53 protein-coding genes and 8 pseudogenes (2 of these 61 cut by a window edge) are annotated in these 57,671 nt (G+C 51.4%); 37 read left to right on the top strand and 24 right to left on the bottom strand.

Annotation, left to right across the window (positions count from 1 at the left end):
* Window positions 1-616, top strand: partial view of an HAD family hydrolase gene (locus HA45_RS12465; protein ID WP_100703031.1) — the 3' portion only. Its footprint begins 62 nt before the window's first position; 616 of the gene's 678 nt are visible here — the last part of the coding sequence; its start codon lies beyond the left edge, outside the window; it ends in the stop codon at window positions 614-616.
* A gap of 91 nt (window positions 617-707) precedes the next feature.
* On the opposite strand, the gene HA45_RS12470 is transcribed toward HA45_RS12465, so the two are convergent.
* Complete coding sequence (locus HA45_RS12470) at window positions 708-1,325, bottom strand: LysE family translocator (protein WP_100703032.1); 618 nt, start codon at window positions 1,323-1,325, stop codon at window positions 708-710.
* 290 nt (window positions 1,326-1,615) lie between these two features.
* Here HA45_RS12470 and HA45_RS12475 point away from each other — a divergent pair, with 290 nt between their 5' ends.
* Genes HA45_RS12475 through HA45_RS12495 form a run of 5 tightly spaced genes read left to right on the top strand, consistent with a single transcriptional unit; the run spans window position 1,616 to window position 6,335 of the window.
* On the top strand, window positions 1,616-2,011 hold the full coding sequence (locus HA45_RS12475; protein ID WP_100703033.1) for a TIGR03757 family integrating conjugative element protein: 396 nt from the start codon (window positions 1,616-1,618) through the stop codon (window positions 2,009-2,011).
* The gene (locus tag HA45_RS12480) at window positions 2,008-2,985 is read left to right on the top strand and encodes a TIGR03756 family integrating conjugative element protein (RefSeq protein ID WP_420849067.1); all 978 of its coding nucleotides are present in this window, start codon (window positions 2,008-2,010) and stop codon (window positions 2,983-2,985) included. The genes HA45_RS12475 and HA45_RS12480 overlap by 4 nt, the downstream gene beginning before the upstream one ends.
* 8 nt (window positions 2,986-2,993) lie before the next feature.
* Window positions 2,994-4,448, top strand: coding sequence for an integrating conjugative element protein (locus HA45_RS12485; RefSeq protein WP_100703034.1), 1,455 nt, complete (start codon window positions 2,994-2,996; stop codon window positions 4,446-4,448).
* On the top strand, window positions 4,390-4,827 hold the full coding sequence (locus tag HA45_RS12490) for a hypothetical protein (RefSeq protein WP_366557335.1): 438 nt from the start codon (window positions 4,390-4,392) through the stop codon (window positions 4,825-4,827). The genes HA45_RS12485 and HA45_RS12490 overlap by 59 nt, the downstream gene beginning before the upstream one ends.
* Window positions 4,827-6,335: a conjugal transfer protein TraG N-terminal domain-containing protein gene (locus HA45_RS12495; RefSeq protein ID WP_100703036.1), complete on the top strand. Its 1,509-nt coding sequence runs from the start codon at window positions 4,827-4,829 to the stop codon at window positions 6,333-6,335. The genes HA45_RS12490 and HA45_RS12495 overlap by 1 nt, the downstream gene beginning before the upstream one ends.
* A gap of 31 nt (window positions 6,336-6,366) precedes the next feature.
* Here the strand turns inward: HA45_RS12495 and HA45_RS12500 are convergent, their stop codons facing one another.
* Window positions 6,367-6,774 (bottom strand): DUF3742 family protein, encoded by a 408-nt coding sequence (locus HA45_RS12500; RefSeq protein ID WP_128598940.1) that lies wholly within the window; start codon window positions 6,772-6,774, stop codon window positions 6,367-6,369.
* Between the two features lie 669 nt (window positions 6,775-7,443).
* Between HA45_RS12500 and chaB the strand changes: the two genes are divergently transcribed.
* Window positions 7,444-7,701, top strand: coding sequence for a putative cation transport regulator ChaB (gene chaB, locus HA45_RS12505; protein WP_128598941.1), 258 nt, complete (start codon window positions 7,444-7,446; stop codon window positions 7,699-7,701).
* Between the two features lie 804 nt (window positions 7,702-8,505).
* Here chaB and HA45_RS12510 read toward each other — a convergent pair.
* From HA45_RS12510 to HA45_RS12520, 3 genes are all read right to left on the bottom strand, one after another.
* Window positions 8,506-9,516: a TIGR04086 family membrane protein gene (locus HA45_RS12510; RefSeq protein ID WP_100703038.1), complete on the bottom strand. Its 1,011-nt coding sequence runs from the start codon at window positions 9,514-9,516 to the stop codon at window positions 8,506-8,508.
* A gap of 471 nt (window positions 9,517-9,987) precedes the next feature.
* On the bottom strand, window positions 9,988-10,236 hold the full coding sequence (locus HA45_RS12515) for a hypothetical protein (RefSeq protein WP_338064374.1): 249 nt from the start codon (window positions 10,234-10,236) through the stop codon (window positions 9,988-9,990).
* Window positions 10,237-10,645: 409 nt separating this feature from the next.
* Window positions 10,646-10,891 (bottom strand): hypothetical protein, encoded by a 246-nt coding sequence (locus HA45_RS12520; RefSeq protein ID WP_128598942.1) that lies wholly within the window; start codon window positions 10,889-10,891, stop codon window positions 10,646-10,648.
* A 626-nt stretch (window positions 10,892-11,517) separates the two neighbouring features.
* On the opposite strand from HA45_RS12520, the gene HA45_RS12525 reads away from it, so the two are divergent.
* Window positions 11,518-12,165, top strand: coding sequence for an RES family NAD+ phosphorylase (locus tag HA45_RS12525; RefSeq protein WP_100703040.1), 648 nt, complete (start codon window positions 11,518-11,520; stop codon window positions 12,163-12,165).
* 34 nt (window positions 12,166-12,199) lie between these two features.
* Here the strand turns inward: HA45_RS12525 and HA45_RS12530 are convergent, their stop codons facing one another.
* On the bottom strand, window positions 12,200-12,868 hold the full coding sequence (locus tag HA45_RS12530; RefSeq protein ID WP_100703041.1) for a hypothetical protein: 669 nt from the start codon (window positions 12,866-12,868) through the stop codon (window positions 12,200-12,202).
* Window positions 12,869-13,007: 139 nt separating this feature from the next.
* On the opposite strand from HA45_RS12530, the pseudogene HA45_RS12535 reads away from it, so the two are divergent.
* Together HA45_RS12535 and HA45_RS12540 are read left to right on the top strand one after the other, a co-directional pair.
* Window positions 13,008-13,469: pseudogene (locus HA45_RS12535) on the top strand (histidine-type phosphatase); the annotation flags it as partial.
* A 745-nt stretch (window positions 13,470-14,214) separates the two neighbouring features.
* Complete coding sequence (locus HA45_RS12540; protein WP_100703042.1) at window positions 14,215-14,820, top strand: DUF2913 family protein; 606 nt, start codon at window positions 14,215-14,217, stop codon at window positions 14,818-14,820.
* A gap of 47 nt (window positions 14,821-14,867) precedes the next feature.
* On the opposite strand, the gene HA45_RS12545 is transcribed toward HA45_RS12540, so the two are convergent.
* Window positions 14,868-15,557: a nucleotidyltransferase domain-containing protein gene (locus HA45_RS12545; protein WP_240629256.1), complete on the bottom strand. Its 690-nt coding sequence runs from the start codon at window positions 15,555-15,557 to the stop codon at window positions 14,868-14,870.
* A gap of 342 nt (window positions 15,558-15,899) precedes the next feature.
* On the opposite strand from HA45_RS12545, the gene HA45_RS12550 reads away from it, so the two are divergent.
* Together HA45_RS12550 and HA45_RS29035 are read left to right on the top strand one after the other, a co-directional pair.
* The gene (locus HA45_RS12550) at window positions 15,900-16,403 is read left to right on the top strand and encodes a hypothetical protein (RefSeq protein ID WP_100703043.1); all 504 of its coding nucleotides are present in this window, start codon (window positions 15,900-15,902) and stop codon (window positions 16,401-16,403) included.
* Between the two features lie 84 nt (window positions 16,404-16,487).
* Window positions 16,488-16,853, top strand: coding sequence for a type II toxin-antitoxin system YafO family toxin (locus HA45_RS29035; protein ID WP_158087314.1), 366 nt, complete (start codon window positions 16,488-16,490; stop codon window positions 16,851-16,853).
* A gap of 18 nt (window positions 16,854-16,871) precedes the next feature.
* Here HA45_RS29035 and HA45_RS12560 read toward each other — a convergent pair whose 3' ends face one another.
* On the bottom strand, window positions 16,872-17,900 hold the full coding sequence (locus tag HA45_RS12560) for a tyrosine-type recombinase/integrase (protein ID WP_100703045.1): 1,029 nt from the start codon (window positions 17,898-17,900) through the stop codon (window positions 16,872-16,874).
* Between the two features lie 1,178 nt (window positions 17,901-19,078).
* Between HA45_RS12560 and HA45_RS29040 the strand changes: the two genes are divergently transcribed.
* From HA45_RS29040 to HA45_RS27300, 4 genes are all read left to right on the top strand, one after another.
* A complete protein-coding gene (locus HA45_RS29040; RefSeq protein WP_366557336.1) occupies window positions 19,079-20,035 on the top strand; it encodes a hypothetical protein in 957 nt (318 codons plus the stop codon).
* The gene (locus tag HA45_RS29045) at window positions 19,957-20,781 is read left to right on the top strand and encodes a glycosyltransferase family protein (protein ID WP_366557337.1); all 825 of its coding nucleotides are present in this window, start codon (window positions 19,957-19,959) and stop codon (window positions 20,779-20,781) included. Before HA45_RS29040 ends, HA45_RS29045 begins: the two co-directional genes overlap by 79 nt.
* Window positions 20,782-21,048: 267 nt before the next feature.
* Window positions 21,049-22,914 (top strand): NAD(P)-binding protein, encoded by a 1,866-nt coding sequence (locus HA45_RS29050; RefSeq protein WP_366557338.1) that lies wholly within the window; start codon window positions 21,049-21,051, stop codon window positions 22,912-22,914.
* A gap of 159 nt (window positions 22,915-23,073) precedes the next feature.
* On the top strand, window positions 23,074-23,232 hold the full coding sequence (locus HA45_RS27300; protein ID WP_158087315.1) for a hypothetical protein: 159 nt from the start codon (window positions 23,074-23,076) through the stop codon (window positions 23,230-23,232).
* A gap of 611 nt (window positions 23,233-23,843) precedes the next feature.
* On the opposite strand, the gene HA45_RS29420 is transcribed toward HA45_RS27300, so the two are convergent.
* Window positions 23,844-23,915 (bottom strand): Rpn/YhgA-type helix-turn-helix domain-containing protein, encoded by a 72-nt coding sequence (locus HA45_RS29420; protein WP_495524942.1) that lies wholly within the window; start codon window positions 23,913-23,915, stop codon window positions 23,844-23,846.
* 163 nt (window positions 23,916-24,078) lie between these two features.
* Window positions 24,079-24,555, bottom strand: a pseudogene (locus tag HA45_RS12570) (Rpn family recombination-promoting nuclease/putative transposase); the annotation flags it as partial.
* Window positions 24,556-24,697: 142 nt separating this feature from the next.
* On the opposite strand from HA45_RS12570, the gene HA45_RS28650 reads away from it, so the two are divergent.
* The 5 genes and pseudogenes from HA45_RS28650 (at window position 24,698) to HA45_RS28155 (ending at window position 26,789) form a co-directional block, all read left to right on the top strand.
* Window positions 24,698-24,832, top strand: a complete 135-nt coding sequence (locus HA45_RS28650; RefSeq protein WP_276308770.1) for a hypothetical protein — start codon at window positions 24,698-24,700, stop codon at window positions 24,830-24,832.
* Window positions 24,833-25,491: 659 nt separating this feature from the next.
* Window positions 25,492-25,821 (top strand): recombinase family protein, encoded by a 330-nt coding sequence (locus HA45_RS27510; RefSeq protein WP_169718924.1) that lies wholly within the window; start codon window positions 25,492-25,494, stop codon window positions 25,819-25,821.
* Entirely contained in the window at window positions 25,775-26,224 is a 450-nt protein-coding gene (locus HA45_RS27515) for a serine integrase family protein (protein WP_169718925.1), read from the top strand. Before HA45_RS27510 ends, HA45_RS27515 begins: the two co-directional genes overlap by 47 nt.
* A pseudogene (locus tag HA45_RS28150) lies at window positions 26,124-26,504 on the top strand (recombinase family protein); the annotation flags it as partial. The gene HA45_RS27515 and the pseudogene HA45_RS28150, both read left to right, overlap by 101 nt.
* 60 nt (window positions 26,505-26,564) lie before the next feature.
* Window positions 26,565-26,789 carry a hypothetical protein gene (locus HA45_RS28155; RefSeq protein WP_244563447.1) on the top strand — a complete coding sequence of 75 codons (225 nt, stop codon included), beginning with the start codon at window positions 26,565-26,567 and terminating at the stop codon, window positions 26,787-26,789.
* A 527-nt stretch (window positions 26,790-27,316) separates the two neighbouring features.
* Here HA45_RS28155 and HA45_RS12590 read toward each other — a convergent pair.
* The 5 genes and pseudogenes from HA45_RS12590 to HA45_RS12610 form a co-directional block, all read right to left on the bottom strand.
* Window positions 27,317-28,435 (bottom strand): NAD(P)/FAD-dependent oxidoreductase, encoded by a 1,119-nt coding sequence (locus HA45_RS12590; protein WP_100703050.1) that lies wholly within the window; start codon window positions 28,433-28,435, stop codon window positions 27,317-27,319.
* 32 nt (window positions 28,436-28,467) lie between these two features.
* The gene (locus HA45_RS12595; RefSeq protein WP_100703051.1) at window positions 28,468-29,541 is read right to left on the bottom strand and encodes a Gfo/Idh/MocA family protein; all 1,074 of its coding nucleotides are present in this window, start codon (window positions 29,539-29,541) and stop codon (window positions 28,468-28,470) included.
* On the bottom strand, window positions 29,541-30,287 hold the full coding sequence (locus HA45_RS12600; protein ID WP_100703052.1) for an amino acid ABC transporter ATP-binding protein: 747 nt from the start codon (window positions 30,285-30,287) through the stop codon (window positions 29,541-29,543). Before HA45_RS12600 ends, HA45_RS12595 begins: the two co-directional genes overlap by 1 nt.
* 1 nt (window position 30,288) lies before the next feature.
* Window positions 30,289-31,094, bottom strand: a pseudogene (locus HA45_RS12605) (amino acid ABC transporter permease).
* Between the two features lie 74 nt (window positions 31,095-31,168).
* On the bottom strand, window positions 31,169-31,990 hold the full coding sequence (locus HA45_RS12610; RefSeq protein WP_100703054.1) for an ABC transporter substrate-binding protein: 822 nt from the start codon (window positions 31,988-31,990) through the stop codon (window positions 31,169-31,171).
* A 195-nt stretch (window positions 31,991-32,185) separates the two neighbouring features.
* On the opposite strand from HA45_RS12610, the gene HA45_RS12615 reads away from it, so the two are divergent.
* The gene (locus HA45_RS12615) at window positions 32,186-33,271 is read left to right on the top strand and encodes a LacI family DNA-binding transcriptional regulator (RefSeq protein ID WP_100703055.1); all 1,086 of its coding nucleotides are present in this window, start codon (window positions 32,186-32,188) and stop codon (window positions 33,269-33,271) included.
* A gap of 151 nt (window positions 33,272-33,422) precedes the next feature.
* Here the strand turns inward: HA45_RS12615 and HA45_RS12620 are convergent, their stop codons facing one another.
* The 3 genes and pseudogenes from HA45_RS12620 to HA45_RS12625 all read right to left on the bottom strand — a co-directional run bounded on the left by HA45_RS12620 (window position 33,423) and on the right by HA45_RS12625 (window position 35,655).
* Window positions 33,423-33,716, bottom strand: coding sequence for a HigA family addiction module antitoxin (locus tag HA45_RS12620; protein ID WP_100703056.1), 294 nt, complete (start codon window positions 33,714-33,716; stop codon window positions 33,423-33,425).
* Between the two features lie 84 nt (window positions 33,717-33,800).
* Window positions 33,801-34,069: pseudogene (locus HA45_RS28160) on the bottom strand (IS3 family transposase); the annotation flags it as partial.
* Window positions 34,070-34,179: 110 nt separating this feature from the next.
* A complete protein-coding gene (locus HA45_RS12625; RefSeq protein ID WP_100703057.1) occupies window positions 34,180-35,655 on the bottom strand; it encodes a Sapep family Mn(2+)-dependent dipeptidase in 1,476 nt (491 codons plus the stop codon).
* 210 nt (window positions 35,656-35,865) lie between these two features.
* On the opposite strand from HA45_RS12625, the gene HA45_RS12630 reads away from it, so the two are divergent.
* The 9 genes from HA45_RS12630 to HA45_RS12655 are packed head-to-tail and all read left to right on the top strand — an operon-like array spanning window position 35,866 to window position 43,747.
* Window positions 35,866-37,923 carry a hydantoinase/oxoprolinase family protein gene (locus HA45_RS12630; RefSeq protein ID WP_100703058.1) on the top strand — a complete coding sequence of 686 codons (2,058 nt, stop codon included), beginning with the start codon at window positions 35,866-35,868 and terminating at the stop codon, window positions 37,921-37,923.
* Window positions 37,920-39,947: a hydantoinase B/oxoprolinase family protein gene (locus HA45_RS12635; protein WP_100703059.1), complete on the top strand. Its 2,028-nt coding sequence runs from the start codon at window positions 37,920-37,922 to the stop codon at window positions 39,945-39,947. Before HA45_RS12630 ends, HA45_RS12635 begins: the two co-directional genes overlap by 4 nt.
* A gap of 30 nt (window positions 39,948-39,977) precedes the next feature.
* Complete coding sequence (locus HA45_RS29325) at window positions 39,978-40,490, top strand: ABC transporter substrate-binding protein (RefSeq protein WP_280174513.1); 513 nt, start codon at window positions 39,978-39,980, stop codon at window positions 40,488-40,490.
* Window positions 40,412-41,005: an ABC transporter substrate-binding protein gene (locus HA45_RS28660; protein WP_280174514.1), complete on the top strand. Its 594-nt coding sequence runs from the start codon at window positions 40,412-40,414 to the stop codon at window positions 41,003-41,005. Before HA45_RS29325 ends, HA45_RS28660 begins: the two co-directional genes overlap by 79 nt.
* Window positions 41,002-41,139, top strand: coding sequence for a hypothetical protein (locus HA45_RS28165; protein WP_244563436.1), 138 nt, complete (start codon window positions 41,002-41,004; stop codon window positions 41,137-41,139). The genes HA45_RS28660 and HA45_RS28165 overlap by 4 nt, the downstream gene beginning before the upstream one ends.
* Before the next feature lie 17 nt (window positions 41,140-41,156).
* The gene (locus tag HA45_RS12645; RefSeq protein ID WP_244563437.1) at window positions 41,157-42,083 is read left to right on the top strand and encodes an ABC transporter ATP-binding protein; all 927 of its coding nucleotides are present in this window, start codon (window positions 41,157-41,159) and stop codon (window positions 42,081-42,083) included.
* Window positions 42,083-42,949: an ABC transporter permease gene (locus HA45_RS12650; RefSeq protein ID WP_100703062.1), complete on the top strand. Its 867-nt coding sequence runs from the start codon at window positions 42,083-42,085 to the stop codon at window positions 42,947-42,949. The genes HA45_RS12645 and HA45_RS12650 overlap by 1 nt, the downstream gene beginning before the upstream one ends.
* Window positions 42,942-43,175: an ABC transporter permease subunit gene (locus HA45_RS28170; RefSeq protein ID WP_244563438.1), complete on the top strand. Its 234-nt coding sequence runs from the start codon at window positions 42,942-42,944 to the stop codon at window positions 43,173-43,175. The genes HA45_RS12650 and HA45_RS28170 overlap by 8 nt, the downstream gene beginning before the upstream one ends.
* Window positions 43,172-43,747, top strand: a complete 576-nt coding sequence (locus HA45_RS12655; protein ID WP_244563445.1) for an ABC transporter permease — start codon at window positions 43,172-43,174, stop codon at window positions 43,745-43,747. The genes HA45_RS28170 and HA45_RS12655 overlap by 4 nt, the downstream gene beginning before the upstream one ends.
* Before the next feature lie 114 nt (window positions 43,748-43,861).
* On the opposite strand, the gene HA45_RS12660 is transcribed toward HA45_RS12655, so the two are convergent.
* Both HA45_RS12660 and HA45_RS12665 read right to left on the bottom strand, forming a co-directional pair.
* Window positions 43,862-44,200 carry a hypothetical protein gene (locus HA45_RS12660; protein ID WP_100703064.1) on the bottom strand — a complete coding sequence of 113 codons (339 nt, stop codon included), beginning with the start codon at window positions 44,198-44,200 and terminating at the stop codon, window positions 43,862-43,864.
* A gap of 14 nt (window positions 44,201-44,214) precedes the next feature.
* Complete coding sequence (locus HA45_RS12665; RefSeq protein WP_100703065.1) at window positions 44,215-44,484, bottom strand: hypothetical protein; 270 nt, start codon at window positions 44,482-44,484, stop codon at window positions 44,215-44,217.
* 446 nt (window positions 44,485-44,930) lie between these two features.
* Between HA45_RS12665 and HA45_RS12670 the strand changes: the two genes are divergently transcribed.
* Window positions 44,931-46,319 carry an ISNCY family transposase gene (locus HA45_RS12670; RefSeq protein ID WP_100703066.1) on the top strand — a complete coding sequence of 463 codons (1,389 nt, stop codon included), beginning with the start codon at window positions 44,931-44,933 and terminating at the stop codon, window positions 46,317-46,319.
* 111 nt (window positions 46,320-46,430) lie between these two features.
* On the opposite strand, the pseudogene HA45_RS12675 reads toward HA45_RS12670, so the two are convergent.
* Together HA45_RS12675 and HA45_RS29330 are read right to left on the bottom strand one after the other, a co-directional pair.
* Window positions 46,431-46,895, bottom strand: a pseudogene (locus HA45_RS12675) (IS3 family transposase); the annotation flags it as partial.
* Between the two features lie 973 nt (window positions 46,896-47,868).
* Window positions 47,869-48,816 (bottom strand): annotated as a pseudogene (locus HA45_RS29330) (sensor domain-containing diguanylate cyclase); the annotation flags it as partial.
* 603 nt (window positions 48,817-49,419) lie between these two features.
* Between HA45_RS29330 and HA45_RS28665 the strand changes: the two are divergent.
* Complete coding sequence (locus tag HA45_RS28665) at window positions 49,420-49,548, top strand: hypothetical protein (RefSeq protein WP_276308765.1); 129 nt, start codon at window positions 49,420-49,422, stop codon at window positions 49,546-49,548.
* Between the two features lie 449 nt (window positions 49,549-49,997).
* Here HA45_RS28665 and HA45_RS12685 read toward each other — a convergent pair whose 3' ends face one another.
* Entirely contained in the window at window positions 49,998-50,891 is an 894-nt protein-coding gene (locus HA45_RS12685) for a siderophore-interacting protein (protein WP_100702880.1), read from the bottom strand.
* A 21-nt stretch (window positions 50,892-50,912) separates the two neighbouring features.
* A pseudogene (locus HA45_RS12690) lies at window positions 50,913-52,117 on the bottom strand (MFS transporter).
* Between the two features lie 137 nt (window positions 52,118-52,254).
* On the opposite strand from HA45_RS12690, the gene HA45_RS12695 reads away from it, so the two are divergent.
* The 4 genes in view from HA45_RS12695 to HA45_RS12710 are tightly spaced (at most 23 nt apart) and all read left to right on the top strand, a layout consistent with a single transcriptional unit that may run on beyond the window.
* Window positions 52,255-53,997 carry an IucA/IucC family protein gene (locus tag HA45_RS12695; protein ID WP_100702882.1) on the top strand — a complete coding sequence of 581 codons (1,743 nt, stop codon included), beginning with the start codon at window positions 52,255-52,257 and terminating at the stop codon, window positions 53,995-53,997.
* Complete coding sequence (locus HA45_RS12700) at window positions 53,997-54,944, top strand: GNAT family N-acetyltransferase (protein ID WP_100702883.1); 948 nt, start codon at window positions 53,997-53,999, stop codon at window positions 54,942-54,944. Before HA45_RS12695 ends, HA45_RS12700 begins: the two co-directional genes overlap by 1 nt.
* A 23-nt stretch (window positions 54,945-54,967) precedes the next feature.
* The gene (iucC, locus tag HA45_RS12705) at window positions 54,968-56,668 is read left to right on the top strand and encodes an IucA/IucC family protein (protein WP_100703068.1); all 1,701 of its coding nucleotides are present in this window, start codon (window positions 54,968-54,970) and stop codon (window positions 56,666-56,668) included.
* Window positions 56,665-57,671 carry the 5' portion of a lysine N(6)-hydroxylase/L-ornithine N(5)-oxygenase family protein gene (locus HA45_RS12710; RefSeq protein ID WP_100702884.1) on the top strand. It continues 319 nt past the right edge of the window, so 1,007 of the gene's 1,326 nt are visible here — the first part of the coding sequence; it begins with the start codon at window positions 56,665-56,667; its stop codon lies off the right edge, out of view. Before iucC ends, HA45_RS12710 begins: the two co-directional genes overlap by 4 nt.

Genomic DNA, 57,671 nt, shown 5'->3' on the forward strand with positions numbered 1-57,671 from the left:
TGCGCAACATCAGCGTGCATTCGAAATCGCCCTACGCACCTTTTCTTTCCCACACCTCAGAACAAACTGGGGCGACTACACCCACCATACCGATAGCGGTATTTTCGAAGAAGCCTGGGAAGAGGCGCAATATCAAGGTCACCCTGATTTATCCGAGCTAGAGTACCAGTATCACTGCGCGCTTGAGCATGAAATTGCATCGAGACCTTTCACTGAAATCTCCGGTGCCTCTTTTTTCCTGCAGTGGTTAAAGGATCATTCATGGAGCGTTGTTTTCGCCACTGGCAGCCTGCGGTTTGGTGCCGTAAAAAAACTTGCGGCAGTAGGCGTGGATGCTGAAGAGGTTGATTTGGTTACCGCATCAGAGTTTAGAACTCGCGAAGAGATCGTGCGGGAAGCTATTCGTCAGGGCAGTAAAGATTTTCCAGCTGCACATAAGCATTCGTTGATTTCAATAGGCGATGGGTTATGGGACTTAAAAACTGCATACAATCTCAACCTGCCATTTATAGGCATTGGACGCGGCGTTAAGGCTAAAGTGCTGACGGATTTAGGTGCTCCCGTGTTTGAAGATTTTATCCACCTGATGGCCAATGGAACTGGCTTATTCATATAGAAGAAAGTCCTTTACGCGTGGCAAGGCATGCTATGAGCGAAATGCGGAAATGAGCACTTAGTGTCACTACGCTACCTCGCACTCGTAAGGCTTACTTCAACAGAAGTCGTATTCCCAGAAAGGCCATAGCGCCTCCGCTTAGTTTATCTATAAACTTACGGTACTTAATGTAAGCCTGACGAGGCCCGTCAGTTGATAATAAGCATGCAACGACCGCATACCAGAGCGCATCAATAACGAATGCCATTATAGGCAGGATGATGTACATAACAGGCTGAATATTTTTGCTAAGCGCTGCGGAAAAAATACTGGCAAATACCAGCGCAGTATGGGGATTGCTGATTTGCGTAAATACGCCAGTCATAAAAGCTTTTGAGACGCTGACTTCCTCTGTACCAGCAGAATCATTAAAACGATTTATAGGACGACGAAACATTTTCAAAGCCAGCCATAAAAGATAGCAACCGCCTACAACCTTCAGGGCTGTGTAAAGGGATGGGACCAGAGTCAGCAAGGTGTGAAGACCTGCTAACGCTATGGCAGCAAAAATAAACGCACCAAAACCCATACCTACAGCAACAGATAAAGCCGCCCGTCTCGAGCTGGACATGGCCATTCGGGCAACGAAAAGAAAGCTAACCCCCGGGCTCATTGCGCCAAACAGGATAGCTATGCCAATAGCAGAAAGCGCGATCAAATCACTTGTCATTCATCTTCTCCATCATCAATAAGTGCCAGGCCGCCCCTCATTTCGCGAACCGCACATCCTATGAAATGTTCCCAATTAACAACATAACACAATGCCAACAACGTCCGCTGTTGGCACAAAGCCGCCCTAGTTGTTTAACTCCGTGATTGCGGTGGTGACAGGTTCAGCCACCGCTAACTGCAGCACTAACCCCTGCCTCAGTAATTTTCAACATCGGAAAAAGAGTTTACTGCTGAAAGCCTGACCACGCGCTGCCACTCTGACGGCCTGTTACCGTAACGGAGACCGCTATGCGACTCAGGCTAATACACTCACTTTTCCTGTTTATACCGTTTCAGCTTATGGCCGGCACCGTTGTGTATACCGATGCCGAACATCCACCTCAGAATCTGACCGAAGAGAGCACGGTTGTCTGGCTTGATGGCCCCGACCGCCTACAGGACTCCATTTTCGGCGAGCTGGCTGCAGATCCACAGATCGCCGCTCAGCAGGCCCGCGAAATCATTCAGTCGCCGCAATGGCCCGGACAGCAGGAGCAGATTGCTCAGGCATACCGGCAGGTTGTGCATGCCTGGGAGATCGGGATGCATAAGTTCCCCTCCGTAGTTTTCGATGATCGGGATGTGGTTTATGGCACGTCCGACGTTGCCCGGGCTGCCACGCTTCGCAGTCTGGGGGGTAAATGATGCGTTTATCCCCCGGAACACACTTCAGCGCCGCCGGTGTTGCCACCGTGCTGGTAGCAGCTGCGGCTCCGGCCACGGTTTCTGCCATTAATACTGCCGGCATAATTGCCAGTGCCATCACTCAGGACTGCATCAGCTGGCGCGTCAGCGGCATCTGTTACTGGCTGATGTGCACGCCCTTTGGCTGTTCGGTGAAAACCTCCGTTAAAGTGACGCACTTCATTCCTGAAGTGGTGGTGTCCACCTACACCGGCCCGGGCGGGAATCCATGGACAGAAATGGCGTTTATGAGCGGCGCGTCCGGTACGATCGATAACGCGCTGACCAGCGTTGCGCCAGCCGGCGGCGGTAACGCCGCCGATATCAAGACTCCCGGGCAGCGCAAATCGAACATCAAATTCAAGTACGCCGATGCGATAGGCCACCCTGCCACCTCCGTCATTGGCAGCAGCATTGCCGGTTACTCGTGCGATACCGCCGCCACGCCATTCAATCCCTACTTTCTGAGCACGCTGGATTCACTTGTCTGGCGATCGGGATGGCCTGAATCGCTGTATCCCGAGGCGCTGGTTCCCGGCCAGCGCGAACTGGGCAGTCAGGTCAGCGCTAACATGTGGGGCAACATTTATCCCCGCTCCGGCTTCGTCAGCCAGACAGACGATGACAAAGCCTCCGCCGTGGTCGCGCAGCGGGTCGCCGACATTATCACCCGCTCCGGGCAGCCTCATGTTTATCAGGTACTGAAGGGCACGCACAAGGCCGGTTACTGGCCGCCCGGGGAGGTGAAAGAAAACACGGGCACGGCGAATCATAAATGGCAGCGCCTGTCGCCCACGCTTTCAGCTTCCTGCGCCGTCTTTCCGGACGGCGCGTATCCCATTGCTCAGGACGGCAACGAAGCCTATGCGCTCTGGCAGCCCTACAGCTGCTGCAAGCGACGCGGCCAGACCTTCCTCTATTCAACTGACTTCTGAGAGGCACAATGTCACCAGTTCAATTTAAATCTGCCGCGCTTGCGCTGTGCATCGCGTCCGCAGCGGCATCCGCGCAGGCGGCTGATGATAACCAGTCCGGCGCATTCGGTATTCCACTGCCCTCCGTGAACAAAAGCGCCATAGGCTACGGCAAGGACGTCAGCGGCGCGGTTTCTGACAAGCTTTACTATACGCTCGGCGGCGGCTCTGTGATTTCACAGCCGGCAACGCGCAGCAGCATGCGTAAGATCGGTATGAGCGCTGGCTGGAGCAGCGACCTGATGTGCGGCAACTTCGACCTGAAAACGACGGTCGGTAATCAACTGAACGGGGTTACAAACGGCTTTAAAAACCTCATGGGCGACGTGGTGCAGAACGCCACCGGTGCCGTCGCCAGCCTGCCGGCAATGATTATCCAGCGTGCCAATCCCGGCCTGTACGACATGCTCACAAACGGCGTGCTGCAGGCTAACGTCTCTTTTGATAAAGCACAGCTCAACTGCCAGAACATGTCCAAACGCATGATGGATTTTGCCGGCAACAACAAATGGACGCAGGGCGCGGTAATGGATGAGTACCGATCGCTTGTTAACAGCGGAGACGCTGATGCTGTCCGCGTGAACAACTCTGCTGACAAGCTGCAGGGTAACTCAGGCCAGAACTGGATTGGCGGACAGAAACGAGGAGGGCAGGGGCAGCAGGCAATCCGGCCTACCCATGACTTAACGGCTGCGGGGTTCAACATGATGAACAGCCTGCCGGTGCTGAGTTCTGACTCAGTCAGCAGCAACAGCTGCAACGGGGGGGCCTGTGGAAAATATACCAGCGCTGAAGAAGCGGCCAAAGCCGTGGTGCAGGTAGTGGGGGACAGCTCCCTGCGCACCTGCAGTAATGCATCTCAATGTACCAGTGGCGATGACGAACAGCAGCCGGGTGCCACTCAGGCCGGCACCGGCTTTGCGCCGATCCTGGAAGGGACAACCAAAGAGAATACCGAACAGCTGGTAAAACTTGTAAACGGCACAGAGCAGCCCAACGCGACGAACCTGGCAAAACTAAAAACCGGCAGTTTACCCATCACGGCAGGTGTCATCAGAGCACTGCAGAGAGATCCTGACAACGCCGCCCTGACCGCCCGTCTCGCCGGCGAGCTGGCGATGGCGGATACGGTTGAAAACGCGCTGATTATGCGCCGCATGATTGTTACCGGCATGTCTGAGCCTAACGCTGCCGCGCAGAATGCGGCCATCGAGGAAGGCGATCGTCGCGTTGCGGCCATCGATCGCGAGATCACCACATTACGCAACGAAATGGAGCTCAAGCGCGAGCTGTCACGCAATTCCGTGCTTACCATTATCGATCGGGAAAACGGGCGCGTTAACAGTAACCCGCAGACGCAGAGCGATGACAGCACCGACAACCGTATTAACCGTCTGGCCGTTCCTGAGACGGAAAACAACTGATGAGAGCGCAGACTATGAAAACCGAAACGGGGCGCAACGCACCTCATTTTTCCGCCGGCAACCCGCGCTGTTTCGCGTGCTGTCTACTGCCGGCGCTCTGCTGGCATTTCTGCTGGCCGGGCTCATTGTCGCGGACCGGGCTATTAAGGATCCAGCTCAGGCCGCTGCATTCCGTGACTGGATGGATCATGCCCGCTATGGCTGGCTGGTATGGCGCCTGGCGGTTTATGGTGTTCTGGCGTGGGGATTTGTGAAAGTTTTCCGGGCTCCGGGATTCGGCCCGCAACACCGTCAGCCGCTGATCCGCATGGCGGCTGTCAGCGTCATTTTTGCAGTAGTCTGTGAACTGGTGCTGCTTGGCGGCACGGGAGCGTCCTGATGCTGACTAACAGCTACCTGGAATATTTCCTTACCCTGCTTGGCTGGGTGGTTAACAACGGGCTCTGGAATATTCTCATCACAACTGGTCTGTTTGCCGCGCCTGTCGCTTTCCGGCTTATCGGCATCTGGCTGAAAGTACGTGAAGAAGGTGAAGATGAAGGGAATAAAGGTGCCCTGTCCATACCCCGAATGGAACATGCGGTTTACACGTCTTTTCTGGTGATGATTGCCTGCTGTATGCCGCTGATGAACGTCGATATGAGCACGATCAAATATGACACGTCGCGTGCGCAGAGCTGCGGGACGTGGACGCCAAAAGCGCCCGACGACACGGGATATTCACCGGTTATATCGAGTATTAACGATCAGACGGCTGCCGCGCCGGTCTGGTGGTATCTGATTCACAAGCTGGCGAAGGGCATTACGCAGGCGTCTGTTGCCACAATCCCCTGCCGCCCGGACATGCGTCAGCTCCGCTTTGAGGTTCAGCACACGCGAATTAACAACAAATCTCTGGCGGAAGAGCTGCAGGACTTTACCAACGACTGCTATTCGCTCGCGCTGTATATGTGGAAACGTAAGGATCAAGGTCAGACGAAAGACAAAGTCACGCTGCGTGATATTGAGTGGATCGGCAGCAAAACCTTCCTCAGCAATTATTACGGCAGCCTGCAATCGAAAACACCCCGGGCGGAATTTGCCTGGAACGATAGCCGTGACAGCGGAAGGCCGGATACGGGGCGGGGTGGCTACCCAACCTGCAGCGAGTGGTGGAATAAAGCTGATACCGGCCTGCAGTCCCGCGTCGTCGATCAGGCTGACCCGGGATTATGGACCCGTCTGTCGGCCGCTATGACCATGATTGGTGGCAATTCGGCAGACTATAAGGAGGCCATTATCCGCCGCCTGGTCAGCCCTGAAAGTCTGACCGTATCACAGGGAGGACACGTCTATGCCGGCTACGGAGGCAACGCTGATTTTACGCTTGATAACTCCGTTGCACGCGTAGCTGCGATCGGCGGAACCGCGTTGGGCAGTCTGGCGGCGTTTCCTGCATTCGATGCCATGCGTCAGGCGCTGCCAATGGTGCAGGCTGTATTGCTCATGGCTGTGGTGGTGATTTTGCCGCTTATTCTGGCGTTCTCAGCCTATGAAATTAAGACCGTCATTACGCTCACGTTCGTTCTATTTGCGCTGAATTTTCTGACGTTCTGGTGGGAGCTGGCACGCTGGCTGGACAGCTGGCTAATGACAGCGCTGTACAGTTCTGACACACACAGTAGCTTTAACATGGCGGGGTTTCAGAATAGTTCGGACGATCTGATCATGAACTTTGTTATGGCCACTATGTTTCTAGTACTACCTGCAGTGTGGATGGGGGCGCTGTCATGGGCGGGGATTAGAGTTGGAGGCGCTCTTGATGGGGCATTTAGAAATGGCACAGCAAAAGTCGAGCAGAGTGGGGGAGAAGCAGTTAATAAAATGAAAAGCACAGTAAAAATGTAATGATATGATTAGCTTGGGGGCGGTTTAGTCCTCAAGCGTTATCCTCTTCATTATCATTTGAGCCAGCTGATGAAAAAATTGAATCATCAGCACCATAATAATATCCGAAACCATCCCTACCATTTCTGTATTCTGAGCCGGTAGAAGAGGACGCTTCATCAGAATTATTGGAAACTATATGATTGAGTTGTATGTAGCGAACCATATACACAGTCCCAGATACTAACAACATAGTCGCGCCCACAGCGAATCCTGCAACGATGGCCAGCGTCATTAATAAAAGAACAGAAAAGGGCACAACAGATTTTCCTATCGATGCCGGTATCTTTTTCCTTTCAGCCCAGGCAGCAAAGCGATCATCTGCATCAAAGTAGACGCGAGATAAGCGCTTCCAGACAGACGCAGCTTTTGTTCCACGAGCATATGCGGTTGAACTCATACGCACCTCAATTGAATTTGCCTTTCCTGACGATACCGAAAGTTAATCAGAATTGCACATTGAGTAAAAACGGCAATCATGTAGTTACAACACACAACAATACTCCTGTTGACACCCCCACCGAGCCGAACCTGAAATCCAGCGCCCCTCTCCACCAGGACCCGCGCCGTACCTGCACCCCGGTTGCCCCCACTGACCAGCCGCCGCCGCCCCGACCCGGAGGGCCGGTAAGTCGTTTAAGGCTTTAGTTTGAATGCTGTAACTACTGGTTCTTCGTTGCTGTCAGATTTGCTGCGGATTCTACCTTTCGTCTGCGACCGTCTGGCTTCAGTGCGCCTGAATGGCCGCTGCTTAAACGGCGGTCGGGCAGGGCGGGGGTTCCCGGCGTCTTGAAACCTCTGAGATAAATACGTGCAAGTGCTAGCGTGACTTGATTAAGGGAAAGCGGGCATGACCTCTTGACGTTGAACATCATCGCTTTCCGGCGCGTCGGGAAAAATCAGAGTGATGTCCTAGAAGTATTCGAAGCCGGAGTTGTATGCGTAAAATGTTGTCCCATAACGTCAGAACAGGGCTTTTGATGTCCTCCTGAGTCACAGCGAGGTGATTACGCATTGAAAAAATTCATAACTGGACCAGACTTAAATTTTCTTATTTCAGGAGTCAAACATGCCCTATGAATCACGAAGTTCTCTACCAGACAGCGTTAAGCATGTTCTACCTGCCCATGCGCAGGACATTTACCTGGCTGCTTTTAACAACGCCTGGAATGAATATAAAGATAAACAAGACCGGCAAGGAGACAGCTCCCGGGAGGAAGTTTCACATAAAGTTGCCTGGGCTGCTGTAAAGCACACGTACGAAAAAGGAGGTGATGATAAATGGCATAAAAAAAATCCTGATCTTGAAGCCCAGTGCGTCGTATAGCACCGCCTTACTTGTAGGTAAGGCAGATTATGTGATGCTGTTAAATGACCTCTATAGCCGATGCTGATTGGTATTGAAGGCACATAACCCCCTGGACAATTCTTCTACAACGGCATCCTGTGGAGATCTGAGCATAAACGGTCTTATTAAAAGGGGAGCCGGAGCGGCGGAACTGAGTTAGTTCATCAACTTGTCTGAAGAATACCGAATGAGTTTTAATTTGCTACGCTACGGCGCACACAGACTTATTTCCCGGGCAATACTGCTCGCGGCCATTCATCCCTCCAAAAGGGAGCACCCAATGATCTCCCATACCTCTGATGCCGTATGCGACATAACAGCCAACAACCTTCTAAGTTGCGCAACTGACGCAGTGCAGGATTGATTAAGGCACCAGAGCAGAAAGATGGCTACGGTAACAGTCAGCTTAACCCTGTTTATACGGTACTGAGAATGACCGCGTCAGGCGACTCTCTTCAAGAAATCTTATCTTGCTTGCAGGGAAACACGTCTGCCCGCATCCGGCCGTTGAACCTGTTGCTTTGCGTTGACAACCGCAATGGATCCCTATTTTCATGTGACAGAGGTTCAGCATACCCATGATGAAATGGATGTGGCCTTCCGCCATAAGACAGCCCCCTTTTTTCTGAAAAAGATCAGTGTAACTGACCCGACCGAAATCTGGAGGATATGGATACGGACTCAGGTTATCAAAGACACCGCAAGTCAGCTTTTTAGTAATAACATGATTAATTATCGAAATCGTCCAGAGGTAATCACCTCTGGACGTCGCTGTGGAGTATTTCATGGGTGATGCTGAGTTGATAAAACCTGCAGAGGTTGTGTTCTTCTGCCGATACGGCCTACGACTGCAGCCAGAACCGCTTCAATTAAAAGCATAAAGAAGGTAAACCAGCTCGCTTTAGCGGTGGCTGCTGCTGCCTTTTCAGCGGCTTCACGCGCTTTTTGCTCAGCCTGCTGTTTTAACTGCTGAAACTGTTCAACAGCTTTTTGATAACTTTGCACGGTCTGATTAACAATCTGGTCCGCCTCCTGATCGCTTTTACCTGTACGCGCTTTGATAATATTCTTTAGCGCTTCTTTGTCTGCTGCCTGAAGAGTATCGGAATGACGATTGATAACCCCATGTACCCAATTAAGAATATCGGTGTCCGCATTCTGTGGGTTCTGAGCAGTCTGGCTGGCCTGGTTTTTTGCCGCGTCAGCCTCACTGTTTGCGTCATTTTGCAGGGCCTCGGGTTGCAATTCAGCTTTACCTGTCTGTCGCAAAGTGGTTTGCAATTCATTCTGCAAACTATCCAGGTTAATATTATTTTCCTGCAGCTTTTCCTTAGCCAGGTTTGCAACGGACGGAGCTACAGCGGAAATGCCATTACCCAAAGCACTTACGCCGGACCCAAGAACATTAAAAGCGCCACCGATGATGCCGCTCGCCAATGAGAAAGCCAGCCATAAAGTAATTAACGTACTAACACCAAACATCAATAACCCGTGCAGAGCACCTTCACGTTGGGCCAGCCGACCCGCTACGTAACTGCCTGCGGCAATCGCAACCAGCATACTCACACCCGTCCAGATTAATGCCCCTGTGCCAATATGCTGCAGAAGATTTTGTTCCTGCTGAGGATCAATGACCGTGGCCCCAATAGCCGTGCCGAGCAATCCCAGTAGAATGTGAACGATAAGCGCAGTGATTACACCCGCAAAGACTGCACTCCATGAAATACGTTTTAACGGCAATCCTGGAACGGGATCCGTTATCCTGGCACCATCATTAACCCATGTTTCTGGCATCATCTATATCCTCACTTTTCAATGAATCCTTTACAGCATGCTGGCGCTGATGAATTAAGGGTAGTCATAATAAAAACTATCACAAATATAAAGCCTGCGTTTTTTAACGCAGCGTGAGTTAAGAGTTGGCGCTAATGTCAGGTCATAAAATTACTTCATCAGTTGTGCGCAGTCATTTAACAAGGTTATCCTATTGACTAAATAGGCTAATTTTCTCCGCGCTTAGTTTAGACATGCCGCTACGGGTATGAACAAAATTACATTCCATAGCCTTTTAAAAATTTAAACAGCCATCTCATTTTTCAAAAAAAAATTTCAAAAGTGAGGATGTGAAATTAGTTAATTTTGAAAGCTGATACAGATCACAATATTTAATTAGAGACTGATATGTAAATGCTCCCGCTGGGCTCGCGCTATTTGTTAGGGTTAAGACAAACCTAAACTTCAGGAGAAAGCATGAGCTCTCTCGATTTATTCGATACGCTTACCTGAGTTGATGGGTACCTCAATATGAAAAGGAGTCAGGTATTCCAGCGCGGCTGTCAGTTGCTGTGCGATCGTTGCATCGTCATCGGCCTGAGCGAACTCCAGCCACTCACTTAGCTTAACGCCTTTCAGAGCGGGGATCAGGCCCATAGGGCTTTCCTGGCTGGTGATGCAGATACCCCCGGCGTCAGTGGACCAAACGGCTGAAAGAGAAGGTTTGATCGCAATGTTCATTGTTTTGAATTCCGTTGTTGGCTGTCGATACTGATTAATCTCTGGGCTGATTTTGAGAGACACCTTAATCCACTGACCACCGGCCCAGGGGTTCACAGGTAATCGGGTGAAAGGTCCTCATTTACAGGAATGTCAGTCATGAGCAACGATGAAGCTGGAGCCTGCCGGATTTATCCGCAGATCTCCTTTAAGGTTTTAGTGTAGTAGTTGAAGCTATTACGACCGTATTCACAGGGGTGAATTTCCGAACGATCAGCAAGATTAACCGGCTCCGAAAATGTTCTATTTTTAGCGTAAGCAGGTGAGTATGCGATTTTTACCAGTTCCTGAACCTGCTGAATGTTGTAATATTTTATTCACCCGTCTATTAGACATTTTTTATAGAAGAAACGCTCATCGAGTACGTCTGCTAAAGCGGGTTTCCGTCTGGGAAGTAACGGAACTCAATGTGCCTGTCTTTCATTAGAGGCTGTTGATTATAAAGAGGCCTCTGCTTTTCCTGTTCCGTCAAGTTCGCCCACTTTAGGAAATTCATAAAGGGCGGCATGCCTTCATCTACATTGCTTTTATCAAATTGTGGCATGCCCGCAATCGTGATGAGATGGTCAGATTCGTCTTTGATAAGGCTGTGGGTACCGTTAAGATTATCAGTCACAATAACCTGTCGGATATAAGGGAGCACCTCATGTTATGTTTAGTTGTAAAACTGAGCAGATCCCCCCAAATTATAGAACTTACTCCCCAACAAAGTGCCCACATCCCGAAAGCAGAATTATTATCCCGAAAAATGTAAGTGCTTTAATTATTGATAGTTTCATGCCAGTGTCTTTGAATCAAAACGTCAATCATCGGCATCAAAATGACATTCTTTAGCGCCCGTGTAATCAGGTGGGAGAATTTATATATTTATGAAGGATAAGCGTCGGGATTGATGAAGATTAAGCGCATGCAGGTTACGAGCATTTCCTAATTTGAGTTCTGCCTCATGGGCCGTAGCGCCGCAGCTTTCTAGGGCGTTTAAACTATGAATACCTCTAACCTCTACGTTGACTAACCAGTTTGTTCAGATATCTGTTCAATCGTAGCCATAACATTGAGATTTCAAAATGATAATCGGACAGGAAGTACATGTCTCACTGGCTAAGATCAGAAAGCTTTTCCTCTGACAACAGAGTGACGTACTGCCTTGATAGTTATAGCCAGACAGGCTCATGGCCTTATGAACAGCATGATACGTGATACAATTGGCCATAAGAATTATACCCAACCAGTGACCTCATTATGGTTTTTATTCAGGAAGATACAGCGCACCTGTCTGGGCAGGATGCAGAAGCGCTAAAAAAAATCGACTCGCTATCAGATTTAACGATCGCTTCCTGCTGCATATCACTGCCAGCCGGCACGCGTATGGTACGTCTGCAGGAAGGCGCCCACGGCGGAAGCAATGTCTTTTTTAACCATAACGGGCGTGATACCCGCTACGGACTTGTCGACGGCAAAAATGGCACTATGTATACGGCACCCTCGCCAAGAACCGCAATGAAAGAAGTGTTTCAGAAGCGCAAGGGCATGAAGGAGTCTGATCTAGAACGGTATTTTATTGCTGATATTGTCATGCTGGCAGGGATTCAGATCCTGCAAACGTCTCAGCTAGTGATGAAGACTGGCATAACGGTTAACGATCTTACTACCGGTTCACGGCTTGTGACCCAGTTGCTTGCCAGAAGGGCATTTGATGCAGGTCTGAACGGCATAGAGTTTATGTCGAATGTTGCGCAGCAGACTTGCTATGCCCTGTGGCACTGCGATCCAGCAGGCAAAGAAATGGCCATCACGCAGTATCAGGTTCGCCTCAGCGATTTCATATATGAAGGCACAGAGGCAGCCGACATACTCACATTCGAGTTGGGTATACCGGTTGAAGAGTGAGGCGGGTAAGGGGGGAAACATCCCCCTTCTATTATCAGGCAGCGTCCTGCTTTCCGAACAATCGCGCCAGTCGGTAAATTTCCGACATCAGATCGGCGTCCGGGTTGCCTTTCAGCAGTCCGGCAATCGTGTAAGTTCGTCCCGCAGGTCTCAGGCCATCCAGCGGTGTATTACGCTCTTCCATAAAGAATGAGTACTGCATCCTGTCACTAACATCCTGCAGCAGTGTCAGCAGCTGTGGCAACTCTCTGAGCACACCGTCTTCAGAGTTATCCGCATCGCCGGTAAACTGGAATACCGGGTAGCAGAATTCGCCATCAATTTTCAGCGCCAGCAACTTTTGCGCATCCTTCTTCGCTTTGATGGTGACTTTCGAATAACCCAGCAGTTTTGCGGTTTCTGCAGAGGTATACATCCCGCCGTCCTGCTCAACGGCCGACAGGAACATCGCCTTACTGACCTGCCGGCGTAGTAATTTTTTCTTTTCCGGCGTCATCGCATTCAGGGCGCGATGGTGCAGAGACTGAACTATCGCCTCGATGGCAAAGAGCGGGTCAGTCAGCCCCATGCTCTGCTGGCTGACGGGCGTCACACCGGCGCTCATATCTTCAGCCAGCTCTTCCGCAAAGTTTTTCAGGCGAAGCGCAGCGGTCTGGTTATCCGGGTATTTCTGTATGTGACGTTTTTCCTGAACGTTGTTCATGAGAAATCTCCTTAACGATTGAACTACATATATGGTAATTGAAATCGTTAACCTGAGCAAGATTCGTGCACCTGTCTGACCGGGACTGGATTAACCGCATAATATATTCGAATCCATTGTCGATACTGATGCACCCGTTAACGATGTGAGGTACACCGCGCAAAAACGCGGGTCGGCTCTGCTGTAAAGCGTGGAATAGGATGTTTCCGGAACGACCGACAAGCTGCCGGACACCCGCTGGCTGCTGCTGGTTGCCCACGATACCAACATCGCCATGGTACGCACCCTGATGAACTTCACGTGTACACTGTCAGGCTACACGCGTGGCAACATTCCGCCGGGCAGCAGCCTGGTGTTTGAGCGCTGGCGGGATACGAAAAGCGGAGAACGGTTCCTGCACGTTTATTTCCAGGGGCAGAGCCTGGATGACCTGCGGCGCCTGCAGACTGTCGATGAGGAACATCCCTTATTGCGGGAAGAGTGGCGCCAGTCAGATTGCCGGGTCACCGACGAGGGTACGTTATGTCCTATGAACACGGCGCTGAAAACGCTTGGCCGGAATCTGGACTCAGATTCCATCACGCCGGTGGGCTATCAGTAAGTCATTAGCCGGATGCGGTCAGACAGGTATTCTGTCTGATCGTATTAAACGAGATGTATGTCAGATCTGAAATATTCAGGCTAAGCATGCAAACCTCATCAGGTGCCTGCTTTTCAGCTACTTTCTTTATATTGAGAGTCTTAAGGGAAAAGAGGTGCATGATACTGAAGTTAACGGAAGTTGAGCTCGTCGCACTGGTAGGCAGGCGTTTCGCATCAACTGGAGACTTTGCAGGGGCCAGCGTCACGACAATTCTGGAGGTCAGAATTCAGAATGGCAGGCAACTGGTAGTCCACGAGCTTTACGGCAGACAACGTAAAACGCCTCTCACGGTATTTATGCTCAGATTCCCCTACGCGTTGTCCTGAAAACACAGCTTGTTTTTGTACAGGCTTACAGCTGCCGTTTGAGGCGTGATGAGCTGCGTGTTTCACATCCAGAAATGCCGGCACGGATCCTGAAAAGAACCCGCCAGAAGACGGTTTAAATATATCAGTACAGAAATTCTCGTTTGCAACAGCGTAGCTGTGTGTGCACTACGATATTCCCCTCCCCAGGGTGGAATTTATATTTACCTTTTGTTACTGGTCATAGGAGTTATCTATAACCAGCGCTTCCGTTTACGCCGTTAGCCACTGGCCACCTGAAAGGCAGGCAGGCTCCCTGATGAACAGGGATGAAATTAACGTCCGCGCAGGTTAGGATCGGTTCTTGAATCTGCATATCAACGAATAATAATCAAAATATGGATACCTCAAACCTCTACGTCGATCACCTTGCCTGGTGCGGACTCATCGCACTGAACATGGCGCGTCAGGCCGGAACCGTCTGTTCCGCTGCGCAGGAAAACCTCTTTTTATGCAGATGGCTGGCGGCAGCAGAGAAGAAGCGTCTGTTCCGACGTGAACTGGCAAATGACATACGCTGGCTGCTCAGAGTAGGGCGGGAGAAAGGGCTTCGGGCGGATCTTCCGGGTAAGCTGGAATATCTCTGGCGGGCAAGCAGCGGCGATTTGCTGGCGCAGAATGATTTATTCCGCCTCCAGCACGTGATGCACACCATTACGCTGACGGGTATTAATTACGGCGTTCTCACTGAGTCTGAATGGGAAGGGCGTCATGCGGTTAAACTGAGTCCTAAAGTGCCGGGGGTGTTTTTGAGAAAATACGATCTCGAAAACGGATTTGGTGACGATGGGCGTCAGAATACCCCTCTTGCTGTGCGCTTCACCGCCGATCTTACTGCCGTGGATGCGCTGCTAAAGCGTGCCGGGTGGCAACGTCAGGCAAGGACATTAGATCCTCTGCTGCATCATTTATTCTCTGGTAACCAGGGGGAAGGGGACTTTTAATGATAGATTTTAGCAAGCTGTAAAAATTATTGGATCACCGCTGGTGATTATCGATTTCGCGTGCTGAATTCGGCGTTCAGCCAGTACGCAAATGTCGTGATTCTGCTGGCAAAAGTCATAATATCACCGCGTGGGCGCTGACTGATACTCAGCAAATAGTCCATCTCTTCCGCCAGTGCAGGATACCTGTCGTTAAACTTGATGCAGTGTTCCTCGAGCGTTGCCGGCCAGTCCGTATCATTTTCATCTCTCAGGATGCTTGTAGAACGAATAGCCTTGCGGGCTGCCGCCCGCTGCAAAGCATGTCGCTGTATAAGCTTTAATGAGGGTTTCATCCGGGATATGTAATCATTCAGTACAGTGAAAAAATCCCCGTTGACGGCAATCGCGATTTTACTGGAGGGTTTGAAAGGCTCAAAGCGTTCACGCAGGTCTTCGCCATAAACGCAGACGCAGTGATGTCTGAGCCAATATCCCCATCGGTCTCTGTTCTCAGGCAGCAAAACGTCATCTAGCACGCCCGGGTCGATATCGATTTTACTGATCACCGAATAATGATTCTCAAGAGCAGATTTAGCCGCGGCTATTTTTTCAAACGCGTCCGCGTCCGGATGCTTAAAGAAAATCACGGTAAGATCGGCATCAGACTGCATTTCAATTGCCCTGCCTTCAGCCATGCTGCCATAAATGTAGATGCTGTGGATCAGGCCCGGCACCGCAGCGGTAAGCTGATGCACGCTGTCAGTGACAAGCTGCGAGAAGGCAGGCTGAAATACCCGAACCCGGGCTGGGAGATAAATCCGTTATTATCGACTGCCATTACGTTTTCCTTCATGTCATGTGAGGCCGCCGGATAATGCCTGCCGTCATTACCTGCAATCTATATTACCAGCAGCCTGGACAGACTTCAGTTCAGATGATCAGCACTCATACCCACACGATATTTGAAGATTCACTCACCAGAGAGTATGTGTTCCACTCGATGAGGCTGTCAGGCCTTCCGGTCTGCTTAACCCTGAGACAGCCCGGTGCAGTTGGTGTAAAATGAAGACAAACCTCGCCGAGGAGCCGGAGCTGATATGAGTGACCTGAATAATTTTGCCTGTGACATGCCTTACATTGCGGCCGCATTTAACGCGCACTTCCGCAAATCAAGCGCTTGGCCTCAGGGGACACGTTCAGCAGGCATAAGTGATGTAATCGGTCAGGCCTATCCGTTGTCACAGGCTCTGGAAGATCTGGCGCGCGTCCGCGAAGATCTTCGCACCACCTACCGCGTCCTCGCCAGCATGTCAGACTTTGATGAAGCTACCCGGATTGGTGACAGTATTCATGAGTCGGTCTCAATCCTGCTTCTCGAGTTGCGCGCACTCGAGTCTGCCGTAAAAATGGCGGGGAAGACGGATACTGCACAACAGGCCTATCTACGACCCGTTTCACTTGCAAGGGAAGCCGCGCGCGATCTACAGGATTTACTGCAGCAGATGACCGGTGAAGCCGAGCGCCAGGAAAGCAATATAAACCTGATGCACCTTCGCAGGCTTGCAGAGCACGGAACACGTACCGCCGGCACGCGTCACTGAGTAACGCCTGGTGAGCTTCAGCGTCAGTCTTAATCCGGACTCCTGCGACCTTTACTTTCGCGCGTTTTTGCGTCTCATCCGGATGTGTCCCCACAACTCGCGGATGATTTACTGCGTGATTTTGAGCTGTATAAACGTTACGGACGTAAGCCAGACTATTTTGGCCGTGACTGCCGATACGATCGTCCTGAATCCATTATCAGTTCTGAGATCTACCACATCCATCTGGACCTTGTTTCACCGGTTCCCTTTAACGGGCAGCGGGTGCAGTTCCGGCAGGTGAGTGATACGGCGCTAGTGTACACCCGGGGATTTTTTAATGAAGACGCTTACAGCATTCTGGCCGTCCTGGAGCCCGCGCACACCATGCTTCAGCCGGAAACAATGCACTCATGCGTACCTTCCAGCACTATGCGGACACCTTCCGCAACCAGAACTGATATCTGTTAAGCACCTAACCAGCCATCATCAGCCTGAAAGATGGTTATCCATAAAATCAACCATGGCACCGGCGTGTGCATCCACATGGCGGATATAGCGCATCACCGTCTCCGGCTTTTTCCAGGTTCCTTCTTGCATGATCTGCGCGGTACTGTATTTCTTCATGGCCATATCGACCGCTGCACCAACGCGCGTACTGTGTCCGGTCCAGCCCCGATAGCGGCCTTTATTGGCTTTCACCTCACCCGGAGAACCGGCTTCGCGCCACGCGCGGCCGAAAATATCCTCAATGGCGCGGGTTGAGAGGGGATTAACGGTACTGATGACGGCCTGATTTGAGCGATGAACAGGCCCGAAGATGTAGGCATCCGGCTCAGAGATCAGCCCGGACTGAATCAACCATTCCGTTAGGCGTAAAGTTGAGAGCTCGCCGAGTGCCTTGATGAGTCCACCGGTCTGCACGATCGTTTTTGTCCAGGCCACATCCAGAATGATGCGTCCGTCCGATGCCCGGGTCACGTCCCGGACCCTGAGCCTGCCTAGTTCGCTGATGCGCAGCAGGGTTGCGTAAGCCACGTGCATAAAGGCAAGATCGCGCGTCTGCAGCAATCGTTTGGAACCAGACCACACGGTATCCAGCTTCAGCAGATCGGTAATACGAAACGGGATGGCCTGGCCGGCACGCTCGCCCTGAACAACGGCGGTGCGATTAATACGCTTTACCGCGCGAAAAACCAGCGGCGAGGTGTTCGGGGGCACCAGTCCGGCGTTACGGTGTAACATTGAAATAAGCGCGGCGTGCGTCGATACCGTTGAGGATGCGCGCCCGCTGGCCTGCAGGTAAAGGAGATAGTCGCGCAGACAGGCAGAGGACATGGGCAGAAAAGTGCGACCGTTTTCTTCTGCCCACTTTGCGCAGATCCGCATCACGCTGAGCAGCTGGCGCCACGTGTTATCTGAGAAAGCTTCCCGATCCTGCACGAACTCGCGCAGCCGGAGGGTAATGTCGCCTTTAGCGGAAAGAGTCATTTCTGAAGCAGGATGTTTTTCGTTCATATCGTCCGGTTATTGGCCGTCATCGTGAAGGCGTTGCTGCGTGAATTCTGTGATAAGTGCAGGGCTATGACCCTGCAGATTTCACGTAGCGCTGCCGTATAAAACACCAACTCCGTCCGGTGCAGGTTTGCTCAGGACACGATCGGGACGGAGATCCCCATCATACGCGGATCCTTCGCTGGATCCTAGCTTCATATAACTCCAATTATATGAAGTTAGAAATTTTGGCTCAATCCAGTTGGGGCGTTAAAGAGAGTGGGTTAGGTGGGGGTGATGCAATGCTAATTATCTAAGGTCGAGTCTTGCCTGCAGGTTATGTTCGTAATTAAGCAAAAGCACACAATAACTCATAAAACATCATTTATAAAAAGTTGGAAGTTTTTGCAACATTCCCGCATTGGAAGGCCGCTAATGGGCGGGCGTCAAGTTGATAAAAGATCAATGATATTAGGTTGGAAATCTTCAGATGCAGACAGTCAACAGCACCAAAAAAGGAATCAAACTTTCCACAATTCCTTGTTCAAAAAGTACGTGATAAGTCATTTACTGGAGCTGGAGAACGAGGGGCCATTTTTGCAATAAGTTTACGATTAACCGCTACGTTTAATCAAAGCCAAAGCGATTTTCTAGGTAAAATTTAAAGCTTTTAAAATAATTAATACATAGAAAATCCATTTAAAATGACCTATTGCAATATTCATAATCCAGCCAAAAGTAAATTATAATCATTGAGTTAACTACAGCTAACTGTGGCTCTGAAATCATTGAAATGGTAAACCAAAGCCAAGCCATGACTACGCTTCGCATAAATTAATTTAAGGATATTTCTGGCAAAACACTTCCATGCCTCCACGCCTCGCTTTATTTATTTCTTTGCCTTCAACCCTGAGAATTCCATAAATGTTCATTGATATCACTTAGTTAATAGACAGTTCATAAGTTCATATAAATTAATTCTCATTTGGCTGTTGGTTAATCCTTTATTCATCCTATACTTCTACTGTGGAATAAAAACCAACCTAAATAATAATGCAGCATCCAAGACGAGGTTTAGAATGACGTTATAAAACTAGTTTTTATTTCATTCTTCTTCAACGCTGAATCGAGCTAAGCACTCCGAAATAATCTTAATTTCATTATCATTCAGACCCATGCTGTTTTTAATTTCCGGGGGATTCATGACGCCGTTCCAAAGCTTTTGGCAGGGGGGATTTGAAGGGGCAGATCATATCAATCCCTACGGATTGCGTCTTTCCATGAACGCAGCCAACGCGCATGCCAGTCGATGCAATGAAGATTATGCCAACCTGCAAAGCTTCGGTATTCAAACCGTGCGGGAAAGCATCGGTTGGCGGCTCGCCAGTAGCAATCCACAGCAACAGCGTCAGCACTTAAGCGAGAAGATGCATTTTGCGCAACGGCACAGTATCCAGATCAACTGGACGCTTTGTCACTATGGTTTTCCCGAAGATCTTCCGCTATTCGACCCTGAATTTGTTGTCCGCTTTGCTGAGTGGAGTTATCAAATCGCCGATTATTTGCGGCCCTTATATGATCAGCCACCTATCTATTCCCCCATTAATGAAATCTCCTTTTTAAGCTGGGGTATTTCAGTAGGCTTGTTCCATGCAGGATTTGATGCGCGCGTCAGTGATCCGGATGCCGTTAAGCAGCAGTTGGTACGTGCAGCGCTGGCTGCGTGTCAAGCCATCACTGCTGCAGATAGCCGCGCCCGGTTTTTACACTGCGACCCGATAATTCATCTGGTGGTTGATCAACCCGATGCCGTCTGTGGTGAATATGCTGAGGTGATGAATCAGGCACAGTTCCAGGCGTGGGACATGCTGGCAGGACGCACTCATGCAGAATTGGGGGGGGCGCCTGAATTACTCGATATGGTCGGGGTTAATTATTATCACAGCAATCAATGGGAAGCCGCGTCAGGCTTACCGCTGGACTGGCATTTGGGCGACGCGCGCCGCGTACCATTACACAGCCTACTCAACTCCGTTTTCAGCGCTATAACACCCCACTTTTACTCGCTGAGACGAGCCATGTGGGCAGTGGCCGATCGGCGTGGCTTAACGATATTACTGTACAGGTCGCTCAGGCTCAGCTCAAAGGTGTCGAGATAGCCGGCATCTGCCTGTACCCGATTATCGATCGCCCGCTTTGGGAGGCTCCTAAGCATTGGCCTCAGGCCGGACTTTGGGATGTCATCCATGACGGCGATGATCCCTATGCCCGGGTTTTACATCACTCCTACGCTCAAACACTGCTGCATTGTCAGCGTCAATTAAAACACTTCCAGTCTTTCCTCCTTAGGGACGAACTACCAAAGGAATTCGCCATGCATAATCAAACGTTAATCGTGTTTAGTCATTTGCGTTGGGAGTTCGTATATCAACGTCCGCAGCATCTGATGTCCCGCCTGGCGCAACATTATCAGGTGATTTTCATTGAGGAACCGGTCTGGCACAGCGGCGAGGCCTTCTTAAAGCAATATGACGCGGCAGCCAATCTAACCGTCGTTGTGCCACATACTGGTGTTGATGCACCTGGTTTTCACGATGGCCAGATTGCAATTCTGCAACCGTTGCTGGCGGAATTGATGGCACAGAATACGTCTCCGCTTGTGTGGTTTTACACCCCGATGGCGTTACCGCTGCTTGAGGGTTTTAAACCTGCCGCAATTATTTATGACTGCATGGATGAGTTATCGGCCTTTGACAAAGCACCGCTGCAACTGCGTCAGCGTGAGTCGGCATTAATGAGCCATGCCGATTTAGTATTCACTGGCGGCAGCAGCTTATATGAGGCAAAAAAATCGACACGAGGCAGTTTACTGTTTTCCCAGCAGCGTCGATGCCGCGCATTTTGAGCAGGCACGTGATCGAACCAATGGCCATCCTTTACAGCAAATGTTGCCATTACAGCGGCTTGGATATTATGGAGTAATTGATGAACGGCTCGATTTGGCCTTGATAGCCAGTCTTGCGGACGCGCATCCTGACTGGCAAATCATCATGGTAGGGCCGGTGGTAAAAATTGATCCAATGACACTGCCGCAGAGGGGAAATATTCACTGGTTTGGTCAGCAACCGTATGCAGCGTTGCCACATTTTTGGCGGATTGGGATGTGTGTTTGATGCCTTTTGCATTGAATGAGGCGACACGCTATATCAGTCCGACTAAAGTGCTGGAATATATGGCAGCCGGTTTACCGATTATCAGCAGCGCGATCCCGGATGTATTGCAGCATTATTCACAGTTAGTCAGCATTGCGAATACCCATCAGCACTTTATTGCTTTGTGCGAACAGGCACTACAACGCACAGAGCAGCAACAGCAGACGCTTGCTGCGAGTATGGCCGAAATTGTCGCTAACACTTCATGGGATAAAACGGCAGATGCCATGTATGCGCTGATGGAGCAGAAGACACGTGCGGTGGAAAAAGTTTCAAACGAGTTGTTTGGTCACAATCAGGAGGAAAACACCAGGGCGCCGCTGTTGACCACACATGTTGAATGCCTAATTTTAGGAGGCGGTCCAACCGGGCTGAGCGCAGCTTATCATTATGGTAAAAATGCAGTATTACTGGAGAAACAGTCACGTACTGGCGGCTGGTGCCGCTCCATTCAGGATGGCGGTTTTACCTTTGATCATGCTGGTCACATCATGTTTACCAATGATCCGTATGTCCTAAAACTATATGATTTGCTGCTGGGCGAGAACCAGCATTGGCAAGCGCGGGAAGCCTGGGTTTACAGTCACGACGTCTACACACGCTATCCATTCCAGTCTGCATTACATGGATTGCCTGTAAACGTCATCAGCGAGTGCGTGTTGGGTGCGGTTGAAGCGCGATACGGTTTGGCAGATGTTAACGAATCAGATCAACGTGGAACACAACTTTTGCATGAGGACTGCTGTGCCGATGGCGGTATGAATGACATCCAGTGCCGCGTGATGCCAGTGATTGAGCCAACAGAAAATTTTGAGCGGTTTATCTATTCCACCTGGGGAAAAGGGATCGCTGAACATTTTGCCATTCCCTACAATCGCAAGTTGTGGAAAATCCCGTTAACAGAAATGGAAACGTCGTGGCTCGGCGGTCGTGTCCCGTTACCTGATCTCAGCCAGATCATTACAGGGGCGCTGGCGCCACTGGCAAAACAACTGGGGCCAAATGCCCGTTTCGGATATCCCCTTGTTGGCGGTTTTCAGGCGCTAATGGATGGTTTTCTACCGCATCTGACGGCCCAACTTCACACCGAAGCGGAGATCGTGAATATTGTTCCGCGAGCCCGTACGGTGGAACTGGCAAATGGGCAACAGTATTATTATCAGCAGTTAATTAGCACGTTGCCGCTACCTGAGCTGATTAAGTTGATTGGAAGCGACGTACCTGCGTCAATCCAAAGCGCCGCTCAGGCGCTGCGGCATGTATCGGTACGCTGCGTAAATCTGGGCATCGATCGTGCTGATATCAGCGAGAAGCACTGGATTTATTATCCTGGCGACACAGTTTTCCACCGGGTTTTCCTGCAAGGCAACGCCAGCCCGCACTGCAATGCAGAGGGCGGATTCGGCCTGACGTGTGAAATGAGCTATTGCCCCGATTATCCTTTGCCGCTGGAAGGTGAAGCACTTATTCAGCGATGTATTGAAGATTGTATTCGCGTGGGATTATTTAACGTAAGCGATAAGGTCATATGTGCCCATCAGGTCGATATGCCATATGCGTATGTAGTTTATGACCACCAACGAAGGAAAAATGTATCGCTGATACGCGACTGGTTGCAGCAACAAGGCATCACACTCTCTGGTCGCTACAGTGAATGGGAGTATTACAATTCCGACCATGCTTTCCTTGCCGGCAAAAGGGCGGCAGAGAAGGTTGCCAGCAATCTGATAAGCCAAAAAGTTCCGCGTGAGCCTATTTATCGGCTGCATCGTGATAATTGTGAGCAGACGTTGCTGTTATACCGGTCATTTATGACTGGGCTGTAGGTATCCTGAACACGCATATATGTCATGCTCGCAGAAAAAGAATCAGGCAGACTTATGCAATTGCTCGGCGATTAATACAAAGTTGCATCGTAAATTCGTAATTTTCCACCGTTTCGTTCTGAAATAATTTTCATGATAAACGGCACTTCTTTTACGGACATGAACGACAACAAACAAAGCAGAGCAAGTTTAATCGGACACGCAATCGGCGCGGCTGTCATACAGTTAACAGCGAAAGGCGGTGCAATCCGTAAAGACAACATACTGTATGAACTTGAACTTATGGCTGCCTTATCTGATGATCTCAAAATGAAGTAAGTCATTCGCGAAGCGGCTAAAATCATGAGGGCGGGAAACTCTAAGGCTTCATAGCCTGATGAGGCACTCCCGGATTGTTCTTAAGGCCATACAGAGTTAACATGATCCAGCATGGTGCATCTCTGCGTTCAGTCGAAAAGGGCGTCATGTACGACGGTGTTTGTCGGCTTTGCAACGCCTGCATCCGGTACTTGCTCGCAAATGGACTGGCCCGCAGCGTGCGGGTTGGATCCGCGTTACTGAAGCATATCGGCCACTCAGCGGACAACATCCATAGGCTTGTCTTAATAGAGGGCAATCAGCCTTGGGGAAGGCCGCCATGCCACTAGATTAAGTCCAAAAGTGCCGGGGCCGTTTATCAGAAGGGCAGACCTCGATGCAGGTTTTAATGAACAAGGTGGCCAGATAACGCCTATCTCTGTGCGCATTACTGCCGATCTTTCTGCAGTGGATATGCGCTTTCGCGAGTAGGATGGAGGCGTGAGCCTTATGATGGCAGCTCATTCCTGCACCGTCTCATCCCCCATGGACAGGGACCAGAGAAAGATAATCACCTCTTGAGATAGTTAATAATCAGGAGTCATGAGCTGTCAGATGCGGATTTTGAATAATTAGTTTTCTGACAGACCGGTCATATCTTTGACAGATTGCAGAGACATTCCACTTTCAAGCAGTTTCACCACAATATCCAGCCTGCCTTTCTGCTCACCCAACTGAATGCATTTTCAATATCTATAAGTTCCAGCTACTGTGCAATCGGCATCAAAGCCTCATCATGCTGCGCAACCTTCTCTGCCAAAGGGGCTGAAATACAATAAGTTTATATCCTGCCTCTGATGGACTTACTTAATGTCTGATTTTATCCAGCTCTTTATCTGTCAGGCCAGTTAGTTCCTTTACAGACTTAAATTCAATGCCGTCTTTCAAAAGCTTATCAGCAAGTCCCAGCTTGCCTTCCTGACCTCCTTTTTCAATACCCTTTTGTTCAAGCTGCTGTGCGATTGTCATCAGAGCCTCCTCGTGCTGCGACACCTTCAGTGCCAGATTACGTACAAAGGCTTCAGCGTCATCAGTTACGCCTGCCTGTATGAGATAGTTTATGAGCGATACGAGTTGCAGTCCCGTCAGATGTCCGGTCAGCAGCCTGGCGGCAAGCCGGTCGAGAAGCTCCGACAAATTCCTGCGATGAATATGCTTCTGCAGCAGGTTCAGAGCCGCCATGCTGCGATGCGTCATTATCTCGTCGTCGGGGATGACAGTAACATCGACTAGGGGAAATGCCGTGCCGTACAACCTGGATACCATGTCTGGATCGCCGAACTCCTACAAGAAGTCTGTAGAGGTAGTCCTGCATGTCCTCCGGCGACATCGGCAGGAGCGACCGCCGGTTTTCCTGCGACCATCGCCAGCAGATCCGCATCACGCTCAGCAGCTGACGCCTCGTGTTAGGCGAGAAGGCCTCGCGGTGCCGCACGAACGAGGCCAGTTTCGCAGTGAGATCGTCACCGGCGCTGCCGCTGATGGCCACACCAGTAAAACCGGAGATATTGTTCATATTTGCTCAGTATTAGCCCGTTTAGCTGAAGACATCGCTAAGTGAATTCTGAAGAAAGGAGCAGGGCAAAATCCCCGTCAGATTTTACGTAGCGCTGCAGGAATTTCAAACGCCTGCGCCTGGCCCGACCAGCAGTTCAGCTTTGAGGTTTCGCCGCGTCGTAAAAGTGGCCTTAAAGTTCAGAATCCGGCCCTGATCAGTTTAACATAGGGGTTTTTGGCGTTTGTCTGGACTTATATAAAGCTTATTATATAAGGTCAGTAAGTACTTCTATGCTTCTTAAGGCCGGCGGGTCTGACAGAGTTCATAGAAGGTCAACTATGTGAAGTTGAAGTTTACGTTTATCTTCCTGCTAATCGGTTGGTTTGAATAGATTAAAATAGTACGAGAATTTTTGTTCTGAAGTCCTATTTATGACTTATCAAGTAAATAAGGTAGATTAGGTAATCCTTAATCCCAGGCTTATGGAAAAGATTACATCGCATTACTTTTAGAAAAATAAATTTTCATGAATGACTTACTTAGCATTTAATAAATATACCCTCAGTTACGCAGATACATTTTGGAATTTTTAACATCTGGTTAATGGCTTTAACATGAACTCAAAGTATAGCAATTTCAACTATTTAAAAAATACTTGATAAATATCATTTATAACTCTTTGAAAAAATGTCATTTTTTGTTTTTTGTTCGGGGTATTATTTGTGAAAAAAGCAATTGCATACATTAGATTCTCCACGTTAGCTCAAAAGTCAGGAGATTCACTACGACGCCAGAACTTCCTTGTAGATGAATGGTTGAAAAATAACCCTGAGTATTACCTTGAAGATCTAAGGTATGAAGACCTTGGTTACAGTGCTTTTGATGGTAGTCATGCATCCAAGGGGGCACTTTATGACTTCATGGATGCAGTAAACAGAGGTCATATCACATCAGGAACAACTTTGCTCATTGAGAGTCTAGATCGATTATCAAGAGAGAAAATAAATGATGCGACGGAAAGGCTTAAAAAATATTCTGAAAGCAGGAATTAATGTTATTACTTTAAGTGATAACATCCGTTATACATATGACTCATTAGATGATCCGTACATTCTCATTAGAGCTATATTAATAGCTCAGAGAGCAAATGAAGAAAGCGAGATAAAATCACGACGAATGAAAGCGGCTTGGGTAAATAAAAGAGAGGAAGCACGAAAAACAGGTAAAATCCTAACCAAAACATGTCCAAAATGGTTGAGAGTAAGCAATGATGGTCAGACATTCGACATCATAGAAGAACATAAGATCACTTTGAACAAAATATTTAAAATGCGGCTAAAGGGATTATCAATCAGTGAAGTTACAAAAACACTCAATAAAAATAAAAATAAAAACTTTAAAAAATACACCTGGGGGGTGGTGCGTATCAACCGTTCAAAATTTATTGAAAAATGAATCTCTTATAGGAAAGTATACTCCATCCTATATGACAAAGGCCAAAGGGGTTAAAGAAATTGAAAATTACTTCCCTGCAGTAATAAGCAATAAACTTTTTTACGACGTGCAAGAAATAAGAGTTTTACCTTTTGGGCACGAAATTATAACCAACAACCCTCTTAATATAAACATTTTCAGATCATTGCTCAAATGCTCTGAATGTGGCCACTCTTTGATAGTTAACTGTGTATATAAAAACTTCATGGGATATTATAAGTGTTCGATGAAGAGATATCACCGATGCTCTACACCTCCTCTGCGCCGAGATTTCATTGACGACGTATTCATAAGAGTCCTATTGGAAAGCATTTCCTGTTTTGGCGATGATATGCATGATGAAAATACAGTGTTGAACTTACAGAAAAAAATCGAAGAAACTAAATTTAAACTTAAAAACATCCTCGATGCCTTGCAAGTAGCATCAGAAGTTGAGGCTTTAGCTTTAAAAATGAAAGAAGTTAACAAAGAAATTAAAAATCGCCGAATCCAAACTACACTCATTTTTAGAGAGAAACAATTATAATGAGAGAGTTTGCTTATCAGATGTAGATTTATTCTCTAAAGAAAACAGGGAATATATTCGTCATTACGCATCAAAAAACATAAAAAGAATCACAGTCGATTTGAGAAATAAAAAATGCGAAGTGGAGTTATTAAGCGGGCTTAAGATTTATAATTTTCCGCTAGATAAAAAAATAGATCTTAACTTATTCAAACATTCATTTATGTACATTCAAGGAGGGGCTCTTGTTCTTTAAATAAAAATAAAGTGCAGACTACTACAATAATCATTAAGTCTGCACTTTTTTTAATAGAAGAATCTTTTGTTCTTAAAACGGAGATCATAAAGTAGCTAACGTTTTGTACTAATGTACTGGGTATCGAGGAGACTTACAGGTTACTAGGGGAGGGTTTTAGGCGATGCAGTTAAAGTTTGACAGCACCTTATTATAAATTTAACATAATTATGATGTTCATTAGTGATGATGTGGGTGCTATTAGATAATGTCATTTTCCAGCGCCACAACCCGCATGGCGCTAGAAGTGCAATCAACCAAACCGTTCCGGCCTGAAACTCGCAAGCATAGGGTGCTTCACGCCTGATAGCATTTCCTCAGCAATCATCTCGCCTAAAATAAGCCCCAGCGTTGCCCCGGAATGAGTAAAGGCAACAAAACACCCGGGAACCTTTTCTAACTCACCAACCACCGGTTCGCCATCTCCAGGAATAGGCTTCAACCCTATTTTCCAGCTTCCGGCTGTCAGTGAGGTACCTTCCCCAATCAATTTTCCTGCTTCTGCCATTAGCTGGCTAACAACAGCTTCATCAACGCTGTAGCTACCGTTAGCATGTGCAACGATATCCTCTTCATACCAGTCATGATCAACCGCCAGTGTATTGCCTGGATTAGGTCTGACTGCGGCGCGCGGAGTGTTTAATACCACTTTCATACCCTGATAATAGGGTTGACTGGTAACCAGCATTGAAACCGGCGATCCGTTGGGGATGTGTACGCCAAGCGGTGCAACGAGATCGGGTGTCCAGGGGCCGCACGCCACCAGCACCTTATCAGAAAGAAATTCGCCGCGGTTTTCGCTGCAAATACCCACCACACGCCCGGATGCCGTCATCACACTGGCTTTACCCGCATCTTCAACGACCTCGCCACCCAGAGATCTAAAGGCCTGTACAAGATGTTCGATGAGATGGGGCAGGCTGACCCAACCTTCTCCCGGATTAGCAATCGCGATGTGGGAAAGGCTCGCCTTGTTAACCTGCGCATCGACGCCATCTATGTTCGCCTGATTGATCAGGTGTGAATCATATCCAACTGCTTTCTCATACTGATGGCGTGCATGGGTGCCAGCATCATCATCAGCAGTCCAGAAAATGGCACCATCAAAACGAAGCCATTCAATATCGGGATAATGGGCTGACAATGTGCGATAGCGATCGATACCCGCCATGCGCAGGGCGTGGTAGGGCAATGAACGTTCACCAGCAGAGTTTAACCAGGAGAGTGAACGTCCTGAAGCGCCCGAACAGAGCGCAGATTCGGTGACCAATGTCACTTTCGCACCGGCTTTCACCAGTTGCCAGGCCGTTGATACCCCGAGAATACCGCCACCCAGCACGACAACGGTGTTTGACACAGATTTCTCAGACATCATTTATTCCTTCTGTTAAAAAAAGACACCAGTCAGGCAAGACGTACGCGGGTTTGCCGATGGAGTGATTCGATAAGTTTTAGAACGTCCAGCGCCTGCTGTGCATCCACCGGCGGAAGGCCGCCGTGCAACAGTGCGTTAGCCAGTAATTGATAGAAAGCAGGGTAGCGCCCCCTATCGATGGGAACAGGTTGTTGCTCATCAGATGTTCCGGCCTGGGCGAAACCTTCAGTTGGCGTCAAACCGTATTGGCTGTCAGAGGGTGACATACCCGATGCAAGCTGGAGTTCCTGGTTATCCAACCCCCAATGAGTAAATGCCCCCTTACTACCCAGCAGGTGAAAGCGAGGTGCATTTAGTGCCGACTGACCATTCATCCACAGCCGCGATCGCACACCATTTTCATGCAATAGTGAGACAAAACAGTCCTCATCTGCATCAGACTGGCTACCAGAGTGGCGCGCTAGTTCTGCAGTTGCACTCTGAACCGGACCAAACAACTGGAGGGCTTGATCGATCAGGTGGCTGCCAAGATCAAGCAGCAGGCCTCCACCTTGCTTGATAGTGACGGTGTCACGCCAGTTCCCGAAGCCTTCCGGTCGCCACCATTCAAAGCGCGACTCAAAACTTCTAACATGGCCAAACATCTCATTAGCAATGAGGCGCTGTAAGGTAAGAAAATCACCGTCCCAGCGCCGGTTATGGAACACCGTCAGTAATGTATTGGCTTGTTGCGCAGCATCAATCATCGCTTGCGCAGCTTTGACGTCAGGCGCGAATGGCTTGTCGATCACCAAATGAATTCCACGCGCGCTAGCCTGTAATGCTTGCTCCAGATGCTGGTCCGGTGGCGTGGCAAGTACCACCAAATCTATTGCGATTTCGCCGCTATCGATATGGTGCAGCAGCGATGGCCAGTCCGGCACTACCCGCGCCAGTGGATAGCGCTGCTTCGCGGCTTCAACACGCTGTTTATCACTGGTGACAATCACTTCAAGACGGTAATCCGGGTTGTGGGAAATCAGCGTTGCATGGAAGACTTTCCCGGCGATACCAAAGCCCACCAATGCTGTGCGGACAGGGCCTAAAACTCTACAATGCGCCATTAGAGCACCTCCGAAAGAAAACGCTGTAAACGTGCGGATTGTGGGCGATCAAAGATCTGTTCAGGCGTGCCGGCCTCCACGATTTCCCCCTCATCCATAAACACCACCTGATCGGCCACGCGGCGGGCGAAGCCCATTTCATGCGTCACCACAACCATCGTCATCCCACGCTGGCAGAGTTCAGCCATCAGTGTCAGCACACCTTTAACCAGCTCGGGATCGAGTGCAGAGGTCGCCTCATCAAACAGCATCACTTCCGGTTCCATCGCTAATGCGCGCGCTATCGCCACACGTTGCTGCTGACCACCGGAAAGATCGCGTGGACGATGATCGGCGCGCTGCGCTAATCCCACCTCAGCCAGACGTTGACGGGCGATATCTAATGCTTCGGCCTTTGGCCGTCCTTTGACTTTCCAGGGGGCCAGCGCCACATTCTCAAGCGCGCTGTGATCGGGAAAGAGATTGAAGTGCTGAAACACCATGCCAATTCTGAGTCGCAGTGCATCAGGTTTATCCCTGAGCACTGAACGTCCTGCCAGCAGCACATCACCGGTTTTGGGTTCATGCAGACGATTGATACCCCGCAGCAATGTCGACTTGCCTGACCCGGAAGGGCCGATAATGCAAGTGGTCGTACCTGGGGCAATAGTCAGAGACACATTGCGCAGCACTACAATCGGGCCGTAAGCCAGGGTCAGGTTACGTAACTCCAGGCTCGCGCCGTGAAATGCAGAGGAAGTTGCCATATTAATGTCCTCGCTCGCTGGTCAATGATCCAGTGGGTGCAGCCGTGCGCTTTTGGCCCACTTCATCGACTTCCTTCAGGCCGCTTTGTGGCGCCGTCGCGCGACGACGTCCGGTTCGGTAACGCACATCGATAAAGTTGACGGCATGGGTTAGCGGCACAGTGATGATCAGATAGAACAATCCAGCCAGCATCAGCGGAGACAGATTGCCACTCAGCACCGCGGCATCTTGCCCCACCCGAAATAGTTCGCGCTGATTGGTCATTAATCCCAGCAGATACACCAGCGAGGAGTCTTTAATGATGGCAATAAACTGGTTAACGATGGCGGGTAACACGCGACGTATGCCTTGCGGAATGATGACCAGACGCATGGAGCGGCTATAGCTCATGCCCAGTGCCCGGCAGGCTTCCATCTGTCCCTGCTCCACGCTCTGAATACCCGAGCGAAATATCTCACCCATGTAGGCACTGGCAATCAGGCTTAACGCAAAAATACCCAGTGGATAAGGCGTAGGACCAAACAGCTGATAGCTGAATCGCGCCAGGCCTTGGCCAATCAACAAAATGGTCAGTATGGAGGGCAAACCGCGAAACAGATCGGTATACAGGCGCGCAGGAATGCGCAGCCAGCGCGAAGGGGAGATGCCCATCAATGCCAGAAGCAAGCCGAAAAACGTGCCCAGTACCGTGGCGGCTACCGAGATAATAATGGTGTTTACCAGCCTGTTGCCAGCAGCTGCGGCAGGACGTCCATCATGGATGGAATATCGAAAAACGTCCGGGAAAGAATTGTGATCAGATCCATAGCCGATTCTCTGTTGCGGGTGACGAACAGTCGCCGTCACCGGATGCAGTTTCGCGCAATGAACACGCGCGGGGTTACTGGCCGTTGGGCAGATACTGTTTAGGCATCGGTGAGCCTGGGAACCACTTCTCATAAAGCTGTTTCCAGGTCCCGTCCTGCATTGCATCCTTAATGGCTTTATCAAGTGCTGCCTTGAAAGCAGGCTTGCCTTTGGCGATGGCAACTCCGGCGGGGGCATCAAACGAAGGGATGTCAGCTGCAGTGACCAGCTTGAAGCGGGTGGTATAATCTTTAGCCGCTTCGTAATCGAGGAACATCGCATCCAGCGTGCCATTGTTCAGCGCTGAAACTGCGGCGTTGTTATCTGGGAAGCGCACCAGATCGGTCTGTTTAAAATGCTGCAACGCGTAGCTTTCCTGAAGCGTGCCCTGAATCACCCCAAGCCGTTTGTGTGCCAGCGTATCAATGTTCTTCACCCCAGAGTCGCTGCGGGTCAGAACGGTCAAATAACCCGCCAGATACCCTGTTGAGAAGTCGACCGTTTTCTCACGTGCGGGAGTAATACCGATAGCGGCCACACCCGCATCGTATTGCCCGTTAGCCACAGCCGGCAGAATGGCGGAGAAGTCTTGCCCCACGAAATCGACCTTGTCGATGCCAATGCGATGCGCCACGTTCTTAAAGAACTCAACATCGAATCCAGTGAAATTGCCGTTCTTGTCGGTGAAGGTGTAGGGCTTAGCGTCGCCCAGGCTGGCAACGCGGAGATGACCCGGTTCAATTAAGCCATAGGTATTGCTGTCACTCGCCGCCTGAGCACTGAAGCTGGCTGAAAACAACACGGCTGTGCCGAACAGTGCTTTGGTCAGGTTGGTAAAATATTTATGCGATGTCATAAGGCTCTTCCGTCTTTGCAGGTGAAACTTCAGAGTCCGCCGAGCCGGGACATTATGATTGAGACCGGTCTCAACGAGAGCCAAAATGAGACCGTTACATGTTGTGAGACCGGTCTCAGTTGGATATACTGATATTAAGCACATGCTTAAAGAAGCGTCAATTCTGTCGTCATCAACTTGTGATTCGAAATAATTATGACAAACGAAAATCACCGTTCCCGGGTTCCTACCGTTGCCGATGTCGCGCGTGCTGCCAACGTTTCCAAAGCGCAGGCGGCGAGAGCATTAGGAGGGTATGGCTCCGTCAGTGAAGATGTTCTGACCCGGGTTAATCAAGCGGCAGAAGCGTTGGGATACCGCCCCAATGAACTGGCACGCAGTATGAATACTGGTCGTTCAAATACGATTGGCGTAATCGTCGGGGATATTGAAAACCCGCATTTCGGGCTCGCGCTGCGTGGCATGGCTGATGTTGCACGACAGGCAGGATTCCACTTACTGCTTAGCAATAGCGATGAAACATTAGAAGAAGAGCGGAATGCCGTGCGCGTCATGCTGGATAAGCGTGTCGATGGCATCATTGTGGCGCCTTGCAGCTCCCTGTCTCGCGATAATGAGCATCTGAAGCAAGTCCTGGCAGAAGGTCGTTCACTGATAATGTTTGACCGGGCCGTTGAGGGGATGGCGGTAGAGACAATACAGGCAAATTTTTTAGCCACTGCGAAGGAAGCAACACAGCTATTAATCAACGCCGGTCATCAACGCATTGCTTATCTCTCAAGTATGCGGATATCCGGACATTATACTTCTGCGACAGCGCTGGGGCCGACGCCGGTGGCGCAGCGTGTAAACGGGATGCGTGATGCCTATCAGCAGTCTGGCCACCACATGGATTCCAACCTTATTCGCCTAAATGCCCTTAACGACGGGGCCATCGAACAAATTTTAACGGAGCTATTTTCGCTTTCTGAGCCACCCAGCGCACTGATCGCCTCTGATAACCTTATCGCAGTGGGGATAATGCGTGGCCTGGCAATACGCGGATTGCGTGTGCCCGATGATATTTCATTTGTGATGTACGACGATTTCCCCTGGACAGAATTGATGACACCACCGCTCACAGTCGTGGCCCAGCCAGTGTATGAAATGGGGCGCGAAGCCGCACGCAGATTAATCTGTCACATTCGCCAACAACCTGCAGGTGTGTTACCACAGTTTGACAGCTGGATGGTTGAAAGGGGATCGACTGGGCTGAATCGCGCGCGGAGCCGCGGTGGGTAATTGGAGCAAGCCATTAGCGTTTTGAAGTAACAACTCATACAGAATTCGATGAGTAATCTAGATTTGAAAATTAGCGTTAAAATTAGGGAGAGGGACCACAAGCAGTTGTTACATTTGGTATTTAAATCGCTCAATCAGTTCAGTTGAAACCCTATAATGGTTCGGGCTTGTAGCGGGAATTTAATACTGACAGGTCAACAGCTTTTTCCGCCCGATCCAGATCATAGGCAGCCTGGATACGTAGCCACATTGCAGGTGTACTACCGAGTACAGCTGAAAGTTTAATAGCCATTTCAGGCGTAATAGAAGTCAGTCCTGCAACCATATGTGAGGCTGAAGAGGGTGCAACTGCCAGAGCCCGGGCCAGCTCTCTGATACCGATGTCGAGATCTTCCATAATATCGGCAATAATTTCACCCGCGTGCGGAGGATTATGTTTAGTCATCAGTGGTAATCCTCATAATAGTTCAGAATGATGGAGGCAAAGCTGACCTGACCGCTATGGAGATGCAGATGTTTTCATCGATTGTCATGTTGTGATCCCCAGATGCTGCCGGTAATTTACCGGACTCATTGAACCTAATGATTTTTTGATCCATCTCTCGTTATACCAACGTATTTACCTGTCCAGGAAGCACATAAGCTCTTTTAGCATTGTGCCCGCCAGGTTTTTTCATTATATATTTCATTTTTGACCCGCCCGAACAAGTCTCCACACGCTGCATGATCCGACGAACAACTTTTGCACGACACGGGCCTTATAGGACCCATTGCGTTGATACAATCCAGCTGGCCCGGAGCTTTTTCTGGCGTCCGACTGGCGCAAATTTGTCACTGTACAAACGCTGTATGTTTATTGCGGCCTGATGGTGAATTATTTCGTTGGCTCGCCATTTATGGGGCTCAGATTATCCCTGCGCAACCAGATAACTGTCCAACCTTATCAACGCGATCACATATTTCGGTAACGCGTCCAGCAGCGATGGCAAATGGATTGTCTCGTCGGCACCGTGCGGCAAACCGTGGCCCTCAGGTAAAAAGTCTGGCGTGTTGGCCGCAGTTTTCCGGTAGCCAGGGCCAAAGGTGATGGCGTTTGGTAGCTTCTTCGAATGCGTCACACCGCCCATGGCATAAGGACGATCGTTATTACCGGTGGTGTCATTCCACACTTGTTGCAGCAGAGAAATCACCGGGTGAGATGCCGGCAGGAAGAACGGTGCTACATCGCGCCAATCGGGATCAAGCGTAATGGTGGTGCCGGCTAACTGCTGCTGCAACATTTCGACGATCTGCTCTCCGCGCCACGAAACAGGATAACGGATATCGCAATCAATGCTCAGCGTGTCGGCGTGCTGGCGGTACCACACGCCCGCGTTCAGCGTCAGTTTGCCGGACTCCGCATCTTCCAGCGCCAAACCAGCGCTCTCGCCATACGGTGAAGCGAATAGCTGCACCAGCGTTTCTGCTAGCTGACGTTCGTGATCGCCCAGCAGCTCCAGCTCGATCAGGGCCGCGAGCAGCACCTGCGTGGCATTCAGCGTGCCGTCAGGGAAGGCGGCATGCCCCCCGTTGCCGCGCGCTTCCAGCGTGAAAGCACCATCCTGCCCAGGTTTGATGAACACAGTGGTAGCGGCAACGCCCTGCAACAGTGCCAGCTTTTCACTGACGTCATGCAAATTGGCCTGCGCAATCCTCACGCTGGCGAAATCCGGCACGCTGTTGCTGGCCAATCCGGCAACGATATCGGCCAGCACGCCCGACTCAGCGACATTCAGGGTAAAGCTGAGTTGCCCTTTCTGCGCATTGTTCACCGGGAACATGCCGTCAGTGACAATCGAATACTCGGGCACCGGACCGTTCTCCGCGTACCACGCCATATCGGCCATATTGGTTTCTTCCGCCAGACCATAAACAATGCGCAGATTATGATGCAGCTGAATATTCAGATCGCGAATGAGCTTTAATAGATAGAAATTCAGTACGCCGGGGCCTTTGTTATCGGCGACGCCGCGTCCAATGACAAAATCGCCGTGGTGCGTGAGCGTAAAAGGCGGGAAGGTCCAGTTATCGCCCGCCGGCACCACATCCAGATGGTTGATCAGCCCTATGTCGCGTGCGTGTTCGCCGTAAATCAACGAACCGGCATAGCCTTGATGCTGCTCGGTTTTGAAACCGGCCTGCTCTGCATGATCTAACACATGCTGCAAAATCTGCGCGCACTCGGCGCCAAAGGGCGCGCCCGGCGCTGCGCGATCGGCGCGGCTGATGCTGGGAATGGCAATCCATTGGGCCAAATCATCGGTTAATGCGGTTCGGTGATCCGCGATCCATTGCTTAATCTGCGGTAACAACGCGCGCTCTTCTGGTGATAACGACTCGGACATAAGGTTTCTCCTTCGATTTATGCACAAGATAAATTATTCCACCGTTCCGACTTAGACGCATTTGCGCGAACCATTGCTACCACGCAGCTAAGCCCCTCTTCATGCGCATTCCAGCAAAGCTTAGTCATTTTTGTTGCTCGTATTGCATGGTAAAGCAACGGAGATTATCGCCTTACGACGCTAAGTCACCAGTAATGCAGGAGAATTAAGGTGGATAATAGCCCCCCAGCCGGAGCGACAGTCGGCGTGGATGTCGGAGGAACCTTTACCGATTTTGTTTTATTTGATCCACAACGCCAGCAACGTTTTTTTCATAAACAGCCCAGCACGCCCGCCGATCCCGCTATGGCGGTCAGCGACGGGCTGCGCGCCGTGCTGGTAAAGAGCGGACTGCCTGCCAGCGCATTGTCGTTGGTGCTGCACGGCACAACGCTGGGCCTCAATGCCATTATCCAGCGGCGCGGCGCCGATATTGCACTGGTCATCAGTAGCGGTTTCCGAGATGTGCTGGAGATCGCACGTGCTCGCATGCCGTCCTCTTTCGATTTTCATGCCGACCGCGAGCCGCCCTTTTTATCGCGACAGCGCGTGCTGGAGATCCCGGCGCGTTTTAATCCCGCTGGTGAAGTCACTCAGTGGCCAACCGAGGCTGAACTTGCAAAGGTGGCATCCGACGTTTTGCAACTCAACGTTAGTGCGGTGGCACTGGTGACCATTAACGGTTATGCCAATCCATTACTTGAAGCAGAGCTGGCAAAAACGCTGGCCGTAAGTTTAGGTGATGTAACGGTACTCTCTTCGGCGCAGCTTTGGCCGGAAATCCGTGAATATGAACGCACGCTGGTAGCCGGGTTGAATACCTATATTCAGCCGCTGATGCAGCACTACTTTAACCGGCTGAGCGATTTACTGGCGCAGCAGGCGATTGGCGTTCCCTTACTGATCACCGCCTCCAACGGCGGCGTGCTGCCGCTGGAGGCCGCTCTCCAGCGACCGGTGGACACGCTGCTCTCCGGACCAGCCTCGGGCGTAATTGCTGCGGCACATCTGGCATCCGGTGCTGGCTTCGTCTCCTTTGATATGGGCGGCACCAGCAGCGATATTTCGCTGTCGGAGCAGGGCGAAATCGAACGCGTCAACCGCACCGAGATTGGCGGCCTGCCGCTAATTCTGCCGGTGGTGGGTGTATCGGCGATTGGTGCCGGCGGCGGCTCCATCGTGCATATCGATGATTTCGGTATTCTTAAAGTGGGTCCCGACAGCGCGGGCGCCGATCCGGGCCCGGTTTCGTATCAGCGCGGCGGCACGCAACCCACGCTTACCGATTGCTATCTGGTGAGCGGCATCTTGTCCGCCGAGGCGGCGCTGGCGGGCACAATTAAGCTGGATCATGCCGCCGCGCATCAATCGCTGAGCAAATTGGGCGAAACCTTAGGGCTTGATGCCGAACAGGTGGCCAGCGGCGCTATCGCGCTGGCAACGGCGCAGATGGCGACTGAACTGAACAAAGCGCTGGCGCAGCGCGGTTTGACAGCCGATGGCTTGACGCTGATTCCCTTTGGCGGCGCGGGCCCGACGCACGCCAACTTTTTCGCCGAAGAAGCGGGCATCAATCGCATACTGGTGCCGCAGCGTCCCGGCACGTTCTGCGCCGAGGGTGCAATCAGCGCTGATATCCGCCGCGATTTTGTGCGCAGTCTGCGCATCAATGTCACGTCGGAAAGCTACGGCAAAATCGCCGCAACCGTTACTGAGCTGCACCAGCTGGCGCAAACGTGGTTTGTCGAACAGGCCAGCCGTCTAAGCGAGCGAGCCCATTATCGGGTGGAAGCGGATATGCGCTATGCCGGACAAGCGTACGAACTCAGCGTCAGCCTCGGTAGCCCGGAGACCATCACGCATCCGCATTTGCTGGAACGTTTCCAACAACTTCATCAGCAGCGTTATGGCTTCAGCACGCCTGACGCGGCTATTGAACTGACCACGCTGCGGCTGTCGCTGAATGCCGCGCTGCCGCGTCCGACAGATAAATCCTTTGACGCCATAACTAAGCTTGATGAGTCACGTTCGCGCCCACTTTATCTCCAGGGAGCTTGGGTGAATGCGCGTATCTGGCAGCGCATCAACATCGGCAAGCAGACCCAAATCGTTGGCCCGGCGGTGATCGAGCAAGACGATACCACCACGCTGATCTTACCTGGCTGGTCAGCGCGCGCCGATGAAAGCGGCAATCTGCTGATCGCTCGCGCAACGGGAGACGCATCATGAAACTGGATGCCATCACCCTCGAAATTCTCAACCAAAAACTCACCGCGCTTACCGAAGAGATGTGCCATATCCTGCAACGTACCGGACGCACCCTTTACGTGAAGGAAACCGCCGATTTTTGCTGCGCGGTGGCCGATTTGCAGGGCCGCTTCTTTGCCTATCCGAAAGGCATTGGCGTCTCCGGTTTTGTGGGACTCAACGCACTCACCGCAATTCAGGCGGTCGGCGACGTCGCGCCTGGTGATGTGATCCTGACTAATGATCCGTGGCGTTCGCGCGGACTGGCGACGCATCTTCCGGATTTGCAGGTGCTGGCGCCGTGGTTCATCGACGGCGAATTAGTGGCGTGGGGTTGGGCTTTTTTACACGCTTCCGACGTTGGCGGTCGCGTACCGAGCAGCATCTCGCCCACCAACAGTGATATTTATCAGGAGGGGCTGCAAATTCCACCGGTTAAGCTGGTGCGCGCCGGCGAACTCAATCGCGATGTGATGAACATTCTCACCGCCAACAGCCGCACACCGGATGCGATAGCTGGCGATATTCAGGCGATGCTGGCCGCGCTGAATGCCGGCCGCGACCGCCTCAATCGCATCGTAGCGCAGCATGGCGTACAGAACGTGGTGCAGGCGCAGCAGGATTTGCAGGCTTACTCGGCAATACGCGCGCGCCAGGTGCTGCGCCGCATCCCCGACGGTGTCTATCAGTTTGAAGATTACCTTGATGACGCCACAGGCAGCGGCTTGCCGGTGCGGCTTGCTATCACCGCCACCTTTAATGATGGCAATGTGCATCTCGATTTCACCGGCAGTGATGCGCAGGTAGCGGCAGCGATCAACATTCCCAGCCACGGCGATCCGCATGCGTGGCTAACCCTGCGCATTCTGGCGCTGGTGTGCACGCTGGATAAAAGCGTACCGCTGAATGCCGGTTTACTCTCGCCGGTGACGCTGTTTGCACCCGCTGGCTCACTGGTCAATCCACATTATCCGGCTGCAGTTGGCGTCCGCCATGCAGCGGCGGTGCGTGTTAACGATCTGCTGAACGGCTTGCTGGGTCAGCCATTGCCTAACGTAATGCCCGCCGCCAGCGGCGGCACCATTATTCCGCTGGTGATTGCCGAAGTGGCGCGCAATGGCCGCGAACAGAATGTTCAGGTGATTGAACCCATGGTCGGTGGCGGCGGGGCGCGCTGGGGACGCGATGGCATCGATGGGCGCGACAACAGCATCTCAAACCTGGCGAATAATCCGGTAGAGATGGTGGAAGCGGAAACCCATATCGAAATCCGCCAGTACGCACTGCGACCCGGTTCTGCTGGTGCTGGAGAGTGGCGCGGTGGCATGGGCCAGCAGATTCGCGTACGCATCCTGCAGAATGACAGCACGCTTCTGGCACGTGGCATGGAACGCATGCTGTTCCAGCCGTGGGGCGTACAGGGTGGTCATCCAGGGCAATCCACCACGTTGACGCTCAACCCTGATGACTCTGGCGGTCAGTCACTCGGCAAGATCGATCTTCTGAGCGTTAACGCCGGTGACGAAGTCCTGCTGCAAACTCCCGGCGGAGGCGGCTGGGGTGATCCCTTTAAGCGTGATGCACTGGCAGTGCAAAAGGATGTCGATAACCACTTGCTGAGCCACGCCGATGCGGCGCAACACTATGGCGTGGTATTGAACCATCACGGCATTGATGCAGCGGCTACAGCAGCCCTGCGCAGTCAACCGCGTGCGGCGTCATCCTCATTCGGCGAGGCGCGCGATAACTGGCAGACGCTGTTCGATGGTGATCTGCTGACGCGACTCAATCTTCTGCTTTATCCACTCAGTCCGGCCGAACGCCAGCGACATCGCTCAGCGGTGTTTGCTGCCGCCTTAGCGCAGTTACCGGTAGATTTTCCCCGTTCAACTTCTCCAGCGTCCGCGAAAGCGCGCCAGACGTTTGTCGATGCGCTGCGCGCGCTGGAAAGTGAACTTTCAGCGTCAATTACCTCAATACCAGGAGATGGCCATGCGCCAGTTTAATAAAAAATACTGCTCACCGCTCTGGTGGGCGTGTTAATCAGCGGTGCGGCGAGCGCGGCTGAAACTTCAGACTCGGTGATCGTCGGGGTTTATGGCGGTGACTGGGAGAAAAATATTCGTGCGTCCGGTCTGGAGCAGTTTGCTAAAGATAATCACCTCAAGCTGACCGTGGTGCCGGGTGCGGATGCAGAGTGGTTTGCCAAGTTGCGTGCCGCTAAAGGCCGCCGTTCGCCATATGACGTGGTAGTGTTCCAGCCCGATACCGTGCAGCGCGCGCAGGCGGCAGGTTTGCTGCAGCCGCTTGATGCTAAAGATATTCCCAACCTGAATAATTTGTATAAGAGCGTGCAGTCGCGCTTTGTTTATGACAATCAAACCTACGCCGCCGCATTCAGCCTTGGCCAGCTAGGGCTCGCTTATCGTAGCGATTTGGTGAAAAACCCGCCGAAAAGCTGGCTCGACTTGTGGAACCCGGAATACAAAGGCCACGTGGCGATTTCATCGCGACCTACGCTGCTGGTTTACAGTTCTTCGCGGGCTTAGTGCATGCGTTGGGCGGCGAGCTTAATCAGCCTGCCGCTGTCGATAAAGCCTTCGCCAAACTTGCGGATCTGCGCGGCAATGCGGTGGCTTTCCCGGACAGTCCGGGCGCGATTCAAACCCTGCTGGAGCGCGGTGATGCCTGGGTCGTGCCGTACTGGGATGGACGTGTGTTTGCACTGAAGCAGCAAGGCATGAAAGTCGATTTCGTGTATCCATCCGACGGCCCGGTTGTGGGTGCAGCGAACTGGGTGATTCCAAAGGGTGCGCCTAACCTTGCCAATGCCTACAAACTAGTAAACGCCATGTCAGCGCCCGAGGTGCAGAAAGCCTTCTCAGATAAATCACTGTATGGCATGACCAACAAGAACGTGCAGTACAGCGATAACCTGAAAAAGCAGGTGAAAGTAGGCGAAGAGGCGTACAGCAAACTGATATGGATTGATTACAGCACCGCCACGCCGCAGCTGGCAGACTGGACCCGTCGCTGGAGTCAGGCACTCGGCGGTGCCAAATGAGTTCAGTCGTCATTGACGGCGTAGCGCGGCAGTTTGATAACCACCGCGCCCTGAATGACGTCAGCATCACCATCGAGCAGGGAGAGTTTTTCTCCCTGCTCGGGCCGAGTGGCTGCGGAAAACCACGCTGCTGAATATCATCGCCGGATTTTTGTCGCCCAATAACGGTCGCGTGTTGATTGGTGGTAAGGATGTCACCGCGCTGCCGCCGTATCAGCGCCACATCGGCATGGTGTTTCAGAACTACGCACTATTTCCGCATCTGAGTGTAGGCGACAACGTCGCATTCGGGCTGAAGGTGCGCAAAGTAACGCGCAGTGAACAGCAGCGTCGCGTCGCCGAAGCGCTGAAGCAAGTGCGGCTGGAAGGACTTGCGCAGCGCATGCCGCATCAGCTTTCCGGCGGTCAACAGCAGCGCGTGGCGATAGCACGCGCGCTGGCTATTGAGCCGCAGGTGCTTTTACTGGATGAACCGCTGTCGAACCTTGATGCGCGCCTACGCAAGGAGATGCAGGACGAGCTGCGCGCGTTGCAGCAGCGCGTTGGCATCACCACGGTGTTGGTAACGCACGATCAGGAAGAAGCGCTTACGCTTTCGGATCGCATTGGCATTATCGGGCAGGGCGAGCTACAGCAAATTGGCGCGCCAGCCACGCTTTATCGCCAGCCGGCGAATCGTTTCGTCGCCGAGTTTGTCGGACAGGCCAATCTGTTTCATGTTTCTGCGCAGAATGGGCTTTATCTGGCGCGCGATCACTTTGTCGCAGCCGGTAATGCGCTGCAACTGGCCGCAGCGCAACCGGCAAGCACCTCATCGTTGCTGATTGTACGTCCGGAGCGTGTGCAGTTCTCCTACGAACCGCAGCATTTTGACAGCAATGGCAGTATCGCCATCGTGAAAGAAGTGAGTTTTGCCGGCGCGACCTTGCGGTTGGTGTGTCAGCTGCCGGGCGGCGGCGAGATCAGCGTACAACCCGCAGAGGCGCACTTCTCACAGCTGCCGGTGCCGGGCGATCGCTGTTGTCTGCACTGGCAAGCGGCGGATGTCATCGTGCTGCCTGCGCAGGAGTCCGCCTGATGAAGATTTCTACGCGAAATCTGTTTCCCTGGTTACTGCTGACGCCATCATTAATGTTCCTGCTACTGTTTTTGCTGGTGCCGCTGCTGCAACTGTTCGACCAAAGTCTGACCAACGTTGATAGCCTGCTTAATCCGCTGCCGGGCTACAGCCTGGCGCAATATGCGACGGTGTTTACCGATCCGCAATATCTGCACGCGCTGTGGACCACGCTGTGGGTGTCGCTACTCACCGCCGCCATCACCGTACTGCTGGCGTGGCCGGCGGCGTGGCTACTGGTGACGACACAGCGGCGCGGATGGCGCACGCTGCTGTATGTCATTCTGATTTCACCGTTGCTTACCAGCGTGGTTATCCGCACCTTCGCCTGGATTGTGCTGCTGGCTCAGAACGGCTTGATCAATGGCTTCCTGCTTTTTACCGGCCTGATTCCACAGCCGCTCAGCCTGTTGTGGAACATGAATGCGGTTATCATCGCTTATGTACAGGTAATGCTCCCGTTTGCCGTGTTGCCGCTGATCACCTCGCTAAACGAAATCGCGCCCTCGCTACGGCTGGCGGCGATGAGTCTCGGTGCCACCCCAGCGATGACTTTCCGCCGCGTGGTGCTGCCTTTGACGCTGCCCGGCATGCTGACCGGTTTCATTATCGTCTTCTCCCTCGCGGCGGGCAGCTACATTACGCCGTTGCTGATTGGTGGGCGCTTACAGCCGCTGCTGCCGATTGCCATTTATCAGCAAGCGATGCAGATCGCCAACCTGCCGCTGGCGGCGGCGCTGTCGTTGACGCTGCTGGTGATGACCTTGATTGTCGCCGGGATTGCGGGTGCGTTCCTGAAACGCTGGGAGAAAAAGAATCATGGATAACACTCAAAGTTTGTCGCAGCAGCTAACGCGGTTCGGCGTGACTCTGGCGGGCATTTTGATTTACGCCTTTTTAGCGCTGCCGGTGCTGGTGATTATGCTTTCGGCATTTAGCCTGAACCTTACCCGCAGTTTCCTCCGCAGGGATTTTCGCTGCGTTGGTTCAGCGCGCTATTACAGGATGACGGCTGGATCGCATCGCTTTGGATCAGCGCGTTGCTGCTGGTGATCGTCACACCGATTACCGTGGTGCTCGGCACCTTTGCCGCCTGGTCGCTGGCACGGCTGGAGTTCCGCTATCGCGAGGTAATGCAGGCGTTTATTCTGTCGCCGCTGATGATTCCCCAAGTGGTGCTGGGGATTGCGCTGCTCTATGTGCTAACGGCAACGGGCATCGCCGGGATGATCAGCGGGCTTGTGATTGGACATGTGGTAGTGGCGCTGCCGTATGTGGTGCGCACCGTTAGCGTGAGTCTGGCGGCAATGGATAAGCGGCTCGAAGCAGTGTCGATGAGTTTGGGCGCAGGGCGTTGGTATACATTTCGCCACGTCACGCTGCCGCTGATTAAGCCTGGCATTCTGGCCGGTGCGGTATTTGCGGCAGTAACCTCATTTGGTGAAGTATCAGTAAGCCTGTTTCTCAGCGCGCCAGACACTATTACCGTGCCGGTTCGGGTATTTAACTATGTAGATCAGACTTTTGATCCGACGGTGAATGCTATTTCGGTGATCTTCATAATCTTTGCGGTGCTGATTTTGGTTGTGATTGAGAAAACAATTGGGCTGGTGAAGTTAAGTTAGCTGACTAGGTTAACCCAGTAGGAGTGGAGAAAGAATGGTCATCAGCTCAGCATTAAGTAATAGATATGGCATCAGACATGAATAAGAAATCCCCGGCTTGCCGGGCATTAAGTGTCAGTACAGTAAGTTGTACCGATACAGATGCTTTTCAAAATCCTGTTTCATGCTGACAAACATCAGAATTTCGATGTTGGTGCCATCAAAGTCGTAAATCACGCGATACTCGTTATCTACATCCAGGTGCTTACGCAGTAACATACCGCGGTTCTGAAGAAGGAAGTTGAAACGGTATCTCACAGGATCCTGGCTGATAGCTTCTATCGCATCGTCGAGAAGATAATCGACCAACTCCATGGCGCGATGGGCCACAATGAAACCACTTTTATAGGATTCAATATCCGACAGACTATGCACCGCAATTGGCGCAATGATCACATTGAACGGCACTGACACCTAACACCTCGCTGTTATTTTCTGGCTTCACGCAGTTTTCTCCTGGCTTCATCCGGAGTCATGCCCTTGCCGTCTTCAATTTCTTTTTTAGCCAGCGTTGCCAGCTTGAAAAGGGCGTTAATGTTTCGCTCTTCCTGTATCTCACGCAGTTCCGCATCCCGTTCAGCGGCAGTCTGAATGAATAATTCCGCTACTCCGTTTTTGGTTACGTACACACCTCCTGCAAAGGTTTCAGCATTTCCAAGGCTGTCTCGTGCAAGTTTCTGGGACATAGTTTGTGACATTGAGATACTCCGGTATTTGGACGATGCACCAGCAAATCAGAGCTGTGCATTTCCAAGGGCAAGTAATTCGATTCCTTTAGTGGTTAGGCCTTGAGGTTCTTTCCAACCTCATGAAGACAGCTATTTATAGTTTCACCACACGCGGCCCTTAGCATGGCCTTTGACTCACTTTATCACCGTGTACTTATAGAGTGCATATTTATCCACCAACTGATATTGGTGTGTTTGATCTGGGTAATAGCAATAGGGGTTAGATTTTTTAGAGACTGAGTGCTTCTTAAAGAGGTTGAACGCTGAAGTTTACTTAAGTGCATATTACATTTAACATAATAAGTATTACATGCATTAAATTTGTAGTGGCTAAATTCAGATGTCCGCCTCTGGCTATATTGAGATGTCCGCTTTATCGTCCTTTTTCCAGGGTTTCCCGGCTGAGGACGCAACTGATGACGGCTTACGGTTCGGAGTGCTTTACGATGAATGAAGTTAACCGCCTCAAGATCTTGCAGGACGTCATTGATGGCCTGCTTACAACCTCGCATGCATCACTACGACTTGGCATAACGGATCGGCACTGTCGGCGTCTGCTTGCGCGTTATCGCGAGTCCGGGCCGCTGGCACTGGCGAACCGCCGCCGTGGATTGCGTGGTAATCGCCAGCTTGTGCCTGGCCTTGCTGAACTTGCTCTGGGCATCATCCGCGATAACTACGCCGACTTTGGTCCGACGCTCGCCTGCGAGAAGCTGGCCGAACTCCATGACGTTGTGCTGGCTAAAGAGACTGTGCGTCAGCTGATGGTACGAGCCGGACTCTGGATCCCCCGGAAAATGCGTGCGCCTAGGGTCCAGCAGCCGCGGTATCGTCGCGCCTGCGTTGGTGAACTGATACAGATTGACGGCTGCGATCACCGCTGGTTTGAGGAACGCGGACCTGCCTGTACGCTGCTGGTTTACGTTGATGACGCGACCAGTCGCCTGATGCAGCTCCACTTCGTAAAATCTGAGTCCACGTTCACCTATTTTGACGCCACGCGCGGCTATCTGGAGCAGCACGGTAAGCCGCTGGCATTCTACAGCGACAAAGCCAGCATTTTTCGCATTAACAACAAAAATGCGGCTGGCGGTGACGGCCAGACGCAGTTCGGGCGCGCGATGAACGAGCTCAACATCACGGGCATCTGCGCCAACACCAGTTCTGCCAAGGGCCGCGTCGAGCGTGCACATCTGACGCTTCAGGACCGGTTGGTCAAAGAGCTGAGGCTGCGCAAAATCAGCACGCCGGAAGCCGCCAACGCCTTTGCCGCTGAGTTCATGGCAGACTACAACCGGCGATTTTCGAAGGCACCAAGGCACGATTTTGACGTTCACCGGCCGCTTGATGCTGGTGATAATCTGGAGCAGATATTTACGTGGCGGGAACCTCGCCGGGTCTCAAAATCACTTACAGTTCAGTATGATAAAACTCTTTATCTGCTTGAAGACAATGAGAAAAGTCGACGCGTAATGGGGAAATACATTGAGGTGTACCACTATCCCGATGGCAGAATTACACTCTGGGGAAACAATGCAGCACTTCCCTGCTCTGCCTATGATCGGCTGGCTGAGGTTGACCAGGGAGCGATTGTAGAAAACAAACGGCTGGGACATGCCCTGGCGGCAGCTAAGTTGATACAGGATAAACGCGACAACACGCGATCGCTGTCAGTACCGACAACGCACAGGACACGCAAAAAGGATCCGACCAGAAAGCCCCAACGGGCACTGAATGAAAATGACTTGCTCGAAGCGCTTGCTGACTTACAGACCCGCAGCCAGGAGATATTCGGCAAGACCTGACGGACATTTCAATTTAGCTGAAACCCGGACATTTAAAAGCAGCTTCAACAAAATTCGGGTGGTGATTATGTTAAATAATTGCTTTGGAGATGCAGATGTTTTCCCGGACTGTTATGTTGTGATCCCCAGATGCCGCCGGTAACTTACCGGACTCATTGCACCTAATGATATTTTGATCCCACTCTTGTTATACCAGCGTATGTACATGTCCAGGAAGCACGTAAAATCTTCCAGCGTTATGCCCGCCCAGCTTCTGCCGTAGTACATTTCATTTTTGACCCGCCCGAAGAAGCCTTCACACGCTGCATTATCCGATGAGCAACCTTTGCGCGACATGGACCTTATAAGACCCGATGCTTTGATACGATCCTGCCATCCCGGCCACCGGTAATGGCTGCCTCTGTCGCTATGTATCACCGGTCTTTCATGTTCTCTGAGCGTATCGATCGCATCATCCAGCATGGCATTCACCAGTTTTGCATCCGGCCGTGTTCCTATGGTCCCGCTCACCACTTTGCCATCAAAACAGTCAATGACTGGCGACAGGTAGACCTTGCCGGCCGGAAGCTTGAACTCGATAAAGCAATGCGGATTTCATACTGCAATTGTTATTAGAATCAGGAGAAGCTTAGTTCGTGTGAACCCTTCGTCAAGCCCGAATACTACCCCTATCTGTAAACCGTGCAGACAGATAACTTTACTGACTGTCATCTGTGGGGGCGCCTCAGATGAATATCCTGCTACACATCATCTGGAGCGTACAGACTTTAAATCAATGCAGAAAAACCACTGCTACAATAAGCGTTGTAGCAGACGGCTCTCAGGGTTCAGAGATAATGACTTCTTCTGCTCAGGAAAAATGAAAAGAAAAACGATTTTTATAAAAAAAAGTTATTTACGTGGGAGCATGTGTACAGTCCGGAAAAAAGTACGGCCTGCTAACGTAAACTGGCTTAATTGCTGCCAAATTTTACGTTATGTCATCCTCAGGTTTTTTCTCGCACCGCCTGCTGCCTCCCTGACATTTGCTGCGTTGCTGGTCCCGCTTAATCCTGGCATCGTACGCCATTAGAACCCTTTTTCCCCTCGCCGTCAGGCGGTAGCGCTCACTGACTCTTCGCCATTCTTCGCCGCAAAAAATTCGGCCAGTCGCACTCTTACGAGCGTCGCCATTACGGCAGGCATTATGTCTGCCGGTACCGATTCTCTTTCCTGCATCAAGGAAAGAAGACGAAAATGCTTCGGAGCCAGTTTTATCATAACCTTTTTACAGTGCTGTTGCTTATCCGGGGAATCAGGTCATAGAGATGCAGATTATAACCGCAAAGGCTCTCTGTGTTAATGTATGGCGCTAATTGCAGCAATGCAGTTAAAGAACAGAGTCACGCCTCACACTATTTCCGGTTGCTGAGCATCAAACAACAAAAACAGAGCAGAGGGGTGGCCCTCACAAAAAATTTTACATTGCTCTGGACCTTAATCTCGGGCCTCCAGCGACAGAAATGCTGCCAAAAAAGAAGAGTGCTCATGATCCCTGCTCTTCACGACGTCAGATACTCCCGGGACCTGCTACAATCACCGCGTTACGCCCTGCGCTCTTCGCCTGATAGAGTGCTTCATCTGCCCGGCGAAGCATCGTATCCCTGTCTCCGGCACTGTTTGCCAGCGCGGCTACTCCGGCAGATACCGTCATGCCCCCCACGTACGGGAACGTTGTGGAGCTGATTAATTCGCGGATGCGCTCCGCCGTCCGGGCCGCATCCTCCCCAGACGTCCGGGGCAGAAGGACAATAAACTCTTCTCCGCCAAAACGGCTGACCACGTCATCCGCGCGGCAGGTCTGCCGCAGCAGGCCGGCAAGGCTTATCAGTACCGCATCACTCGCTTCATGGCAGTACCAGTCGTTGATTTTTTTTAAAGTGGTCGATGTCAATGGCTATGACGCACTGAGTTGCGTCATCACGGTTCCTGTCTGCCAGCAGCGTAAAGGCACGGCGGTTGTAGAGCCCGGTAATCGGATCGCTCGTGGCCTCGTCGCTGAGCGCAGCCATGCGAGCCGCCACAGCGTGACGCTGGATCCGCGCGCGTAAATATGCAGGCTGAGAATGTCGCTCAGCATGCTCTGCTTTTTGAGGAAGATGGTGCAGCCTATGTAGCCCAGATAATTTCCGTCCGGCTTAATAAGGGGCTGCGACAGGAAGATCAAGTAGTTACCTGTTGCAGAGGTAAAGGGCGATGAGATAAACGGCTTCTGTGTGGTAATGGCCTGTCTGCTGGCGTCGGAATGCAACTTTATACCGATGAGGCTAAGGCTTTCCGGCGAGGTCGCGGTGATAACAGCGTCGCGGTTAACCACCACTACGGTATTAAAAAAGCTCGACTGCAGCCGCAGGCGATCGTTCTCGTCCCGAAGGTGCCCCGGTTCATTAAGCCCCTTAATCTGCCCGGCGCTCCAGGCGAGCTCACGCTGCGCCGTGGTCAGATAACGATCGGTGGTGTGGGTGCACAGTTACTGCAGCGTAATACTCGTATAATCTCACTGACCTATGAAGGTGAGCGCTTTTTTAGCCATGCATTGCGGATCCTGGAAGAAATTGACCATATACAGAATGCAATGCTGGCTTCAACGGAGAGCGCTGTTGGTCGATTAAAAATCAGCGTGGCACCTATACCTAATTGGTTCAGTGAAAGGTTTAATGCTTTTCTGGCAGAACACCGGAAAATTGAAGTAGAACTTGATATCTCCGACAGATTTGTCGACCAACTTTAGAGGAAAACCTGCCTTTCCGTTACGAGCAAGCACCTGCTGTTTTCCCAACAAGCGAAGTTAACCGGCTCAAAGATATTCAGGGTGTTGTCGACCGGCGAATGGCAGCGCACCTCACTGATGAACTTCTTCCGGTAATTGTCAAAACCGTAGGGAAATAAGGTACAGGTATCTATAAGGTTCGCACCGGTTACATGCAGGAAGAAGTCTGCGGGCTCTCTCACCGCAAAATCGACAAGTGGAAAGCAACTGTGCAGCGGGGGGAAGCAGAAGGCTGGTCTTGTCAAACCCATACAAAAGTTATCATGGAATATGGTGGCGGGATGGACATATATGTCTCAGGACAATCGGGAAGAGCAACTTGATCGGTTTCAGGTGGTGGAAACCGGACGGTGTACGCTATTTATGATTGCTGATGGTTTGATCAATGTATCGCACGCCCGCAATATGTTGACTGGCTGAGCGCTCACGCCAAAAGCTGAGCAATTCTGGATTCGATGCCGATGCTGTCTACCGGCAATTATTGGCTTTTAGGGGTTTAGAAACTGGTTCTCCGGGTAAGACCAGCTTAGCTTTCGTGATTTCTGAAGAAAGCGAGTATCGGTTTTCTATCATCGGAGATACCCGGGTCTACTGGCAATCCGGCCACACCAGAACCCGGGACCATTCTCCTTGGGTCAGGGGCCGCTCACTACCTGAAGTGGCAAAAAGGCATGCTGATAGGCCCGGACGGTTTCCGGATCCAGTTTGATTAGGACGACATATACGCCATTGCATTGTTGACTGAGTTATATGAACTCTTTCAGGGCCTGCGCGATTCCGCAGCCCGAGGCATCTCCGATAATATCACTGCAACGCTGCAGCAGTGTAGAATTAAGGATTATCCTGCAGCAGGGATACTACAAATGCTTTCACCCTTTCCCCGCACACCAGTACGCCATAAAACTCAATAACCCAGGCACAACTTTCCGCTTCCCGACCAGATAGCGGCGAATATGTTTAACAGCGGATGACTCCGCTGCCACCCAGCCATAAAATCGATTATTACTCGCCGCAGCGCTTTGCCACAAATCCTCGTGTTCGGTTTCATTATCATCGTTATCACAAGTGGCCGTAGCGTACTCTGGAATAAACACACGCTCTTTTACCGCTTGCAATAATGCTGTGCCGTATGGAGCATTCATCCTGTTACGTGGTAACCAGACGATCTCAGCAAACGTGTAGTGGCTCAGATCAACGATGTCATCCTCTGAAGGTGTCTCCTGGAACACCTGTACCTGGGGTGCTGAAGGCATCATATCCAGTTGCGCCAAAATCCCCTTTACTGCAGGTAACGCTGTCTCATCGGCAATGATTAATGCCCGTTCCACCTCAGGAGCCGGTTTCCACTCATAACCACCGCTGTCCGCCTTGTGTTCACGGTTAGGCGCAACCATTTGCAGGGGATCGCCTGGCATAGCGGATAAAACCCAGGCTGATGCAGGACCTTCTGTGCCATGAATGACAAATTCCACTTCCATCTGGCTTTCAGCCGCATTGACGTGGCGCAGTGTATAAGTACGAGATATCGGGCGTTTTTCGGGTGGCATGCCTCTTAATTGTCCCCACCAGTCGCCGTCATCCGTTAACGATAAGGAGAGACCGTTTGATGAGGGAAAGAGTATTTTGATGCGCTGATCGGGGCCGTCTATCTTCATCTTCCCTGCCTGATCACCGATGAACACACAACTCATTAATGAAGGCGTCAGCCATCTCTTGTGCAGGAGTGTGACATTGAATAAACGGTAACCGGGAACGATGGCCATACTGGTTTTCTACCCTTGCGCTCAGCGCGTAATTTTTGATTGAGAGATGAACACCAGTCGGCAGGTCAATATCAGGAACAATACGGATGCCACCCAGGCGCCTGCGATTAAGTTGTTCTGTCCTGCCAGCCACGTGATGAAGGGAACCAGCAACGCACTGACGCCATAACCGAGAGTATGACTGGTCGCTATCAGACCGGCTCCTTTGCCGATGGATAACTGTTGGTTTATCAGTAACTGATAGGCCGGCGTGGCCATTGCAGCACCAAAGGAGGTCACCACAATCCCAGCATATAACGCCGGTAAATTGCCTGTCATCATCATGGCCAACCCTGCGCTCATGAGTAATGCTGCAAAAAATATCAGTGAGGTAATGCCCAGGCGCTGTGGGCGCACCACCAGAAATTGTGCCAGCAATGTGCTTAACGCTGCCAGACTGAGCAGCCAGGCCAGATGACGACTGACGGTATCTGGCACTTGAATAAAATCACTCAACAGAGGGGCAAGACCAATCTGCATCAGGCTGATACCGATCGCGAGCAACAGAGCAAGACACATAAAGGGCAGCAATCGGCGGTGAAAACGTGCGGATTGATGTGGAATCACACCAAGAGGGGGATCACTGTATTGCGCGCCGATGAGTATCAATGCGAAAAAGGTGCAATCGCCATTAACCACAAAGGCGCCATAGGGCCAAGACTCAGGGTCGCTGCAGCCAGAGGGGGGCCCAGCAATCTTCCACAGCTGATGCCGGAACTGATGGTCGCCAGTGCAGCCATTCTCTGCTCAGGCCCCGATCGTTGCATTGCCCACGTTTGCGCGGCAGGCACCATGCCCGATACGGACAGACCATAAATAATGCGGGAGAGGAGCAGACCTGCAAGCCCCATACCTGAACCAAGTACTTTTACTGACATCAGGCCAACCACTAAAGCCAGTACGCCAAAGCTCAACAAATACCCGGCAAGCGACGCCACAACAACATATTTACATCCCCTGACTTCGGACACTCGTCCCCACCAGGGAGAAGCCGGTAGAAAGAGCATAGAACCTAAGAGTAATAAACCCGCCCATGTTGACAGGGTCAGACCGGTCATCTTCACCAGATGTGGTAGCACGACCAGTAAACCGTTCTGACCAATTCCCAACAAACCGGCGCAAACAGCCAGTGGCCATGAAGACCGACTTATCACTCCCTTACTAAACAAAGCTGAAATAACTAACATTTAAATGTAAAGACACCGTTAAATACAGGGAGATATATGACTTAAGTTGTATGTAAATATTGCAAAAACAGTTGTCAATGTAAATGGAATACTTATCATAACGATAATCATTATCAGTTGATCTGCGAGATTCTCTTATGAATCATCTATCCCAGACGTCGGATGTAGACGTGGCGGCACAGTGCTTTCTTAATGCATTTTTCCGGGAAACACGTGACTGGAGGCATGTGTCGGAGGTTCCTCCCGGACAAAAAGAACACATCAACCTCCCGCTTTCGTCATCTCATTCCCTGCAATTTCCACTGCGCTATTTTTCTCCAACTCAGCATCATCAGTACCAGTTTCCTGCCCTACTCATTAGCCAGATGTCCCCTGAGGGTGAACCTGTCAACGTCGATACCTGGGTGTCAATGATTCTGCAAAAACCTGCTATCCGGATGGAATTGAAGAGTAACGCCATCGAGCGGTTTCAGCAGCGCGTCCTTGCAAGCCATGACAATACCTGGCAAGCAATAAAATTTCGTCATCGCTGGTGTGAATTACGGCTAAAACCTCTTACTTTCTCCGACGCTGAACAGGCTCTGCTGGTGGGGCACGCGTTCCATCCTGCGCCAAAATCGCACGAGCCTTTCACTGAAGCAGAGGCACAACGCTACCTTCCTGATTTTGGGTCAAGCTTCCCGCTGCATTGGTTATCTGTTGAGTGCCAGTACGTTGCCGGTGAAAGCCTTAGTTTAACATTACGTGACAGGCTACTACGCTTTACCGCTCAGAATGCACCGGGCCTGCTACCCCATTTCACTGATACACACTGGTTGCTGCCGATGCATCCCTGGCAGGCGCAGCATTTGCTATCGCAATCCTGGTGTCAGCAGCTGGTCATTCACGGCGTAGTGGTGGATTTAGGTGAAGCCGGTAGCCGCTGGTTTCCCACCAGCTCATCACGCTCACTTTATTCACCCGTCAGCAACGACATGATCAAGTTTTCGCTCAGCGTTCGTCTGACCAACTCTGTGCGGACCCTGTCAGTCAAAGAGGTAAAACGGGGAATGCGCCTTGCTCGACTGTCGAGGACAGTGCGCTGGCAGACTTTGCAGCTGCAACATCCCACGATGAGGGTCATGCAGGAAGATGGCTGGGCCGGGTTACGGGATGTTGAGGGCACCATCCAGGAAGAGAGTCTGATGGCACTTCGTGTAAACCTGCTTTTCGACATGCCGGAAACACAGACCAATGTGCTGGTCAGTCTGACACAGGCGGCGCCTGACGGGGGTGATAGCCTGCTGGCCGCGGCAGTAAGAAGGCTGAGCATCAGGCTGGGATTATCATTAACTCAAGCGGCGCAATGCTGGTTAAACGCTTATTGCGATAACGTGCTGCTTCCCCTTTTCAGCACCGAAGCCAACTTCGGCCTGGTGTTACTGGCGCATCAGCAAAATATCCTGGTGGAAATGCAGGAAGACCTCCCCATCGGCTTACTGTATCGCGACTGCCAGGGAAGTGGCTTTACAGAGAATGCCAGCGACTGGCTTGCTGAGATTGAGGAAGCCCACGCGGAAAACCGCTTCAGCCAGGATCAGGTGCTGCGCTACTTCCCTTATTACCTGTTAGTGAACTCTACGCTTGCCGTCACTGCAGCACTCAGTGCTGCTGGCTTTTCCACAGAGCATCTCCTTATGGAACAGGTCCGCGACAAACTGGCGGCATTACGGAAGATCGTTAGCGATACCCGTACGCTCGATTACGTGCTGGATAGCCAGCACTGGAACTGCAAAGGCAACTTCCATTGCTACCTCCACGATTACAACGAGAACACCATCGTCGATCCGGCAGTGATCTACTTCGATTTCCATAATCCGTTTTACAGGGAGAATGCGTGATGTCACAGGCAAATATTGTTCATGCAAATCAGGGATTTCACTGCACACTTACCGGACATGCCTTACCGTTGCTCCTCGGGCTGGATAACAGCGCATCGTTACCGCTTGTCACGTCTATTCCGTCCGGTTGGCTTGTCGATACCATCGATCAGTTGCTGGTTGCTGCGCCGCACCTCAAAGGTATTCACCTCCCCTGGGAACAGTGGCAACACGAACCCCAGGCGCAGCAGCTCTTTGACGCAATCAACGGCGACTACTTCTCTCGTGAAGCCTTTTGGCAGTTACCACTCTGGCGATGTGGCGAGCACCAGGTCGCCAGCGGCAAAATGCAATTTGAACAGGAACGCCAGCTGTATTATCCCGTGCGTCCGGCACGTCCAGAAGGCGAGGTCTATCGCCGTTACGATCCACAAATTAAGCGAACACTCAGTTTTCGCGTGGCGGATGTCATACAGGACGGCGCGCGCCTGACTCGCTGGATGAACGAACCCCGTGTCAATGCTTTCTGGGAGATGGCGGCACCGCAGCCAGAACTGGAAACTTACCTGCATAAACAACTCGACTCACCCTACTGCTATCCGCTGATTGGCTGCTTCGACGATCAGCCTTTTGGTTATTTTGAAGCCTACTGGGCAGCAGAGGATCGCATTGGCCGCCATTATCGCTGGCAGCCCTACGATCGCGGATTGCACATGCTGGTAGGTGAAGAAACGTGGCGGGGCGCGCACCATATCCGCAGTTGGCTGCGCGGACTGACGCACTATCTTTATCTCGACGAACCACGTACCCAACGCGTGGTAGCTGAGCCGCGCTATGACAATCAGCGTCTGTTCCGGCATCTGCCTGTTGCCGGCTACCAGACGCTAAAAGAGTTCGACTTTCCCCATAAACGTTCCCGTCTGGTGATGAGTGAACGCCCGCATTTCTTTAAGGAGGTCGGCTTGTGAGCTGGGGGCAGGTTAATCGCGAGATGATCGCCAAAATTCTCGCCGAACTCGAGTACGAACATGCGCTGCATGCCATCGAAAAGAGCCCAGGTCGCTGGACGATTTCTGTTGGCAACGTTGGCTGGGAATTTGATGCAAGTCGCGGCATCTGGGGATGGCTTCATATCGATCCTGGCTCACTCAGTGGCGGTCCAACCGAAGCCGATGCCCTGCTGCATCAGCTTGCCGGGGTACTGGAGATGAACGATGCCCAGACGGCTGAGCATTTAGAGGACCTCTACGCAACGTTGCGCGGTGATTTACAACTTCTGGAAGCACGACAGTCGATGACCGCCGAAGACCTGATTGATTTACCTTCCGATGAACTGCAATGCCTGCTAGGCGGGCATCCTAAGTTCATTTTCAATAAAGGGCGTCGCGGATGGGGAATTGATGCACTGCATGCCTATGCACCGGAGTATCGGAACCGTTTTCGTCTGCACTGGATTGCTGTGCAACGGGACAAATTCGTTTGGAGCCACGATGAAGATTGCGATATCGCAGCATTGCAGGCCAGCGCCATGGATGACGCCGAATTAGAGCGCTTTCATCAACGGTGGCACGCAATGCGCCTCGATGAACACTGGATAGCCGTGCCCGTTCATCCCTGGCAATGGCAGCAAAAAATCGCCATTCATTTCCTGCCTTATCTGGCTCGACGCGAAATGATTGAACTGGGGGAATTTGGTGACAGTTACCTGGCGCAGCAATCTCTCCGTACGCTGACCAATGTAAGCCGCCCGGTGCGTTTTGATATCAAACTGCCGCTGACCATTTATAACACCTCCTGCTATCGCGGCATTCCGGGTAAATACATAGCCGCAGGCCCACTGGCGTCAGGCTGGTTAAAGCAGCAATTTGCACGAGATGAAACGCTGCGTGCTTCTGGTGCGCAAATACTGGCGGAACCTGCCGCGGGGTATCTGGCGCATGGGGGCTATGCCGCACTGACTGAAGCACCGTATCGGTATCAGGAGATGCTGGGTGTCATCTGGCGAGAAAACCCCTCCTGCTATCTGCAACAGGATGAACAGGCAGTGCTGATGGCAGCATTGATGGAAACGGATAACACCGGACGCCCGCTCATAGAAGCGTGGGTAGCACGCTCAACGCTGGATGCAGAAAGCTGGCTGAGTCGGATGTTCGAAGTCGTGGTGATCCCCTTCTATCATCTGATGTGCCGCTATGGCGTCGCGCTGATTGCACATGGGCAGAATGTCACGCTGGTGATGAAAGACAACATTCCGCAGCGCATTCTGCTCAAGGATTTCCAGGGCGATATGCGACTGGTCGACAAAACATTTCCGGAAGCAGCGTCATTGCCTGAACCCGTCAAAGAGGTGACGGCAAGACTCAGCGCAGAATACCTGATCCATGACTTGCAGACGGGACACTTTGTCACCGTACTGCGCTTTATCTCCCGCCTGACTCTGCAGTCTGGCATCAGTGAAACGCGTTTTTACCGGATTCTGGCCGATGTTCTCCAACGATATATGGCACAGCACCCAGCAATGGCAGAGCGCTTTGCGCTGTTCAACCTGTTTAAACCGCAAATCATCCGTGTGGTCCTCAATCCGGTGAAGCTCACTTTTTCTGAGCATGACGGCGGTAGCCGCATGTTACCGAATTACCTAACAAATCTTGATAACCCCCTCTATCTGGTCACCAGGGAGTCAGATAAATGAAAACGTACGATTTTATAGGCATTGGCATTGGTCCATTCAACCTGAGCGTTGCCGCACTGGCTGAAGGACTGGAAGGGTTTACCTCCCTTTTTCTCGAACGCAAGCCTGATTTCGCCTGGCATCCCGGCATGATGGTGCCCGATTGCGCCATGCAAACCAGTTTTCTTAAAGATCTGGTGAGCGCGGTGGAGCCAACAAATCGCTATAGCTTCGTTAACTATCTGGTGCAGCGTAAAAAATTCTACCGTTTCCTGACCACAGAGCAACGCACAGTATCACGCGAGGAGTTTTCTGATTACCTCGCCTGGGCGGCCACACGACTTAGCAATCTGGCGTTCAACCAGTCAGTCACCCGCGTGAATTTCAATCACGAAGCTCAATTGTTCACCATTGAAACTGCCCAGGAATGTTACCAGGCGCGTCATGTGTGTTTAGGCATTGGGAAACAGGCAAATCTGCCTGACTGTGTCACAGAACAGAACGAACGCTGCTTCCACGCCAGCGAGATGATGCTTCGCCGACCAGATTTAAAGGGCAAACGCGTCACTATTGTCGGCGGTGGTCAGAGCGGGGCCGATCTGTTTCTGAATATCTTCCGCGGCGAATGGGGCCAGCCCGCCGCGCTGAACTGGGTTTCGCGTCGAAATAACTTCAATGCGCTGGATGAAGCCGCCTTTGCCAATGAGTACTTCACACCGGAATATCTCGAGAGTTTCTCGACCCTAAGCGAAAGCGCTCGCCAGCAAATGTTGTGCGAACAAAAAATGACGTCTGACGGTATTACCACTGAGTCATTGCTCGCTATCTACAGGGCGATGTATCACCGCTTTGAAGTTTTGCGTGAGAAGCCCTGGGCAAATTTAATGCCGTCCCGTTCCGTCACCCATATTGCAGAGGAAGAGGGTCAACAGCAACTCACGCTTTGTCACCAACTCGATCATGGTGAAGAGTATCTGGCCACCGATGTGGTCATTTTTGCTACCGGGTACCGTCCGGCTCGCCC

It is taken from the genome of Pantoea rodasii (assembly GCF_002095465.1).
Classification (GTDB): Bacteria; Pseudomonadota; Gammaproteobacteria; order Enterobacterales; family Enterobacteriaceae; genus Pantoea; species Pantoea rodasii.

Coding starts and splice junctions, on each gene's coding strand:
- HA45_RS12610 (WP_100703054.1), bottom strand. CDS start 31,990: ATGACATCGCATAAATATTTTACCAACCTGACCAAAGCACTGTTCGGC.
- HA45_RS27515 (WP_169718925.1), top strand. CDS start 25,775: ATGATGCGACGGAAAGGCTTAAAAAATATTCTGAAAGCAGGAATTAAT.
- HA45_RS12695 (WP_100702882.1), top strand. CDS start 52,255: ATGAATCATCTATCCCAGACGTCGGATGTAGACGTGGCGGCACAGTGC.
- chaB (WP_128598941.1), top strand. CDS start 7,444: ATGCCCTATGAATCACGAAGTTCTCTACCAGACAGCGTTAAGCATGTT.
- HA45_RS12495 (WP_100703036.1), top strand. CDS start 4,827: ATGCTGACTAACAGCTACCTGGAATATTTCCTTACCCTGCTTGGCTGG.
- HA45_RS28165 (WP_244563436.1), top strand. CDS start 41,002: ATGAGTTCAGTCGTCATTGACGGCGTAGCGCGGCAGTTTGATAACCAC.
- HA45_RS12470 (WP_100703032.1), bottom strand. CDS start 1,325: ATGACAAGTGATTTGATCGCGCTTTCTGCTATTGGCATAGCTATCCTG.
- HA45_RS12595 (WP_100703051.1), bottom strand. CDS start 29,541: ATGGCGCATTGTAGAGTTTTAGGCCCTGTCCGCACAGCATTGGTGGGC.
- iucC (WP_100703068.1), top strand. CDS start 54,968: ATGATCGCCAAAATTCTCGCCGAACTCGAGTACGAACATGCGCTGCAT.
- HA45_RS12485 (WP_100703034.1), top strand. CDS start 2,994: ATGTCACCAGTTCAATTTAAATCTGCCGCGCTTGCGCTGTGCATCGCG.
- HA45_RS12700 (WP_100702883.1), top strand. CDS start 53,997: ATGTCACAGGCAAATATTGTTCATGCAAATCAGGGATTTCACTGCACA.
- HA45_RS12490 (WP_366557335.1), top strand. CDS start 4,390: ATGACAGCACCGACAACCGTATTAACCGTCTGGCCGTTCCTGAGACGG.
- HA45_RS12525 (WP_100703040.1), top strand. CDS start 11,518: ATGGTTTTTATTCAGGAAGATACAGCGCACCTGTCTGGGCAGGATGCA.
- HA45_RS12590 (WP_100703050.1), bottom strand. CDS start 28,435: ATGTCTGAGAAATCTGTGTCAAACACCGTTGTCGTGCTGGGTGGCGGT.
- HA45_RS12560 (WP_100703045.1), bottom strand. CDS start 17,900: ATGAACGAAAAACATCCTGCTTCAGAAATGACTCTTTCCGCTAAAGGC.
- HA45_RS12500 (WP_128598940.1), bottom strand. CDS start 6,774: ATGAGTTCAACCGCATATGCTCGTGGAACAAAAGCTGCGTCTGTCTGG.
- HA45_RS12550 (WP_100703043.1), top strand. CDS start 15,900: ATGAGTGACCTGAATAATTTTGCCTGTGACATGCCTTACATTGCGGCC.
- HA45_RS28665 (WP_276308765.1), top strand. CDS start 49,420: ATGTCTCAGGACAATCGGGAAGAGCAACTTGATCGGTTTCAGGTGGTG.
- HA45_RS12540 (WP_100703042.1), top strand. CDS start 14,215: ATGGATACCTCAAACCTCTACGTCGATCACCTTGCCTGGTGCGGACTC.
- HA45_RS29050 (WP_366557338.1), top strand. CDS start 21,049: ATGCCTTTTGCATTGAATGAGGCGACACGCTATATCAGTCCGACTAAA.
- HA45_RS12515 (WP_338064374.1), bottom strand. CDS start 10,236: ATGAACATTGCGATCAAACCTTCTCTTTCAGCCGTTTGGTCCACTGAC.
- HA45_RS12510 (WP_100703038.1), bottom strand. CDS start 9,516: ATGCCAGAAACATGGGTTAATGATGGTGCCAGGATAACGGATCCCGTT.
- HA45_RS29040 (WP_366557336.1), top strand. CDS start 19,079: ATGACGCCGTTCCAAAGCTTTTGGCAGGGGGGATTTGAAGGGGCAGAT.
- HA45_RS12615 (WP_100703055.1), top strand. CDS start 32,186: ATGACAAACGAAAATCACCGTTCCCGGGTTCCTACCGTTGCCGATGTC.
- HA45_RS12475 (WP_100703033.1), top strand. CDS start 1,616: ATGCGACTCAGGCTAATACACTCACTTTTCCTGTTTATACCGTTTCAG.
- HA45_RS12670 (WP_100703066.1), top strand. CDS start 44,931: ATGACGGCTTACGGTTCGGAGTGCTTTACGATGAATGAAGTTAACCGC.
- HA45_RS12620 (WP_100703056.1), bottom strand. CDS start 33,716: ATGACTAAACATAATCCTCCGCACGCGGGTGAAATTATTGCCGATATT.
- HA45_RS12665 (WP_100703065.1), bottom strand. CDS start 44,484: ATGTCACAAACTATGTCCCAGAAACTTGCACGAGACAGCCTTGGAAAT.
- HA45_RS12530 (WP_100703041.1), bottom strand. CDS start 12,868: ATGAACAACGTTCAGGAAAAACGTCACATACAGAAATACCCGGATAAC.
- HA45_RS12625 (WP_100703057.1), bottom strand. CDS start 35,655: ATGTCCGAGTCGTTATCACCAGAAGAGCGCGCGTTGTTACCGCAGATT.
- HA45_RS12685 (WP_100702880.1), bottom strand. CDS start 50,891: ATGGCCATCGTTCCCGGTTACCGTTTATTCAATGTCACACTCCTGCAC.
- HA45_RS12650 (WP_100703062.1), top strand. CDS start 42,083: ATGAAGATTTCTACGCGAAATCTGTTTCCCTGGTTACTGCTGACGCCA.
- HA45_RS12480 (WP_420849067.1), top strand. CDS start 2,008: ATGATGCGTTTATCCCCCGGAACACACTTCAGCGCCGCCGGTGTTGCC.
- HA45_RS28170 (WP_244563438.1), top strand. CDS start 42,942: ATGGATAACACTCAAAGTTTGTCGCAGCAGCTAACGCGGTTCGGCGTG.
- HA45_RS12635 (WP_100703059.1), top strand. CDS start 37,920: ATGAAACTGGATGCCATCACCCTCGAAATTCTCAACCAAAAACTCACC.
- HA45_RS27300 (WP_158087315.1), top strand. CDS start 23,074: ATGAACGACAACAAACAAAGCAGAGCAAGTTTAATCGGACACGCAATC.
- HA45_RS12600 (WP_100703052.1), bottom strand. CDS start 30,287: ATGGCAACTTCCTCTGCATTTCACGGCGCGAGCCTGGAGTTACGTAAC.